Source organism: Bradyrhizobium sp. Leo78 (genome assembly GCF_059512425.1).
The window spans coordinates 56666-111411 of sequence record NZ_JCAMOT010000014.1; the positions used below are offsets into that span (position 1 = coordinate 56666).

Annotated in this window: 56 protein-coding genes and 3 tRNA genes (2 of these 59 running past the window's edge); 21 read left to right on the forward strand and 38 right to left on the reverse strand. The window is 62.8% G+C overall.

The genetic code is table 11. The features are described from left to right. On the forward strand, positions 1-239 hold the end of the coding sequence (locus AC5ZG1_RS19240) for an ABC transporter substrate-binding protein (RefSeq protein ID WP_496133760.1). Its footprint begins 1000 nt before the window's first position; only the last 239 of its 1239 coding nucleotides appear in the window; its start codon lies beyond the left edge, outside the window; the stop codon is at positions 237-239. A gap of 114 nt (positions 240-353) precedes the next feature. On the opposite strand, the gene AC5ZG1_RS19245 is transcribed toward AC5ZG1_RS19240, so the two are convergent. From AC5ZG1_RS19245 to AC5ZG1_RS19365, 25 genes are all read right to left on the reverse strand, one after another. Next, complete coding sequence (locus AC5ZG1_RS19245; RefSeq protein WP_496133761.1) at positions 354-2156, reverse strand: NAD(P)/FAD-dependent oxidoreductase; 1803 nt, start codon at positions 2154-2156, stop codon at positions 354-356. A gap of 88 nt (positions 2157-2244) precedes the next feature. Continuing rightward, positions 2245-3321 (reverse strand): 2,3-butanediol dehydrogenase, encoded by a 1077-nt coding sequence (locus tag AC5ZG1_RS19250; RefSeq protein ID WP_130226881.1) that lies wholly within the window; start codon positions 3319-3321, stop codon positions 2245-2247. Positions 3322-3442: 121 nt separating this feature from the next. Then, positions 3443-4003: an SDR family NAD(P)-dependent oxidoreductase gene (locus AC5ZG1_RS19255; RefSeq protein ID WP_496133762.1), complete on the reverse strand. Its 561-nt coding sequence runs from the start codon at positions 4001-4003 to the stop codon at positions 3443-3445. A 151-nt stretch (positions 4004-4154) separates the two neighbouring features. Beyond that, positions 4155-6050, reverse strand: a complete 1896-nt coding sequence (locus AC5ZG1_RS19260) for a sigma-54-dependent Fis family transcriptional regulator (RefSeq protein WP_496133763.1) — start codon at positions 6048-6050, stop codon at positions 4155-4157. A gap of 261 nt (positions 6051-6311) precedes the next feature. Further along, the gene (locus tag AC5ZG1_RS19265) at positions 6312-6587 is read right to left on the reverse strand and encodes a DUF1467 family protein (RefSeq protein ID WP_028162786.1); all 276 of its coding nucleotides are present in this window, start codon (positions 6585-6587) and stop codon (positions 6312-6314) included. A 106-nt stretch (positions 6588-6693) separates the two neighbouring features. Next, the gene (gene mce, locus AC5ZG1_RS19270) at positions 6694-7098 is read right to left on the reverse strand and encodes a methylmalonyl-CoA epimerase (protein WP_496133764.1); all 405 of its coding nucleotides are present in this window, start codon (positions 7096-7098) and stop codon (positions 6694-6696) included. 56 nt (positions 7099-7154) lie between these two features. Next, positions 7155-8825, reverse strand: coding sequence for a ribonuclease J (locus AC5ZG1_RS19275; protein ID WP_496133765.1), 1671 nt, complete (start codon positions 8823-8825; stop codon positions 7155-7157). After that, positions 8825-9637: a biotin--[acetyl-CoA-carboxylase] ligase gene (locus AC5ZG1_RS19280; protein WP_496133766.1), complete on the reverse strand. Its 813-nt coding sequence runs from the start codon at positions 9635-9637 to the stop codon at positions 8825-8827. Before AC5ZG1_RS19280 ends, AC5ZG1_RS19275 begins: the two co-directional genes overlap by 1 nt. Then, positions 9638-11074 carry an NADH-quinone oxidoreductase subunit NuoN gene (nuoN, locus tag AC5ZG1_RS19285; RefSeq protein WP_208822644.1) on the reverse strand — a complete coding sequence of 479 codons (1437 nt, stop codon included), beginning with the start codon at positions 11072-11074 and terminating at the stop codon, positions 9638-9640. An 11-nt stretch (positions 11075-11085) separates the two neighbouring features. Then, entirely contained in the window at positions 11086-12597 is a 1512-nt protein-coding gene (locus AC5ZG1_RS19290; protein WP_496133767.1) for an NADH-quinone oxidoreductase subunit M, read from the reverse strand. After that, positions 12597-14666: an NADH-quinone oxidoreductase subunit L gene (gene nuoL / locus AC5ZG1_RS19295; protein ID WP_456642344.1), complete on the reverse strand. Its 2070-nt coding sequence runs from the start codon at positions 14664-14666 to the stop codon at positions 12597-12599. Before nuoL ends, AC5ZG1_RS19290 begins: the two co-directional genes overlap by 1 nt. Positions 14667-14673: 7 nt before the next feature. Then, positions 14674-14982 carry an NADH-quinone oxidoreductase subunit NuoK gene (gene nuoK / locus AC5ZG1_RS19300; RefSeq protein WP_028162793.1) on the reverse strand — a complete coding sequence of 103 codons (309 nt, stop codon included), beginning with the start codon at positions 14980-14982 and terminating at the stop codon, positions 14674-14676. Then, the gene (locus tag AC5ZG1_RS19305) at positions 14979-15617 is read right to left on the reverse strand and encodes an NADH-quinone oxidoreductase subunit J (RefSeq protein ID WP_496133768.1); all 639 of its coding nucleotides are present in this window, start codon (positions 15615-15617) and stop codon (positions 14979-14981) included. The genes nuoK and AC5ZG1_RS19305 overlap by 4 nt, the downstream gene beginning before the upstream one ends. Before the next feature lie 59 nt (positions 15618-15676). Further along, positions 15677-16165: an NADH-quinone oxidoreductase subunit NuoI gene (gene nuoI, locus AC5ZG1_RS19310; RefSeq protein ID WP_027575308.1), complete on the reverse strand. Its 489-nt coding sequence runs from the start codon at positions 16163-16165 to the stop codon at positions 15677-15679. 7 nt (positions 16166-16172) lie between these two features. After that, positions 16173-17243, reverse strand: a complete 1071-nt coding sequence (gene nuoH / locus AC5ZG1_RS19315) for an NADH-quinone oxidoreductase subunit NuoH (RefSeq protein WP_028162795.1) — start codon at positions 17241-17243, stop codon at positions 16173-16175. Between the two features lie 10 nt (positions 17244-17253). Next, positions 17254-19329, reverse strand: coding sequence for an NADH-quinone oxidoreductase subunit NuoG (nuoG, locus tag AC5ZG1_RS19320; RefSeq protein WP_496133769.1), 2076 nt, complete (start codon positions 19327-19329; stop codon positions 17254-17256). Between the two features lie 4 nt (positions 19330-19333). Next, on the reverse strand, positions 19334-19822 hold the full coding sequence (locus tag AC5ZG1_RS19325) for a hypothetical protein (protein WP_130227009.1): 489 nt from the start codon (positions 19820-19822) through the stop codon (positions 19334-19336). 5 nt (positions 19823-19827) lie between these two features. After that, positions 19828-21153, reverse strand: a complete 1326-nt coding sequence (nuoF, locus tag AC5ZG1_RS19330) for an NADH-quinone oxidoreductase subunit NuoF (RefSeq protein ID WP_130227010.1) — start codon at positions 21151-21153, stop codon at positions 19828-19830. A 19-nt stretch (positions 21154-21172) separates the two neighbouring features. Further along, positions 21173-21337: a hypothetical protein gene (locus tag AC5ZG1_RS19335; protein ID WP_165420951.1), complete on the reverse strand. Its 165-nt coding sequence runs from the start codon at positions 21335-21337 to the stop codon at positions 21173-21175. Positions 21338-21378: 41 nt separating this feature from the next. After that, a complete protein-coding gene (gene nuoE, locus AC5ZG1_RS19340; protein WP_496133770.1) occupies positions 21379-21990 on the reverse strand; it encodes an NADH-quinone oxidoreductase subunit NuoE in 612 nt (203 codons plus the stop codon). Positions 21991-22001: 11 nt separating this feature from the next. Continuing rightward, the gene (locus AC5ZG1_RS19345; protein ID WP_496133771.1) at positions 22002-22961 is read right to left on the reverse strand and encodes an FkbM family methyltransferase; all 960 of its coding nucleotides are present in this window, start codon (positions 22959-22961) and stop codon (positions 22002-22004) included. Next, positions 22961-24157, reverse strand: a complete 1197-nt coding sequence (locus AC5ZG1_RS19350) for an NADH-quinone oxidoreductase subunit D (RefSeq protein ID WP_028162801.1) — start codon at positions 24155-24157, stop codon at positions 22961-22963. The genes AC5ZG1_RS19345 and AC5ZG1_RS19350 overlap by 1 nt, the downstream gene beginning before the upstream one ends. 2 nt (positions 24158-24159) lie before the next feature. After that, positions 24160-24777 (reverse strand): NADH-quinone oxidoreductase subunit C, encoded by a 618-nt coding sequence (locus AC5ZG1_RS19355; protein ID WP_130227013.1) that lies wholly within the window; start codon positions 24775-24777, stop codon positions 24160-24162. A gap of 11 nt (positions 24778-24788) precedes the next feature. After that, entirely contained in the window at positions 24789-25379 is a 591-nt protein-coding gene (locus tag AC5ZG1_RS19360) for a NuoB/complex I 20 kDa subunit family protein (protein ID WP_028162803.1), read from the reverse strand. Continuing rightward, complete coding sequence (locus AC5ZG1_RS19365; protein WP_130227014.1) at positions 25370-25735, reverse strand: NADH-quinone oxidoreductase subunit A; 366 nt, start codon at positions 25733-25735, stop codon at positions 25370-25372. Before AC5ZG1_RS19365 ends, AC5ZG1_RS19360 begins: the two co-directional genes overlap by 10 nt. 536 nt (positions 25736-26271) lie before the next feature. On the opposite strand from AC5ZG1_RS19365, the gene AC5ZG1_RS19370 reads away from it, so the two are divergent. From AC5ZG1_RS19370 to AC5ZG1_RS19390, 5 genes are all read left to right on the forward strand, one after another. Further along, a complete protein-coding gene (locus AC5ZG1_RS19370) occupies positions 26272-26472 on the forward strand; it encodes a hypothetical protein (RefSeq protein ID WP_130576959.1) in 201 nt (66 codons plus the stop codon). A gap of 358 nt (positions 26473-26830) precedes the next feature. Further along, positions 26831-27820, forward strand: a complete 990-nt coding sequence (locus AC5ZG1_RS19375) for a UbiA family prenyltransferase (protein ID WP_496133772.1) — start codon at positions 26831-26833, stop codon at positions 27818-27820. A gap of 2 nt (positions 27821-27822) precedes the next feature. Then, positions 27823-29448 (forward strand): hypothetical protein, encoded by a 1626-nt coding sequence (locus AC5ZG1_RS19380; RefSeq protein WP_496133773.1) that lies wholly within the window; start codon positions 27823-27825, stop codon positions 29446-29448. A 49-nt stretch (positions 29449-29497) separates the two neighbouring features. After that, positions 29498-30079, forward strand: a complete 582-nt coding sequence (locus AC5ZG1_RS19385; protein ID WP_496133774.1) for a haloacid dehalogenase-like hydrolase — start codon at positions 29498-29500, stop codon at positions 30077-30079. A 96-nt stretch (positions 30080-30175) separates the two neighbouring features. After that, on the forward strand, positions 30176-30376 hold the full coding sequence (locus AC5ZG1_RS19390) for a hypothetical protein (protein ID WP_496133775.1): 201 nt from the start codon (positions 30176-30178) through the stop codon (positions 30374-30376). 29 nt (positions 30377-30405) lie between these two features. Here the strand turns inward: AC5ZG1_RS19390 and AC5ZG1_RS19395 are convergent, their stop codons facing one another. Continuing rightward, complete coding sequence (locus AC5ZG1_RS19395; protein WP_496133776.1) at positions 30406-31773, reverse strand: O-antigen ligase family protein; 1368 nt, start codon at positions 31771-31773, stop codon at positions 30406-30408. 362 nt (positions 31774-32135) lie between these two features. On the opposite strand from AC5ZG1_RS19395, the gene AC5ZG1_RS19400 reads away from it, so the two are divergent. The 3 genes from AC5ZG1_RS19400 to pepT all read left to right on the forward strand — a co-directional run bounded on the left by AC5ZG1_RS19400 (position 32136) and on the right by pepT (position 34274). Further along, positions 32136-32212 (forward strand) — tRNA-Asp (locus AC5ZG1_RS19400). Positions 32213-32580: 368 nt separating this feature from the next. Further along, positions 32581-32880: an HU family DNA-binding protein gene (locus AC5ZG1_RS19405; RefSeq protein ID WP_027580650.1), complete on the forward strand. Its 300-nt coding sequence runs from the start codon at positions 32581-32583 to the stop codon at positions 32878-32880. 137 nt (positions 32881-33017) lie between these two features. Further along, complete coding sequence (gene pepT / locus AC5ZG1_RS19410; protein WP_496133777.1) at positions 33018-34274, forward strand: peptidase T; 1257 nt, start codon at positions 33018-33020, stop codon at positions 34272-34274. Between the two features lie 139 nt (positions 34275-34413). On the opposite strand, the gene AC5ZG1_RS19415 is transcribed toward pepT, so the two are convergent. Together AC5ZG1_RS19415 and AC5ZG1_RS19420 are read right to left on the reverse strand one after the other, a co-directional pair. Further along, positions 34414-35274, reverse strand: coding sequence for a class I SAM-dependent methyltransferase (locus AC5ZG1_RS19415; protein WP_496133822.1), 861 nt, complete (start codon positions 35272-35274; stop codon positions 34414-34416). Continuing rightward, entirely contained in the window at positions 35274-35564 is a 291-nt protein-coding gene (locus AC5ZG1_RS19420) for a hypothetical protein (protein ID WP_028162818.1), read from the reverse strand. Before AC5ZG1_RS19420 ends, AC5ZG1_RS19415 begins: the two co-directional genes overlap by 1 nt. A gap of 183 nt (positions 35565-35747) precedes the next feature. Between AC5ZG1_RS19420 and AC5ZG1_RS19425 the strand changes: the two genes are divergently transcribed. The 6 genes from AC5ZG1_RS19425 (at position 35748) to AC5ZG1_RS19450 (ending at position 39268) form a co-directional block, all read left to right on the forward strand. Beyond that, complete coding sequence (locus tag AC5ZG1_RS19425; RefSeq protein ID WP_496133778.1) at positions 35748-36110, forward strand: hypothetical protein; 363 nt, start codon at positions 35748-35750, stop codon at positions 36108-36110. A 228-nt stretch (positions 36111-36338) separates the two neighbouring features. After that, complete coding sequence (locus AC5ZG1_RS19430; RefSeq protein ID WP_496133779.1) at positions 36339-36782, forward strand: NUDIX domain-containing protein; 444 nt, start codon at positions 36339-36341, stop codon at positions 36780-36782. A gap of 306 nt (positions 36783-37088) precedes the next feature. Beyond that, positions 37089-37772: a DUF5131 family protein gene (locus AC5ZG1_RS19435; RefSeq protein ID WP_496133780.1), complete on the forward strand. Its 684-nt coding sequence runs from the start codon at positions 37089-37091 to the stop codon at positions 37770-37772. Between the two features lie 39 nt (positions 37773-37811). Further along, positions 37812-38417, forward strand: a complete 606-nt coding sequence (locus AC5ZG1_RS19440) for an ATP-dependent DNA ligase (RefSeq protein WP_496133781.1) — start codon at positions 37812-37814, stop codon at positions 38415-38417. Further along, on the forward strand, positions 38414-38593 hold the full coding sequence (locus AC5ZG1_RS19445) for a hypothetical protein (protein WP_496133782.1): 180 nt from the start codon (positions 38414-38416) through the stop codon (positions 38591-38593). The genes AC5ZG1_RS19440 and AC5ZG1_RS19445 overlap by 4 nt, the downstream gene beginning before the upstream one ends. A gap of 69 nt (positions 38594-38662) precedes the next feature. Continuing rightward, complete coding sequence (locus AC5ZG1_RS19450; protein WP_496133783.1) at positions 38663-39268, forward strand: hypothetical protein; 606 nt, start codon at positions 38663-38665, stop codon at positions 39266-39268. Positions 39269-39278: 10 nt separating this feature from the next. Here AC5ZG1_RS19450 and AC5ZG1_RS19455 read toward each other — a convergent pair whose 3' ends face one another. Both AC5ZG1_RS19455 and AC5ZG1_RS19460 read right to left on the reverse strand, forming a co-directional pair. Further along, positions 39279-39653: a hypothetical protein gene (locus AC5ZG1_RS19455; RefSeq protein ID WP_496133784.1), complete on the reverse strand. Its 375-nt coding sequence runs from the start codon at positions 39651-39653 to the stop codon at positions 39279-39281. Between the two features lie 56 nt (positions 39654-39709). Further along, positions 39710-40123 carry a hypothetical protein gene (locus AC5ZG1_RS19460; RefSeq protein WP_496133785.1) on the reverse strand — a complete coding sequence of 138 codons (414 nt, stop codon included), beginning with the start codon at positions 40121-40123 and terminating at the stop codon, positions 39710-39712. A gap of 45 nt (positions 40124-40168) precedes the next feature. Between AC5ZG1_RS19460 and AC5ZG1_RS19465 the strand changes: the two genes are divergently transcribed. Further along, a complete protein-coding gene (locus tag AC5ZG1_RS19465) occupies positions 40169-40882 on the forward strand; it encodes a site-specific integrase (RefSeq protein WP_496133786.1) in 714 nt (237 codons plus the stop codon). A 58-nt stretch (positions 40883-40940) separates the two neighbouring features. On the opposite strand, the gene AC5ZG1_RS19470 is transcribed toward AC5ZG1_RS19465, so the two are convergent. The 4 genes from AC5ZG1_RS19470 to clpX form a co-directional block, all read right to left on the reverse strand. Next, positions 40941-41017, reverse strand: a tRNA-Val gene (locus tag AC5ZG1_RS19470). A 50-nt stretch (positions 41018-41067) separates the two neighbouring features. Beyond that, positions 41068-41472 (reverse strand): GFA family protein, encoded by a 405-nt coding sequence (locus AC5ZG1_RS19475; RefSeq protein ID WP_456642331.1) that lies wholly within the window; start codon positions 41470-41472, stop codon positions 41068-41070. Positions 41473-41585: 113 nt separating this feature from the next. Beyond that, on the reverse strand, positions 41586-44009 hold the full coding sequence (gene lon / locus AC5ZG1_RS19480) for an endopeptidase La (protein WP_456642330.1): 2424 nt from the start codon (positions 44007-44009) through the stop codon (positions 41586-41588). 307 nt (positions 44010-44316) lie between these two features. Then, positions 44317-45591 (reverse strand): ATP-dependent Clp protease ATP-binding subunit ClpX, encoded by a 1275-nt coding sequence (clpX, locus tag AC5ZG1_RS19485; protein ID WP_024506813.1) that lies wholly within the window; start codon positions 45589-45591, stop codon positions 44317-44319. A 179-nt stretch (positions 45592-45770) separates the two neighbouring features. On the opposite strand from clpX, the gene AC5ZG1_RS19490 reads away from it, so the two are divergent. Beyond that, positions 45771-46019, forward strand: coding sequence for a hypothetical protein (locus AC5ZG1_RS19490; protein WP_130227025.1), 249 nt, complete (start codon positions 45771-45773; stop codon positions 46017-46019). Between the two features lie 2 nt (positions 46020-46021). Here AC5ZG1_RS19490 and AC5ZG1_RS19495 read toward each other — a convergent pair whose 3' ends face one another. From AC5ZG1_RS19495 to AC5ZG1_RS19505, 3 genes are all read right to left on the reverse strand, one after another. After that, entirely contained in the window at positions 46022-46657 is a 636-nt protein-coding gene (locus AC5ZG1_RS19495) for an ATP-dependent Clp protease proteolytic subunit (protein WP_028162822.1), read from the reverse strand. Between the two features lie 241 nt (positions 46658-46898). After that, positions 46899-48260, reverse strand: a complete 1362-nt coding sequence (gene tig, locus AC5ZG1_RS19500; protein WP_130227026.1) for a trigger factor — start codon at positions 48258-48260, stop codon at positions 46899-46901. Between the two features lie 155 nt (positions 48261-48415). Further along, positions 48416-48500 (reverse strand) — tRNA-Leu (locus tag AC5ZG1_RS19505). 149 nt (positions 48501-48649) lie between these two features. On the opposite strand from AC5ZG1_RS19505, the gene AC5ZG1_RS19510 reads away from it, so the two are divergent. Further along, on the forward strand, positions 48650-49945 hold the full coding sequence (locus AC5ZG1_RS19510; RefSeq protein ID WP_496133787.1) for a multicopper oxidase family protein: 1296 nt from the start codon (positions 48650-48652) through the stop codon (positions 49943-49945). An 18-nt stretch (positions 49946-49963) separates the two neighbouring features. After that, a complete protein-coding gene (locus tag AC5ZG1_RS19515) occupies positions 49964-51049 on the forward strand; it encodes an enolase C-terminal domain-like protein (RefSeq protein WP_496133788.1) in 1086 nt (361 codons plus the stop codon). Positions 51050-51068: 19 nt separating this feature from the next. Here the strand turns inward: AC5ZG1_RS19515 and AC5ZG1_RS19520 are convergent, their stop codons facing one another. After that, entirely contained in the window at positions 51069-52568 is a 1500-nt protein-coding gene (locus tag AC5ZG1_RS19520; protein ID WP_496133789.1) for an NAD(P)H-hydrate dehydratase, read from the reverse strand. A 355-nt stretch (positions 52569-52923) separates the two neighbouring features. Here AC5ZG1_RS19520 and AC5ZG1_RS19525 point away from each other — a divergent pair, with 355 nt between their 5' ends. Continuing rightward, positions 52924-53262 (forward strand): P-II family nitrogen regulator, encoded by a 339-nt coding sequence (locus AC5ZG1_RS19525; protein ID WP_011441447.1) that lies wholly within the window; start codon positions 52924-52926, stop codon positions 53260-53262. 146 nt (positions 53263-53408) lie between these two features. Beyond that, positions 53409-54746, forward strand: partial view of a type I glutamate--ammonia ligase gene (gene glnA, locus AC5ZG1_RS19530; protein ID WP_456642325.1) — the 5' portion only. Its footprint extends 72 nt past the window's final position; only the first 1338 of its 1410 coding nucleotides appear in the window; its start codon is at positions 53409-53411; its stop codon lies off the right edge, out of view.

Below are 54746 nucleotides of genomic sequence, written 5' to 3' on the forward strand. Positions count from 1 at the left end.
CGCTGGTCCATGTCCTGAAAGCCTGCGGCGACAACCTGACGCGCGAGAACGTCATGAAGCAGGCCGCTTCGCTGAAGGACGTCGAGCTTGACGGGCTGCTGCCGGGCATCAAGATGAACACGAGCGCCAACGATTTCGGCCCGATCCAGGACCTGCAGCTCATTCGCTTCAAGGGCGAAAGCTGGGAGCGCTTCGGCGACGTCATATCCGGACGCCGCTCCGCGAGCGAGACGAACTAGTCTAGCGCTCGGGCGCCCCCTCTCCCTGTAAGAACGGAGAGAGGGAGGAAGAAACCCGGGCTCGCTTCGCGTGCGGCGACAGAAATCGCCGCACGCCACCCGCGCAAATGAACCTCAGGAAAGATGATGGACGTCCTGCAGGCCGTAAACCGACGTCGCAAGTCCCTCCTTTCGGGCCTTTAGCTGCAACGAAAGATATTGGGAGTAGTGGCGCGACTGGTGCAGATTGCCGCCGTGGAACCACAGACCTTCCTGTTGCGTCGGTTTCCACATGTTGCGCTGTTCGCCTTCCCACGGACCAGGGTCCTTGGTCGTGTCGGAGCCAAGTCCCCAGCATTTGCCGACCTTGTCGGCCACGTCCTTGGAGATCAGGTCCGCAGCCCAACCATTCATCGAGCCGTAGCCGGTGGCGTAAACGATCAGATCCGCATCCAGCTCACGGCCATCATCCAACAGGATGGAATGCTCCTTGAGCTCGCGAACATTCACGCCGCTCACCAGCTTGATCCTCCCATCGGCAACAAGATCGCAGGCGCCGACGTCGATGTAATATCCGGAGCCGCGCCGCAGATATTTCATGAACAGGCCGGACTCGTCGTCGCCGAAATCCAGCATGAAGCCGGCCTTTTCCAGCCGCTTGTAGAACTCCGCATCCTTCTTCCGGATGGCGTTGTAGATCGGGATCTGGAATTCATGCATGATGCGATAGGGAAGCGAGGCGAAAATCAGATCCGCCTTGCGGGTCGTCATGCCCGAGGCGACGGCGCGCTCGGAGTAGAGATCGCCAAGGCCGATTTCCATCAGCGAGTCCGATTTCACGATGTGGGTCGACGAGCGCTGCAACATCGTGACATCGGCCCCGGCTTCCCAGAGCGCCGCGCAGATATCGTGCGCGGAGTTGTTGGACCCGACGACAACCACCTTCTTTCCCTTGTAGGCGTCCGGTCCGGGATGTTGCGACGAATGCTGCTGCTCGCCCTTGAAAACGTCCTGTCCCCTGAACTTCGGGATGTTTGCCTTGCCCGACATCCCGGTCGCCAGCACGAGCTGTTTCGGTTTCAGCACGATCTCCTTGCCGCCACGCTCGACGACGACCGTCCACTCCTTTGCCTTCTCGTCGTACTTGGCGGATTTGCACGTCGTGGAACTCCAGTAGTTCAGCTCCATGACCTTCGTGTACATTTCCAGCCAATCGCCGATCTTGTCCTTGGGCGCGAACACCGGCCAGTTCTCCGGGAACGGGATGTAGGGCAAGTGGTCGTACCAGACCGGATCGTGCAGGCAGAGCGACTTGTAGCGCTTGCGCCAGCTATCGCCCGGCCGCTCGTTCTTCTCGACGATAATGGTCGGCACGCCGAGCTGCCGCAATCGTGCGCCAAGGGCGATGCCGCCCTGACCGCCGCCGACAATAACGACGTAGGGTTGCGTCTTGACGCCGAGCTCGGCGATCTCCTGTTCGCGCTTTTCCTTCCAGGTCTTGCGAGCAGGATCGCTGCCGTGCTCGGCCCCCATGGGCCGCATCGACCCTTTCGGCTCCTCGTGGCCTTTCAGCTCAGTCATGGTCGTGAGCAGCGTCCATATCAGCCCGTTCTTCAGCCGGATATGGCCGTAGCCGCGCGCCACTTCGGTTTCGAACTCAAACCAGCCGTCCGCGACGCCGTCGACTTCGCTCGCGGGATTGCTTGCGTCCTGACGAAAATGGCGGGGTTTGATGCCGGCGAGCTGCGCCGTCAACATCTCGCGAACCTGGCCCTGACCTTCCATGGTGCGCAGGTTCCAGGTGAAGGCCACGAGATCGCGCCAGTAGCAATCGGCCTGAAACAGATTCACCGCAACATCGATCTCGCCGCCGGCGAGCGCGTCGTCCAGCTTACCGAGGGCAGCCTCCACCTTGGTGTGAGGGCTATTGTCCAGCATAGTCGTCTCCTCTCTCTTGTATTTTTGGTAACATCAGTCAACGCGGGCGCTTGCCATGCATGGCGAGCGCCCGCGCCTTTCGCAGAAGCTATTTCGTCAGATCGATCAGGATTTTCAGATGCTGACCGGCGGGATCGAGCAGCACGTCGAAGCCTCCTCCGACCGCCTGATCCAGCGTGATCTTCTTGGTCACCACCTTCTTCGCCGGCAGCAGACCGGTGCTGATCAGCCTGATGACACGCGGCCAGTAATGCGTGGGATAGGCCCACGAGCCGCGTATATCGATGTCCTTGAACGTGACCTGGAACCAGTCGAGCGGATTTTCGTGGGGATGAAGACCGGTCTGCACCACCACCCCCTGCTTCCGCACCGCGTCCGTGCAGGCCTTGAGAGCCTGCTCGTTGCCGACGCATTCGATCGCGACGTCGCAGCCGACATTCCCTTCGCTCAGCGAGCGGACCACATCGCCGGGATTGTCGCGCTTCGGATTGATGGTGACGACGTCAGGCAAGATGGACTTGGCGAATTTCAATCGCGCGTCGTTGATGTCTGAAACGAAAAGCTGAGCAGCACCCGCCGCCCGCGCAGCCAGCAGCGTCAGTATCCCGATTGGGCCTGCGCCGGTGACCAGCACGCTGTTGCCTGCCGTCACGCCACCGCGGTCGCAGGCGTAGACGGCCACCGCTGTCGGCTCGACAAGCGCGGCTTCCTCATCAGTCATCTCGTCTGGAATCTTCTCAACATTGTATTCGTTGAGCAGGGCATATTCCGCCATTCCGCCAGACACCCAACTCAACCCCGCCAATGCAAGTTGCGGGCTGAGATGGAAGAGACCGCGGTCGGCGAAATAGTCGCCGGCGCGTGGCATGATCAACGGCTGAACCGATACGCGGTCGCCCGGCTTCACCGATGTAACCCCCTTCCCGACCGCTTCGACCACGCCGCCGAATTCGTGACCGAGAACCTGCGGCCCGCTGACACCTGTAAACGGATGCGGTTCGACGGGGATGAAGATCGGCCCGTACGCATACTCATGCAGGTCGGTGCCGCAGATGCCGACGAAGCGGTTCCGGATCAGGACCTGCCCCGCGGCTGGCGTTTCCGCCGGTATTGGAATCGTATCAAGACGCAGATCTTTGGCTGCATGAAATCGCAAGGCTTTCATTCTTTCCTCTAACTGTTTTGCGTTTATGGTTTGCTGCATCGGCTTCCGATGCGTAGGTGAAGACTTCAACACGGTCCTTGTTTGTCGCGGCGACGCCCGAACGCGTCAGCTCGGCGCGACCTCAGATAAGAACCATGCCTCCGTCGACGACGAGACTCTGGCCGGTCATGTAGCTGGATGCGGATGACGCCAGGATGAGAACACCGAGACCGTTGGTATCCATAACCCTGCGCCAATCCTGCTCGGTGATGGACAGGAACAGCTTCGTCTGCGCTATGCCCGCATTGTTGAAGATCACATCCAGCTTGCCGTGCGCCTTCTCCGTCGCGGCGATCATGGCCTTGACGCTGTCGCGGCTGGTGACATCGACGCGGACGGCAATCGCCTTGCCGCCTGCGGCGCGAATTCCTTCCGCGACTGTCGAAGCATTGCCTTCGTCAATGTCCGCGATCGTCAGCAGCGCCCCATCCGCCGCAAGACCGCGTGCGATGGTTTCGCCGATGCCGCGGCCGGATCCGGTCACGACAATCGCGCGCCCCTCGAGATCGAATGGCATGAAAATCCTCCCATTTGCTGTTGCACCCTTACGAATGCTTGCAAATGAAAGGAGCAATCGCCGTGCCAACGGCAAAACCCGAAGAAATCCTTCGTTTTCTGGAGCGTTTTCGAGCGAAGTGGACACCGGTTCGCGTGAAGAAAACGCGTCAAAACAAGAATCTAGAGCTTCGGTTCTGATTCAATCAGAACCGAAACTGCTCTAGCGAAACAGCGGCCGCTACTGTTGCACGGCCTGCAACAGATGCCACACCTGTTGCAGTCGCACCGCGACAGCGTCAGGTACGTTGGCTCAAACCGTATCGCTTGATTTGACGATGAACGGTGGACCGGTCGACACCCAGCCTGCGCGCGGCTTCCGAAATATTTCCGCCGCAGGCCGCAAGCATCGTTTCCAGCATCGTCTTCTGCGAATGCGGCTCTTTCGCCTTTGCGACGCCGGTCGTTCTCAGCAAAGCATCCGGCAGATCGTGAGGTTCGATGACGCCGTTCTGACAGAGCGCCGCGGCAACCGAGATGACATTGTCCAGTTCACGGATGTTGCCAGGCCAGGCGTATGTCTCAAGCACATCGAGCGCTGCCGGGGACACCACCAGCGAATCTTCCTTCGCCCGATGCCTCTCCACGATCTTGCCCAGCAGCCACGCAAAGTCGGATCGCTCCCTGAGCGGCGGCAAGAACAGCGTTGCGGCGTTCAGCCGGTAAAACAAGTCCTCGCGAAAGGACCCTTCCCTCACGAGCGTTTCGATCATGCGGTGGGAGGCGGAGATCACGCGAACATCGACCGGCTTCGGACGGGTCGCACCGATCGGCATCAGCTCCTTCTCGGCGAGCACACGCAACAACCGGCTCTGCAGCGGTAGCGGCATGTCGCCGATCTCGTCGAGGAACAACGTGCCGCCGTCAGCCTCTTCAATCAGACCCTTGCGGCCCTTGGCATTGGCCCCGGTGAAAGCCCCCGGAACATGGCCGAACAGTTCGCCTTCGATCAACTGCTCGGGAATCGCCGCACAATTGACGGCGACAAACCTGCCCTTAACGGCGCTGCTGTCATGGATCGCACGGGCGAGATATTCCTTGCCGGTCCCCGTTTCGCCCTGAATGAGGATCGACAACGGCTTTGCGGCAAGTTTTGCAGCCTTGACCTGAAGTGTCGCGATTTGCGGATCGCCTCGGCCGAGATCGCGCAACGAGGCGGGAATCTCGTGCCTAATGTTTGCGGGGGCGCGCACGGCGATGTTCGGTTCGATCGCATGGGCAAACAGCGCGTTGCCGTCGCGGGCAAAGACGAGGCGATCCTGCGTGCGGCGTTGTCGTGTCAGATTCGGCAAGTCGTTGATATCAATTTCAAAGAAGCGCGAAAGGGGCTGCCCGATCAGATCGTCGGGCTGGCGCCAGTCGCGGCTCACGGAACGTGCCAAGATCTTGGCGCCACCATTGGTCATCCCGATGATGCGTCCAGATCCGTCGATGGAAATGGCCGCCTCCGGATCGACGTCCAGAAATTCCGGCGATCGGGCGAAGCGCAGCACCCACTCCCGGCTTGCCTGCGCCATCAAGTTGGCCAATTCGATACGCCGCACGGTCGCCGTGACCAGGTGCAAAGCGAGATTCTGGCTCGCCTTCTTGATGGGAGAACTCAGGAGCGAAATGTCCAGCACCGCCGCGAGCGCACCGCGAACATCGTAGATCGGCGCAGCAGTGCAGGACAGCGGCGTGTGCGTATTGTCGAAATGATCGGTCTGATGAATGCTTAGCGCATCCCCGCTTTCGATGCAGGCGCCTACGGCGCAGGTACCCGCCCGGGATTCCGACCACTCTGAGCCAAGATAGAGCCCCGCCTTGCGCAGATTATTGTCGAACAGCGGATCTCCAAGAAATTCGACCGTCACGCCCTGGCGGTCCGAGAGCAGCAACACATAGTTCTGGCCGGCGACCTGCCGAAACAGGTTCTCAAGTCCCGAGCGCGCGATCGATATCAATACTTCCGACTGCTGACGGTGCTCACGCAACTCGGTATCGGGGACGATATAGGCTTCGCAAGCCTGTGCTGGATCGAGCCGGTGTTGGTTGATGCAGCGCAGCCAGCTCTGCACGACAATATCATCACGGTTGGTTGCCGCGCCGAGACTGACGCTTTCGATTTCGCGGATATGGTCAGAATGCGAAAACATGCGACAATCCGCGCTGCCTCCCAACGGCCACGGCCATATTTTCTCTTTTTTTCCCAGGCCGGGCAAGTCTGCACGAGTTTTGTCGAATGTAAACACGCTTCTTCCGGCGGATCAGTTCGCATCAAGCGCCTGTGTCCGCCGCCTCGCACAGCAGCATCTCAAATAGACCGGACCGTGCCGGAAGGCCCAAGACCGAAGCGCCCATCCTTCCCATGAGGAACAGGCCGAAAGTCAGTGGACTAGTCAAAAAAACAACGCGCGCTAGAACGGCGTTCCCATCAACTTCGACAATCTTTCGATACTGAGATAGCCGGCGTTGTAGGCCCACATCGCAACAGCAAAAATGGCCGCCGAGATCAGCGTGGTCCAAAGCAGCTTGCGGCCCATCCGCGCCATGATCGGAGCGCCGGGATCGGTGCCTTCGACGCCCCCGCCCTCCTCGTGCTGGCTGCGCACGCCGAACGGCAGGGTCAGGAACAGCACGACCCACCATAAGACGAAGTAGATCGCGAACGCGGTTGAGATGCTGTAGGCCATACCGTAGCGTTTTCAAGCGAAGTGGATGCCGGTTCGCGTCAAGAAAACGCGTCGAGACAAAAGCTAGAGCCTGATCGGTTCTGATGCAATCAGAACCGATCAGGCGCTACTCCTGCTCAATCTCGACCAGCGCGCCGGAAAAATCCTTCGGATGGAAGAACAGCACCGGCTTGCCGTGGGCGCCGATCTTGGGCTGGCCGTCGCCGAGCACGCGCGCGCCTTCGGCGATCAGCCGGTCGCGCGCGGCGACGATGTCGGGCACGTCATAGCAGACGTGATGGATGCCGCCGTCGGCATTGCGCTCGACGAATTTTGCGATCGGCGAAGCATCGCCGAGCGGCTCGATGAACTCGATCTTGGTGTTGGGCAAGGTCACGAACACGGTGATGACACCGTGCTCCGGCAACGGCACTGCATCCGAAATCTCGGCGCCGAATGCCGCGCCGTAGATCTTGGCCGCCTTCTTGGCGTCCTTGACCGCTATCGCGACGTGGTTGAGCCGGCCCAGCATGTTGTCTCTCCCTCGCAGATACGCTTGTTCTTGTCGCCGCCCGTGCCGAACCGGCGTCAGACCGTCAGCACGTGAACGATGCAAATCGGCTTCTTGCCCCAATGCTCGTTCACGGTCCCGCGCACTGCGCGGCGGACCGACTCCGCGACCGCATCCGGGTCGCGCCGGCGGGCCCGCGGCAGGCCTTCCACGGTCGATACCACCACATCGAACACGATCTCGTCGAGCACCTCGCCTACGCTATTTTTCTCCGGCACGCCGACCAGGTCGACCTCCGGATCTTCGGCCAGTTCCCCCTGCGCCGTCATGACGATCGCGACGAAGGCGCAGCCGGCAAATCCCAGCCGCCGCCGCTCGACCACGGCGCGCGACTTGGCGTCCTCCAGAATGATGCCATCCTTGTAGAGCCGCCCTGAGGGCACCTCGGCGATGATCCCGGGCTCGCCGGGCCCGAGCTTGACCAAGTCGCCATTGCGGCACTCGATCACTTTTGGCACGCCCGCAGCACGCGCAAGCTTGGCGTGCTCGTGCAAATGCAGCGCTTCACCATGTACCGGGATCAGAACCTGCGGCCGCACCCAGGACAGCAGGTCGCGCACCTCGTCGCGGCGCGGATGGCCGGAGACATGGACCAGATGGTCGCGGTCGGTGATGACCTCGATACCCTGCTCGACCAGGTCGTTGATGATCGAGCCAACTGCTTTCTCGTTACCCGGAATGGTACGGGAGGAGAAGATCACGCAATCGCCCTTGTTGAGCGTGATCTCCGGATGATCGTCCTTGGCGATCCGCGCCAGCGCCGCGCGCGGCTCGCCCTGGCTGCCGGTGCAGATCGCCAGCACCTTGTCAGCCGGGAAGTGGCCGTAGAGATCGGGCCCGCGGAAATTCTGCACGCCGTCGAGGTAGCCGGTCTCGCGCGCGACCTGGACCACGCGGTCCATGGCGCGGCCGACCACCACGACCTCGCGGTCCGCTATCCGCGCCGCATCGGCAACTGCCTTGATGCGTGCGACGTTGGAAGCAAAGGTCGTCACCGCGACGCGGCCCTTCGCGCCCTTGACCAGCTCGGCGATGGTCTTCGACACCTCGGCTTCCGAGGGCGAACGCCCGTCGCGTACCGCGTTGGTGGAATCGCCGACCAGCGCCAGCACGCCGGCGTCGCCAAGCTCGCGCAAGCGTTTCTCATCGGTCGGCGGCCCGACGGTCGGCGTCGGGTCGAGCTTCCAGTCGCCGGTGTGCAGGACGGTGCCGACCTCGGTGTGGATCGCGAGCGCATGCGACTCAGGGATTGAATGCGCGACCGGGATGAATTCGACATTGAACGGGCCGATATCGACGCGCCCGCCCGAGGGCACCACGGTGATCGGGATTTTCGGCGGGTTGCGCTCGGCGGCGCATTTGGCCTCGAACAGCGCCGCGCTGAACTTCGTCGCGTAGATCTTGCACTGCAGCTTCGGCCAGAGATCGATGATGGCGCCGAAGTGGTCCTCATGGGCGTGCGTCAGCACCAGGCCCATCAGGTTCTGTCGTTCCTTCTCCAGGAACGAGATGTCGGGCATGATCAGGTCGATGCCGGGCAGATGCTCCTCGTCACCGAAGGAGACGCCGAGATCGACCGCGAGCCAGGACCGTTGCTGACGATTGCCGAGCCCATAGATCGACAGGTTCATGCCGATCTCGCCGACGCCGCCGAGCGGCGCAAAGGTCAGTTCATCCGGCCGTGCCATCAGGCAGATCCTACTGAGGCCGCCGTACCGAAATAGACCTCGCCTGCGGTTACGGGGACGTGCTTGCCGTCGGGTAGCCGGATAATCATGCAACCTGTCTCATCGATGGTGTCGAACGTGCCTTCGAGAATAGCGTTCCCCGTCTGGACCGCCACACTCTCCCCCAGCCGGGCGGCACGCGCGAGCCAAAGCCTGCGGATTTCCGCAAAACCGCGGCCGTTGTCCCAGACGCCGCGGAATTCCACCCAGGCCTCCGAAAGCGCGGTAAACAGCTCCTCGGCGCCGACATGGACGCCAAGAGCGGCCAGCGAGGTCGCGGGCGTCGGCGTGCCCTCCGGCGCCCCCACGACATTGGTGCCGATGCCGACCACGACGGCAAGGCGGCCGCCCGCGACGATCTCGGCCTCGAGCAGGATGCCGGCGAGCTTCTTGTTCCCGGCCAGCACGTCGTTCGGCCATTTCAGGGAGAACTTCAGCGCATCCGTCCCGCCCAGACGCAGCGCCGCCTCGACGCTGATCTTTTGCAGCGCAGCCTCCAGCGACAGCCCCGCGGCAAAGCCGAGCGTCGCCGCGACCGCGGGCGCGACGTCCATGACCTCAAGGATGCTGCTGGCGAGATTGCCGCGTGGGGCGATCCAGGTCCGCTGCCGTCGGCCGCGCCCCGCCGTCTGCTCAGTCGTCACGAACCACATCGGTCCGCGCTCGCCTTCACGGGCGCGGACCAGAGCCTCCGCATTCGTCGAGCCGACCTGGTCAAAGGCGGCTAGCCTGTAGCCGGCGGAAGTGGCGCGATGACCAAGCGTAAACGGCATCTAGAAAAGTGACTTCGCCGCGGCGGTCGCAACGCTGACCAGCGGTCCTGGATAAGCGAAGAAGAAGATGTTGAAGAGACCCGCGACCGCCAGCACCCCGCGCAATTCGATCCGGACCGGATCGAGCTTGCCCACCGGCTCGTCGAAATACATCGTCTTGATGATGGCGAGATAGTAGTAGGCGCCCACCACGCTGGTCAGCACGCCGATCACGGCGAGTGTGAACAGGTTGGCCTTGATCGCCGCGACGAAGACGTACCACTTGGCGAAGAAGCCCGCGAGTGGCGGAATGCCGGCGAGCGAGAACAGGAGCATCGCGAAGAAGAAGGCGAGCAGCGGATTGGTGCGCGAGAGGCCTGCGAAATCGCTGATCTGCTCGACATGCTGTCCGTTGCGCTTCATCGCGAGGATGATTGCGAATGAGCCGAGCGTCATCGCGACATAGATCGCGACGTACATCAGCACGCCCTGCGCGCCTTCCACCGTGCCGGCGGCGAGCCCGACCAGCGCAAAGCCCATGTGGCCGATCGAGGAATAGGCCATCAGGCGCTTGATGTTCTTCTGCCCGATCGCAGCGAATGAGCCGAGCGCCATCGAGGCGATGGAGACGAAGACGAGGATCTGCTGCCACTGCGGCACGATGCCGGGGAATGCGGTCAGCGTCGCACGGGTGAACACTGCCATCGCCGCGACCTTCGGCGCGGAAGCGAAGAACGCCGTGACCGGCGTCGGCGCGCCCTCATATACGTCGGGCGTCCACATGTGGAACGGCACCGCCGAGACCTTGAAGCAGAGGCCGGCGAGCAGGAACACCAGCCCGAACACGATGCCGGGTGTGCCGGTCGTCGCAGCCGCCGCGATGCCAGCGAAGTTGACGGTGCCGGTGAAGCCATAGATCAGCGAGGCGCCATAGAGCAGCATGCCCGAGGACAGCGCGCCCAGCACAAAATACTTGAGTCCGGCTTCGGTCGACTTGGCGTTGTCGCGGTGGCTGGCGGCGACGACGTAGAGCGCAAGGCTCATCAGCTCGAGCCCGAGATAGAGCGCAATCAGGTCGCCCGCTGAGATCAGCACCATCATGCCGAGCGTCGAGAGCAGCACCAGGATCGAATATTCGAAGATGCGACGCGACGGGTCGGACAGGAATTCCGTCGACAGGATCAGCGTTGCCGCCGAGCCGATCAGCGCGAGGATCTTCAGGAAGCGGGCAAAGTCGTCGACGATGAAGCTGCCGCCGAAGGTGACGAGCTTGCCGGACGGCAGCATCAGTATGAGCACGCCGGTGAGGATGAGCAGCAACGTCGCAAGCGTGGTCACGAGCCGCGTCGTCCCCTGCCCGCGATAGGCCCCGATCATCAACAGCACCATCGAGCCGACCGCGAGCACGAGCTCGGGCAGCACCGGCTGCAACTGATAACCTGCACTCGAGAAGCTCATGGGTTAAGGCCTTACTGGAGCAGCGCGGCTGCCTTCACGGCAGTCACGGCGGTGTTGTAATTATTGACGAGCTGCTGGACCGATGCTTCGGACATGTCGAGCACCGGCTTCGGATAGACGCCGAACAGGATGGTCAGCGCCACCAGCGGGAACAGGATCAGGCATTCGCGCGCCGTCAGATCCTTGATGCTCATCAAGGACGGCTTGACCAGCGCGCCGAACACCACCTTGCGATAGAGCCACAACGCGTAGGCCGCGGACAGGATCACGCCGGTGGTGGCAAGCACCGTGGTCGGCAGCGACACCTTGAACGTGCCGAGCAGCGTCATGAATTCGCCGATGAACCCGCTGGTCCCGGGCAGGCCGACATTGGCCATGGTGAAGACCATGAACACCAGCGCATAGAGCGGCATCCGGTTCACCAGGCCGCCATAGGCGGCGATCTCGCGGGTATGCATGCGATCGTAGACGATGCCGACGCAGAGGAACAGCGCGCCGGAGACGATGCCGTGGGAGATCATCTGGAACACGCCGCCGGCGACACCCTGCATGGTCCCGGCGAAAACGCCCATGGTGACGAAGCCCATATGGGCGACGGACGAATAGGCGATCAGCTTCTTGATGTCCTCCTGCATCAGGGCCACCAGCGAGGTGTAGATGATGGCGATGACGGACAGCGCGAAGACCAGCGGCGCGAAGTCGTGCGACGCCAGCGGGAACATCGGCAGCGAGAAGCGCAGGAAGCCGTAGCCGCCCATCTTCAAGAGGATCGCCGCCAGGATCACCGAGCCCGCGGTCGGCGCTTCGACGTGGGCGTCAGGCAGCCAGGTGTGCACCGGCCACATCGGCATCTTCACCGCGAAGGAGGCAAAGAACGCGAGCCACGCCCACTTCTGCAGGTTGTACGGCACGGCGGTGTGCATCAGGGTCGGAATGTCGGTCGTACCCGCGTTCCAGTACAGCGCCATGATGGCAAGCAGCATCAGCACCGAGCCGAGCAGCGTGTAGAGGAAGAACTTGAAGGAGGCATAGACCCGGCGCGGCCCGCCCCAGACGCCGATGATCAGGAACATCGGGATCAGGCCGCCTTCGAAGAACAGGTAGAACAGCACGAGGTCGAGCGCCGAGAAGGTGCCGACCATCAGCGTTTCCAGGATCAGAAACGCCATCATGTATTCGCTCACGCGCTGCGTGACCGATTTCCAGCTCGCTATGATGCAGAACGGCATGACTGCGGTGGTCAGGATCAGCAACGGCAGCGAGATGCCGTCGACGCCCATGTGATAGTTGATGCCGGTGGCGAGCCACGACGCCTTCTCGACGAACTGGAAGTCGGCGTTCGCCGGATCGAACCGCACCACCAGGATCAGCGAAATCAGGAAGGTGATCAGCGTGGTCCAGAACGAAATCCAGCGGGCGTTGCGGTTCGCCGCTTCGTCCCCGCCCCGCGCGAGCAGATAGACCAGAACCGCGCCGAGCGCCGGCAGGAAGGTAACTACGGAAAGGATGGGCCAGGTCGTCATCACTGGCCTCCCAGGCCGAACATGAACCAGGTGATCAGGCCGGCAGCCCCGATCAGCATGGCGAAAGCGTAGTGGTAGAGATAGCCGGTCTGGATCTTCACAGCATTACGGGCGACATCGAGCACACGCGCCGACACGCCATCCGGCCCGAAGCCGTCGATGATGGCGCCGTCACCCTTCTTCCAGAGCGTGTAACCGATCCACTTGGCGGGCCGCACGAAGATCAGATCGTACAGCTCGTCGAAATACCACTTGTTGAGCAGGAACTGGTAGAGCATCGGCTGCTGCTTGGCGAGCTCAACCGGCAGATAGGGCCGGCTGATGTAGAAGAGATACGCGATCAGGAAGCCCAGCACCATCATGACCGTCGGCAGGAAGGCGATGCTCTCGGGGATGTGGTGCATTTCCTCGATGATATGCGGGTTCATCTTCACGGATTCGCGGAAGAACTCCTCGATGCCGTGACCCGCGAACAATTCCTTGAACGGGAAACCGGCGAGGAAGGAGCCGACCGCGAGCACGCCGATCGGGATCAGCATCCAGATCGGGCTCTCATGTGCAGCCTCGTAGTGCTCCTCGTCATGCGGCGTGCCGTGGAAGGTCTTGAAGATCAGGCGCCAGGAATAGAACGAGGTCAGGAGGGCGGCGAACACCGTCAGCAGGAAGCCGTAGAACGCGAACGGATTATGCGAGGCATAGGCCGACTCGATGATCGCGTCCTTGGAGAAGTAGCCGGCGGTCAGCGGGAAGCCGGTCAGCGCGAGCGTGCCAACCACCATCACCGCGTAGGTATAGGGGATCTTGCGCCACAGCCCGCCCATGTTGCGGATGTCCTGCTCGTGATGCATCGCGTAGATCACCGAGCCGGAACCCAAGAACAGCAACGCCTTGAAGAAGGCGTGGGTGAACAGGTGGAACATGCCGACCGAATAGGCCCCCGCTCCCATCGCCACGAACATGTAGCCGAGCTGGGAACAGGTCGAATAAGCGACGATGCGCTTGATGTCGTTCTGTACCAGGCCGATGGTCGCGGCAAAGAACGCGGTGGTCGCGCCAAAGAACATCACCACGGCCTGCGCGTTCGGCGCCAGCTCAAACAGCGGCGACAGCCGCGCCACCATGAAGACGCCGGCGGTCACCATGGTCGCGGCATGGATCAGCGCCGAGACCGGCGTCGGGCCTTCCATCGCGTCCGGCAACCAGGTGTGGAGCAGGAACTGCGCCGATTTGCCCATTGCACCCATGAACAGCAGGACGCAGGTGAGCGTCAGCGCATCGACATGCCAGCCGAAGAAATTGATGGTCTTGCCGGTCAGGCCCCCGGCGCCGCCGAAGATAGTGTCGAAATCGGTCGAGCCGATCAGCGCGAAGATCGAGAAGATGCCGAGCAAGAAGCCGAAATCGCCGATACGGTTGACGACGAACGCCTTGATCGCGGCGGCATTTGCTGTCGGTTTCTGATACCAGAAGCCAATCAACAGGTAGCTCGCTAGGCCCACGCCTTCCCAGCCGAAGAACATCTGCACCAGATTGTCCGCGGTCACCAGCATCAGCATCGCGAAGGTGAACAGCGACAAATAGGCGAAGAAGCGCGGCCGGTTCGGATCCTCGTCCATGTAGCCGATGGAGTAGAGGTGCACGAGCGAGGACACGGTGTTGACGACGACCAGCATCACCGCAGTCAGCGTGTCGATCCGTAGCGCCCAGGAGACCTGCAGGTCGCCGGAAGTGATCCAGGGAAACAGCGGGACGCGGGCGTCGTGGTGCAGGAAGCCGACGTCGACCAGCGCGAACCAGGACAACGCCGCGGAGACGAACAACAGCCCGGTCGTGATCAACTCGGCCGCGCGTGAGCCGGCGGCCGGCGGCTCGCTCACGTGGTGGTCGTCGTGGCCATGATCGCCGTGGGCATGTTCATCGTGGGCCGTGGAGGCATGGGCATCGCCATGCGCATCGTCGTGATGTTCGACGGTGTCGCCGCTCGGGTTGCGCGCATGGGCGCCCACGATCGCGATGAGCCCTGCGAGAATGGCGCCCAGCAGCGGCAGGAAGACGATTGCCTGGTACATCGGCGCGTTAGCCCTTCATCAGATTGACGTCTTCAACCGCGATCGAACCGCGGTTGCGGAAATAGACCACCAGGACGGCAAGCCCGATCGCGGCTTCCGCGGCCGCCACCGTGAGCACCAGGAGCGCGAACACCTGGCCGACGATGTCGCCGAGGAAGGTCGAGAACGCCACCAGGTTGATGTTGACCGAAAGCAGGATCAATTCGATCGACATCAGGATGACGATGATGTTCTTGCGGTTGAGGAAGATGCCGAGGATCCCGAGCGTGAACAGGATCGCGCCGACCGAGAGATAGTGTCCGAGCCCGATCGTCATTTCACCCACTCCGCCGCATCGGCTTCCTGCAGCCCCTGCCCCGACGTCACCTTGCGCAGCGCCATCGCCATTTCGGGCGTGCGCGCGTTCTGCACGGTGATGTTCTGCCGCTTGACGTTGGCCTTGTGGCGCAGCGTCAGCACGATGGCGCCGATCATCGCGACCAGCAGCACGAGGCCCGCGATCTGGAAGTAGAAGATGTACTTCGTGTAGAGCACGAGCCCGAGCGCCTCGGTATTGGAGACGTTGGTCGGGATCGCCGCGGTGATCGTCTTGGTGACGGCGGGATTGATCACCCAGGCGCCGGCTATCAAGAGAAGCTCGAATAGGAAGATGCCGCCGATCACGAGCCCGACCGGCAGGTATTCGAGGAAGCCCTCGCGAAGCTCGGCGAAATCGACGTCGAGCATCATGATCACGAACAGGAACAGCACCGCGACCGCGCCGACATAGACGACGATCAGGATCATCGCCAGGAACTCGGCGCCCATCAGCACGAACAGACCCGAGGCGTTGACGAAGGCCAGGATCAGATACAGCACCGAATGGACGGGGTTGCGCGACACAACCACCATCACCGCCGACGCCACGCAGACCGCGGCAAACAGGTAGAAGAACAGTGCGGGAAGGATCATCGGCGAGCCTCCGCGCCCCGGAATGACGTGGGAATGTTCTGAAGGATCATGCCCTCACCTCAGCGGTATGGCGCGTCGAGCTCGATCGCCTTTGCGATCTCGCGCTCCCAGCGGTCGCCATTGGCGAGCAGCTTGGCCTTGTCATAATAGAGTTCCTCGCGCGTCTCGGTCGCGAATTCGAAATTCGGTCCCTCGACGATCGCATCGACCGGGCAGGCCTCCTGGCACAGGCCGCAATAGATGCACTTCACCATGTCGATGTCGTAGCGCACGGTGCGGCGGGTACCGTCGTTGCGGCGCGGCCCTGCCTCGATCGTGATCGCCTGGGCCGGGCAGATCGCCTCGCACAGTTTGCAGGCGATGCAGCGCTCCTCGCCGTTCGGGTACCGGCGCAGCGCATGCTCGCCGCGAAAGCGGGGCGAGATCGGGTTCTTCTCGAAGGGATAGTTGATGGTCGGCTTCGGCTGGAAGAAATAGCGCATGGCGAGGAAGAACGCCGAGACGAATTCCGAGAGCAGAAGCGAGCGGGCTGTTGCGTTGATATTCATGACGGCCTCACTTCGGCGCGATGCCGGCGAACTGCAGCACAGCGGCAACGACCACCACCATCACCAGCGACAGCGGCAGGAACACCTTCCAGCCAAGCCGCATCAGTTGATCGTAGCGGTAGCGCGGCACGATCGCCTTCGCCATCGCGAACAGGAAGAACATGAAGAAGAGTTTCAGGGCGAACCAGATCACGCCGGGGATCCAGGTGAACGGCGGCAGCGCCACCGGCGGCAGCCAGCCGCCGAGGAACAGGATCGTCGCCAGCGCGCACATCGTGGTGATCGCGACATACTCGCCAAGCATGAACAGAAGATACGGCGTCGAGCCGTATTCGACCATGAAGCCCGCGACCAGTTCGGATTCCGCTTCCACGAGGTCGAACGGCGGGCGGTTGGTTTCCGCCAGCGACGAGACGTAGAACACCACGAACATCGGCAACAGCGGCCACACATACCAGTTCAGGATGGTGAGCTGCGGCAGGCCGATCAGGTGGGCGAGCCCGCGGGTGTTCTGCGCTTCGACCACCGCGGAGAGATTGAGCGAGCCCGCGCAGAGCAGCACGGTGATGATCACGAAGCCGATCGAGACTTCATAGGACACCATCTGCGCCGCCGAGCGGAGCGCGGCCAGGAACGGGTATTTCGAGTTTGACGACCAGCCGGCCATGATGATGCCGTAGATCGACAGCGAGGAGATCGCGAAGATATAGAGCACGCCGACATTGATGTCGGAGATCACCCAGCCGAAATTCATCGGGATCACCGCCCAGGCGGCGAGCGCGAGGACGCAGGACACCAGCGGCGCCAACAGGAACACGCCCTTGTTGGCGCTGGCCGGGATCGTCGGCTCCTTCAGCACGAACTTCAGGAGATCGGCGAAGGATTGCAGCAATCCCCAGGGTCCGACCACGTTGGGGCCGCGGCGGATCTGCACCGCCGCCCAGATCTTGCGGTCGGCGAGCAGGATGTAGGCGATCGCGATCAGGAGCACGACAAGCAGGAGCACGCTCTGGGCCAGCATGATGATCAGCGGCCACAGGAAGCCAGTCCAGAACGAGCTTGCGAAGAAATCAGCCATCAGGTCACGCTCACTCCGCTGCCGTCAGCATCCGCGCCGAGGCCAGGCGCGAACATTCCGCCATCACGGCGGACGCCCGGGCGATCGGGTTGGTCAGGTAAAAGTCCTCGACCGGACTCTGGAACACCGCCTTGTCGGCGCTTCCGCCCTTCGACGCAAGCGCCTTGATACCGTCGGCCTTGCCCGGTTCGATCTGGTCGATCCGCATCAGGTGCGGCACCGCCTTGAACAGCGCCTGGCGCAAGGCAGCCAGCGAATCGTAAGGCAGCTTCTTGCCCAGCACGTCCGAGAGGGCGCGGATGATGGCCCAGTCCTCGCGCGCTTCCCCGGGCGGGAACGCGGCGCGGGCGGCCATCTGCGCCCTGCCCTCGGTATTGACGTAGATGCCGGACTTCTCGGTGTAGGCCGCGCCCGGCAGGATCACGTCGGCGCGGTGCGCGCCGCGGTCGCCATGGGTGCCGATATAGACGACGAACGTTCCGTCCGGCACCTTGATCTCGTCGGCGCCGAGCAGGAACAGCACGTCGAGCGTGCCAGGGGTCGTCATCTGCGTCGCATTGAGGCCGCCGGCGCCGCCCGAAAAGCCGACGTCGAGGGCACCGACCCGGGAGGCGGTATCGTGCAGCACGCCGAACCCGTTCCAGCCGTCCTTCAGCGCGCCGAAGTCCAACGCAAGCTTCGCCGCCTGCGCCAGCACCGCCGCACCGTCCTGGCGCGCGAACGCGCCGGCGCCCACCAGCACGATCGGGTTCTTGGCATTCTTGAGCACGTCGGCGAAGGAATGCTTGCCGGCAGCGAGAGCTGCAAGCGTCTCCGGTCCGGCGCCAAGATAGTCGTAGTCGTAGGTCAGGTCCGCCTTGGCACCGATCACGCCGATCTTGAGCTGGCCGGTCCGCCAGCGCTTGCGGATACGCGCGTTGATGATCGCGGCTTCCTTGCGCGGGGTCGAGCCGATGATCAGGAGCGCGTCCGCCCGCTCGATGCCCGCAATCGTCGGATTGAAGATGTAGCTGCCGCGGCCCGCCTTCGGATCGAAGGCATCGCCACCCTGCACGGCGAGGTTGGACGAGCCGTATTTCGCCAGCAGCTCCTTCAGCGCGAACATCTCCTCGACCGCGGCAACGTCGCCGGCGATGGCGCCGATCCGCTTGCCGTCGATGCGGCCGGTCTTGGCCGCGATCGCCGCGAAGGCTTCCTGCCACGAGGCCGGGCGGAGCTTGCCGTTCTCGCGGATATAGGGCCGGTCGAGCCGCTGGGTACGCAGCCCGTCGACGATGTGGCGGGTCTTGTCGGAGATCCACTCCTCGTTCACGGCCTCGTTGATGCGCGGCAGGATCCGCATCACCTCGCGGCCGCGGGTATCGACCCGGATCGCCGAGCCGACGCCATCCATCACGTCGATCGACTGCGTCTTGCCGAGCTCCCAGGGCCGCGCCACGAAGGCGTAGGGCTTGGAGGTCAGCGCGCCCACCGGGCAGATGTCGACCAGATTGCCCTGCAGTTCCGAACTCAGCGCCTGCTCCAGATAGGTCGTGATCTCCATGTCCTCGCCGCGGCCGGTCGCGCCCATTTCCGGGGCGCCCGCCACTTCCGCGGAGAACCGGACGCAGCGCGTGCACTGGATGCAGCGGTTCATCGAGGTCTTGACCAGCGCGCCCAGATATTTGTCCTCGACCGCGCGCTTGTTCTCGGCGAAGCGGCTGGTGTCGACACCATAGCCCATCGCCTGGTCCTGCAGGTCGCATTCGCCGCCCTGGTCGCAGATCGGGCAGTCCAGCGGATGGTTGATCAGCAGGAACTCCATCACGCCTTCGCGCGCCTTCTTCACCATCGGCGAGCGGGTGGAGATTTCCGGCGGCTCGCCCTTGGGGCCCGGACGGCAGTCGCGCACGCCCCAGGCGCAGCTTGCGACCGGCTTCGGGCCGCCCTTCACTTCGACGAGGCACATCCGGCAGTTGCCGGCGATCGACAGCCGCTCATGGTAGCAGAAGCGCGGGATTTCGGCGCCGGCGGCCTCGCACGCCTGCAGCAGCGTGTATTCCGGCGGCACATCGATCTCTTTGCCATCGATGATCAGTTTGGTCATTTCTTTACGTCTTTCCCAGCTTGCAGTCGGGCGGCACGACGCTGGCGGTTTTCAGTGAAGCCTTCACCCATTGCTGGGTGTCGGCGCTGTAGGTCGCGAGATAGGCCGGCTCGGCGGCGACCTTGGCGCAGAGGAACGGCAGATGCGGCCTCAAATCGTAGTCGCAGGAAGCCGCCCATTCGCGCCGATTGGCAAACGCCGACATCGCCTCCTCGCAGGCATAGAGAAAGTACGAGACGAAGCTCTCGTACTGCACCTGGTCCTCCTGGCTCCCCGCCTTGATCCGCTCATAATCCGGCTGCGCATATTTCGGGTTCTTGAAGGCAAGATCGGTGTAGCCAAGAAACGCCTGGCGCGCGCTGGAGGCGCGATTGCCGGTGCGCAGCTCGTTGATCTGGAACAGGATCGCAACAAAGCCGAGCAGCGCCACGGCCGCCTGCGCCATCTGGGCCAGCGTCCCGTATCTCTGCCACCAGAAGCTTGGTTGCGACATTACCATCACTCCGCTGCCACCATGTGCGCGGGATCGAGCACGCCGACATCATCAATGTCAGCCTTGTGCGAATATTGGTCGATGCGCGCTTCGATCTCATGACGGAAGTGCGCGATCAGGCCCTGGATCGGCCAGGCCGCGGCGTCGCCCAGCGCGCAGATGGTGTGACCCTCGACCTGTTTCGTCACCTCGAGCAGCATGTCGATCTCGCGCTTGTGGGCGCGCCCTTCGGCCATGCGGGTCAGCACGCGCCACATCCAGCCCGTGCCCTCGCGGCACGGCGTGCACTGGCCGCAGCTCTCGTGCTTGTAGAAATAGGAGATGCGCGCGATCGCCCGGATCAGGTCGGTCGACTTGTCCATCACGATCACGGCCGCGGTGCCGAGGCCCGAGCGCAATTTGCTCAAGGAGTCGAAATCCATCGGCGTGTCGATGATCTGCTCGGCCGGCACCATGCGCACCGAGGAACCGCCGGGGATCACCGCTTTCAGATTGTCCCAGCCGCCGCGGATGCCGCCGCAATGCTTTTCGATCAGTTCGCGGAACGGAATCCCCATCGCCTCTTCGACGTTGCAGGGCCGCTCGACATGGCCGGAGACACAGAACAGCTTTGTCCCGACATTGTTGGGCCGGCCGATACCGGCAAACCAGGCCGCGCCGCGGCGCAGGATATCCGGTGCAACCGCGATCGATTCCACATTGTTGACGGTGGTCGGGCAGCCGAACAGGCCGACATTGGCCGGGAACGGCGGCTTCAGCCGCGGCTGGCCCTTCTTGCCTTCGAGGCTTTCCAACAGCGCTGTCTCTTCGCCGCAGATATAGGCGCCGGCGCCATGGGCGACGTAGAGGTCGAACGGCCAGCCGTTGACGTTGTCCTTGCCGATCAGCCTGGCCTCATAGGCCTGATCGATCGCAGCCTGCAGATGCTCGCGCTCGCGGATGAATTCGCCGCGGACATAGATGTAACAGGCATGCGCGTTCATCGCGAAGCTCGCGAGCAGGCAGCCTTCAATCAGGAGATGCGGATCGTGCCGCATGATCTCGCGATCCTTGCAGGTGCCCGGCTCGGACTCGTCGGCGTTGACCACGAGATAGCTCGGCCGGCCGTCGGTCGATTCCTTCGGCATGAACGACCATTTCAGGCCGGTCGGAAAACCGGCCCCGCCGCGGCCGCGCAGACCGGAGGCCTTCATCTCGGCGATGATCCAGTCGCGGCCCTTGTCGATGATCGCCTTGGTGCCGTCCCAGGCGCCGCGGCGGCGCGCGCCCTCGAGGCCCCAATCGTGGAGGCCGTAGAGGTTCTTGAAGATGCGGTCCTTGTCGTCGAGCATGCCTAGAACTTTCCAAACATCAACGATTGGCCTGGGCGTAAGCGAGCCCCGCAGCGCATCCGCCGAAGGTCAGCGCCCACAACAGGCTGGATTCGAGCGAGGCGTTCAGCCCATAGCGCTGCAGCAGGAAAATGAACGCGGCAGCGACCGCCGCGTGGAGAGCGATGTAACGCCAGTGTTTCATCGCGACCTCCCTTCCCGCCCGCTGCCATGCGAGACCAGGCCTCATGTGGTTTCCTTCAGCGTGGTCGGCCCGCCCGCCGGCGCCGAGAACTGACGGTCGACCTGCGGACCCGGCTTCGGCGGATTGCCCGAGACGAAACCATCGAGCACTTTGCCGAAGCTTTCCTTGGTCAGGTCCTCGTAGGTATCCTTCCAGATCTGGACCATCGGCGCGTTCACGCAGGCGCCGAGGCACTCGACCTCTTCCCAACTGAAATTGCCGTCCTTCGACAATTCGAAGGGCTCGTGACTGATGCGATGCTGGCAAACTTCGATCAGGTCGCCGGCGCCACGCAGGCGGCAGGGCGTGGTGCCGCAGACCTGCACATGCGCCTTCTTGCCGACCGGCTGCAACTGGAACATCGTGTAGAAGGTCGCGATCTCGAGCACGCGGATGTGGGGCATTTCGAGCATGTCGGCGACGGTGCGGATTGCGGCTTCCGAAACCCAGCCCTCGTTCTGTTCCTGCGCCCGCCACAGGATCGCGATCACAGCGGAGGCCTGACGTCCCGGCGGATACTTCGCGATCTGCTGCTTGGCGAAAGCGAGGTTCTCCTCCGTGAACGCAAAGCTCGCGGGCTGCAATTCCTTCGGGGCAAGACGACGGACCGACATTTCTTACTCTCTCATTGCAGGCGGCGAACGGGCTTCGCATTCAGCGCGTTGATCCGGTCCTGCCAGAAGGCGCTTGCGGTGCCGAACACGTTGTAACCGACATGGGTCGATACCTTGATGCGATCGAGGATCGAAAGCTCGGTCACGGCTTCAAGGCGATTGGAGCTGGGATCGTAGACGATCAGCTTGAGCGGGGTCTGTTCGAGGATGTAGCGCGACACGGTGTGCTTGCGGTCGCTGCCATGCTCCTCGCACAGCAGCACGCTGTCGCCCTGCATCAGCCGCAAGCCGCCCTTCATCGCCTCGATCTCGACGCCCTCGACGTCGAGCTTGATCAGATATTTTCCGTCCAGCGCGATCTTGCCGTCGTCGAGCAGATTGTCGAGCGCGATCACGGGCACGTCCTCGCCGCCGGTCTGGTCGCCGGCGATGCTGAACGCCTCATGCTTGGTGCCGGAGAGCTTTGCCGTACCCCTGCCTGCGCCGATCGCGCATTTCATCGTCTCGAAGCGATTGCCGTTGATCGCGGCGTTGTTCGCAAGCTTGGGAAAATTCTGTCCCGACGGCTCGATCGCGATCGCCTTTTGCGAACCGAACGGCTTGCTCGAAACCAGCACCGACCAGTAGCCGTAATTGGCGCCGCAATCGATCAGCGTGTAGTCGACGTCGGCGGAATCCTTGAACAGCAGTTCGAGCTCGTCCTCGTAATGGTAGGAGCGGTTGAGCAGCTTGCTCCAATAACCGTCCCCATAGGGAAACTCGAACACCGCGTCCTCATTGAGCCGGATGGCGATGTTGCGCTCGGGCAGCGTCTTGCGCAGCAGGTTCGCGCAGGCGATGTAGCCCATGTGCGAAAAATGCGAGGAGATCTTCGAACCGGTCGACAGCGCCAGCGCAGCCGTCCGCTCCCACAGGTTGGCTCCTTCGAGAGCCCCTGAGGCGCGGTCAAACTGGATGGGCGGCTGCACCATCACCGATCGACCTCTCCGAACACGATGTCGAGCGAGCCGAGGATCGCGGAGACGTCGGCGAGCAGATGGCCCGTGCAGATGTGATCCATCGCCTGCAGATGGGCAAAGCCCGGCGCCCGGATCTTGCACTTGTAGGGCTTGTTGGTGCCGTCGGAGACGAGATAGACACCGAACTCGCCCTTAGGCGCTTCCACCGCGGCATAGACTTCGCCGGCCGGTACGTGCACGCCCTCGGTGTAGAGCTTGAAGTGATGGATCAGCGCTTCCATCGAGCGCTTCATCTCGCCGCGGCGCGGCGGCGCGATCTTGTTGTCCTCGACCACGACCGGCCCCTGCCCGTCTGGCGATTTCAGTTTCTGGATGCACTGCTTCATGATGCGCACCGACTGGCGCATCTCTTCCATCCGGATCAGGTAGCGGTCGTAGCAGTCGCCGTTCTTGCCGATCGGGATGTCGAAATCCATCTCGGCATAGCATTCATAGGGCTGCGACTTGCGCAGATCCCAGGCCGCGCCCGAGCCGCGCACCATCACGCCCGAAAAGCCCCACTCCCAGGCTTCCTTCAGCGACACCACGCCGATATCGACGTTGCGCTGCTTGAAGATGCGGTTACCGGTGAGCAGCGTGTCGAGGTCCGCGACCACTTTAAGGAACGGATCGCACCACGCCTCGATATCGTCGATCAGCTTCGGCGGCAGGTCCTGGTGCACACCGCCGACGCGGAAGAAGGCGGCATGCATGCGCGAGCCGGAGGCGCGCTCGTAGAACATCATCAGCTTTTCGCGCTCCTCAAAACCCCACAGCGGCGGGGTGAGCGCGCCGACGTCCATCGCCTGCGTGGTGACGTTGAGCAGATGCGACAGGATGCGGCCAATCTCGCAATAGAGCACGCGGATCAACTGCCCGCGCCGCGGCACCTCGATCCCCAGCAGCTTTTCCGCCGCGAGGCAGAAGGCATGCTCCTGGTTCATCGGCGCGACGTAATCGAGCCGGTCGAAATACGGGATCGCCTGCAGATAGGTCTTCTGCTCGATCAGCTTCTCGGTGCCGCGATGCAAGAGCCCGATATGCGGATCGACGCGCGCAACGACCTCGCCATCGAGTTCAAGCACCAAGCGCAGCACACCGTGCGCCGCCGGATGCTGCGGTCCAAAGTTGATGGTGAAGTTGCGCAGATTCTGCGGTTGCTCGTTCATGATCAGGCCTTCGGCTCCGCCTTCGCCTTCTCGTCTCCGGGCAGCGGATAATCCGCACCTTCCCAGGGCGAGAGGAAATCGAACTTGCGGAATTCCTGGTTGAGGCGCACCGGCTCGTACACCACCCGCTTCTCCTGGTCGTCGTAGCGGACCTCGACGAAGCCGGTGAGCGGAAAGTCCTTGCGCAGCGGGTGGCCGTCGAAGCCGTAATCGGTCAGCAGCCGGCGCATGTCAGGATGGCCGGTGAAGATCACGCCATAGAGGTCGTAGGTCTCGCGCTCGAACCAGTCGGCGCCAGGAAAGACCTCGATGATCGAGGGCACCTGCGTGTTCTCGTCGGCCTCCGCGCGCAGGCGGATCCGTGTGTTCAGCGTCGGTGACAGGAAGTGGTAGACGACGTCGAACCGCTTGTCCCGCTCGGGATAATCGACCGCGGTCACATCGGTGATGTTGACGAAGCGGAGAGCCGGATCGTCACGCAGGTGCCTGACGACGTCGACGATCTTCTCGGCGTCCACGTCAACCGTGAGCTGATTGAATGCAACCGAATGCGCCTTCGCAGCGCCGGGAAGCGCGCTAACGATCGTCTGCCCCAAGGCGTCGAGCTTGGCGTCGTCCATGACGTAATACCTTAGCGTTCGATAGTGCCGATGCGGCGGATCTTCTTCTGCAGCAGCAAGACGCCGTAGAGCAGCGCTTCCGCCGTCGGCGGACAGCCCGGCACGTAGATGTCGATCGGCACGATGCGGTCGCAGCCGCGCACCACCGAATAGGAATAGTGGTAGTAGCCGCCGCCATTGGCGCACGAGCCCATCGAGATCACGTAGCGCGGCTCCGGCATCTGGTCGTAGACCTTGCGCAGCGCCGGCGCCATCTTGTTGGTCAGCGTGCCCGCGACGATCATCACGTCCGACTGCCGCGGCGACGCGCGTGGCGCAAAGCCGAAACGCTCGACGTCGTAGCGCGGCATCGAGACCTGCATCATCTCGACCGCGCAGCAGGCCAGGCCGAACGTCATCCACATCAGCGAGCCGGTACGGGCCCAGGTGATCAGGTCGTCGGCAGCCGCGACGAAGAAGCCCTTATCGGAGAGCTCGTGGTTGATCTCGCGGAAATACGGATCATTGGCGCCGACCGGCTTGCCGGTGGCGGGATCAAGGATGCCCTTGGGCGCTGGCGCGATCGCCGGCCGGGGCGTTGCGACGGTAGGGCTCAATCCCATTCGAGCGCGCCTTTCTTCCATTCATAGGCAAAGCCGACCGTCAGCACGGCCAGAAACACCATCATCGACCAGAACCCGGTTGCGCCCAGCTTGCCGAACGCCACCGCCCAGGGGAACAGAAACGCCACTTCGAGGTCGAAGATGATGAAGAGGATCGCCACCAGATAAAAGCGGACGTCGAACTTCATACGGGCGTCGTCAAAAGCGTTGAATCCGCATTCATAAGCGGAGAGCTTTTCCGGATCGGGCTGCTGGAATGCGAGCAGGAATGGCGCAATCAGGAGCGCCAGGCCGATCACGCTCGCGACCCCGATAAACACCACAAGTGGAAGATAATTCTGCAGGATGCCGTTCATCGGCGGTGCCTTCTTGCTGCGGTTTCGGACGGCCGCAGATTCGTGTCATTGGAATTATTCTTGAGCCTTAGCGCAGCGCAACAGAGGGCGCAAGACAAGCTATTTTAAAGCTCTGTCGGGGGGGAGCCGGCTCCGATCAACCGGTGCTGAGCGCTCGTTCTCGCCCCACATGAAGAACGCATGACCTCGAAGGTTCGTGCCCCAGATTTGCAGCTCCCGATCGCTCAAATCCACGGTGGCTAATAATCGCCCGGCCGTCTCTGCGCGCCTCTCGTTTAGTTGAACCGCAGCGGTCCTGTCGGCCGACACGGTATGTTGGCCCGCCGCCCCTGTGGCAGCGTTATCCCCAGGGAATCCTCCTTCGTTTGTGACTTTTTTCCTTTAGCCCCAGCCGCCTGCGGTCAGACACGCTTCGCACGAAACCAATCCCGCCGAGCAACGAAACCATTTTGGGGAACCCGCGAAACCATCCTGAAACAGATTAAAGCTACCTGTCTTCCCGACAGGCGGCGGCAAAGTTCGCCCGGAGGCGTCAGATGAACCACTCAATTCACTCGGCGGATCGCTCGACCCACCTGAAGATCGTGGTGGTCGCGCTGGTGGCGGGCATTGCGGTCGCAGCCTTGGGTATCGCCGCGCGCAACAATTCAGAGTTCACCCAGACCGCCCAAACCCAGGTGGTGAAGGCTGGCAAACCGGTGGCGATTACCAGCTCGGGGACCTCCACGGTCCGCTGACCCGCACATTCCCTGACAAGAAGACACGAAAGGCCGCCTTCGGGCGGCTTTGTTATTTGGTTGGCTTGCGAAGCTGACGGCCTGCCCGGTTTGGAACAGCCTGTACCAATCCGGCGCACACGCCGGCGAAATCGCCGCCCACGTTTCGCCGCCGCCGATCTGGATTCGGCTGCACGACGGCCTATGCCGCGGGCGGAAAATCCCAAAAACCCCGCCTCCGTTACCACCATTAACCGCGTTGCCGGGGTTTCGGCGCCCCTGATGGCCTCCTCGGCCACTGCGGCACGATCGCTGCCCTTCCAAGGCATCTTCCGTCGCATCCGCCCCGATGCGGCACAGAGGCAGCCTGGAGGATTGCATGTCCGTTACCCACTACGCGCCGCCGTCGGCGGGTGTCGCCGACTACATCGCCATCGCCCGGCCCGATCACTGGATCAAGCACGTGCTGATCGTGCCAGGTGTCGCCTTCGCGATGATCATGGCAGGGATCGGATCGGTCGACCACGCGACGGTGGGAGAACGCCTGCTCGCCTGCCTGTTCGTCGCCATGGCGCTGTCGTCCGCCAACTACACCATCAACGAGTGGCTCGATGCCCCCTTCGACGCCATGCACCCCACCAAGCGGGCGCGTCCGGCAGTGCAGACCGCGATGTCGCCGAGCATCGTCTTCGCCCAGTATATCCTCTTGACCGGCGTGGGCCTGCTCGTCGCCAACCAGCTCGGCCGGAGCTTCGCCCTCACCGCCGCCGTATTCGCCGCTTTCGGCGTCATCTACAACGTGCGCCCGATCCGCGCCAAGGATCGCGCCTTCCTCGACGTCATTGTCGAGTCCCTCAACAATCCCCTGCGCTTCCTGTTCGGCTGGTTCGCGGTGGTCCCGCATATCGCCCCGCCGATCTCGATCCTGCTTGCCTACTGGTTCGGCGGCGCCTTCCTGATGGCCGCCAAGCGCGTTTCCGAACATCGCGCCATCGTCGAGGCCGGCGGCACCGCCAACCTCGCCGCCTATCGCCCCTCCTTCGCCGTCTATACGCATTCGAGCCTGGTGACGAGCTGCCTCGTCTACGCCCAGGGCTTTGCGTTCATGATGGCGATCTTCCTGATCAAGTACCGGATCGAATACATCGTCGCGATCCCGTTCCTGATCGCGCTGTTCGCCGCCTACATGCGGCTCGCATTGACCCCGGATTCCGCGGCCGCACGGCCCGAGGAGCTGATGCGGCAGCCGTCCATGCTGATCGCCGCTGCCGTCACCATGGCGCTGTTCGGCATCCTGACCTTCGTCGACCTGCCGCTGCTCAACAGCCTCACCAGTTCGGACCTCATCCGTCTCAGCGGGGGTCGCTGACCATGTCGATGACGGCCTCCCTGAGCGCCCCACGAAACTACGCCGGCGTCGCGGTCGCGACGCTGGCTTTTGCCGCGCTGGCGCTTTTGCTCGACGGCCCGGTCTGGTTGGTCAAGCTGGTGCCGACCCAGGATGGCCCGGTGCATCTGGCACAGGCCGACCTGATCGCCCGCTTCGGATGGGGTGGCGTGCTGCAGGAGCCTGCCGCCTCCTTCTACCAGTGGAATTCGCGCATCGAGCCGAACTCCGCGATCTATCTGTTGCTCGCCGGCCTGATCCGGCTGACCGGGAATCCGCTGCTCGCCAACACGCTGTTTCTCAGCCTCTACGGGCTGATCTGGATTGCGGCGGCCTTTGTGGTGTCCCGCACTGAGACCGACCGCCCGCTGCTGCCGATGCTGCTGCTGTTGCCGGTCGCCTTCGGCGTCTTCATCCACTGGGGCTTCTACAACTTCGCCCTTGGCGTGCCGCTGTTCCTCTTGTTCGCAAGCTTCTGGAGCAAGGTGCGCGGGCGCGGTGACATCTTCACCTTCCTCGCCACCGCACTATTCCTGGCGGCCCTCTACCTGACCCACATCACCTCCGTGGTCGCGGCCTGCCTGCTGCTTGCGGCTGACGGTATCGCCCGTGCGCTCCGCACGCTGGAGCACGCCGGCCCGCGCGCCGCCGGCCGACGATTGCTCGTCGATGGCGTCTGGTCCGCTGCGGCCGCCATGCCGGTGCTGGTCCTGGTCGCAGGGTTTCTCTTCGCCTACCAGAACATTCCCGGCGAGGTGCCGGGCGGCGAAGGCGGCATCACGCAGATCCTGCGCCGGATCCTTGCCGCCACGCACCTCTTCACGTTCACCTCCTGGGAAGTGGTGGCGCTGGCGCCGCTTCTGGCGGCGGTGCTGGTGACCGGTGTCACGGCGCTGCGGCGCTTGCGGGCGGGCAACCTGACGTGGCCCATCTTCTTCGTCCTTGTCGTGCTGCTGTCGCTGCTGAACCTGAAGACCGGCTCGGCGCTGCTGTCGGAACGGCTCGCTCCCTATAGCTGGATCGCGGTCGTGCTCTTCATCGCGAGCCGCCAGCCACGCGAAGCACTGGTGCGCATCCTGTGCTTGGCCGCGATCGCCGGCCTGGTCGGCCAGACCGCGATCCGCACGGTGGCCTACAAGAGCTGGGCGCCGGTGCTGGAAAGCGAGCTTGAGATCGGCCGCGAGAACCCCGGCAGGACCTTCGTCAATGCCGATCTGATCGCCCAGCGCGACAGCTCCCTGTTCGCCTGGCGCATTCGCCCCACTTTGCATGCGGCCCAGACCGCGGCGCTGGCCGCCCGCGGCGCAGCTCTCTCGTCCACGCTGCCCTCGACCCGCTATTTCGGCTATTTCCCGCTGCAATATGTGTCGTCGCACGATTTCCTGCGGGCGACCACCGACTGGGAAAGCGAGCGCGACGCCGCTGAGCTGGCAAAATTCCGCAACTCCAATCACGGCGCGCCGCAGGTGCTGATCGTGTCGTCCTCCGACCGGAGCGGATCAGCCGTCGCAAGCAATCTCGGCTATGGCGACTGCAAGGCGAGCCAGAGCGGCGGACGCGAGATTGTGGCCTGCACGGTTCCGAACCAGTTGAGTGCGATGCGTGACTGACCTTACCCTGAACGTTTCCTCAACACCGCGGAAGCAACGGGACGCACGCATGGCCGCCGATACGCTGCTGGGCCTGCCGACATCGATGCCGCTGGTGCTGGACCTCGACGGCACGCTCATCAAGGGCGATCTCCTCTATAAGAGCTTCTTCTCGATCCTGCGCCGCAATCCGCTGATCGTGCTCGCCTGCGCCAGATGGCTGTTGCGAGGACGCGCCGCGCTCAAGCGCCAGCTTGCGCTGCGCAACCGCATCGACTGGGATCGGCTCGAATTTCATCATGAGGTCATCGCGTTGGCGCGCCTGGAGCAGGCCGCCGGCCGCATGATCGTGCTCGCCACCGCCGCCGACGCCGTGCTCGCCGGCCAACTCGCATTCCGCTTGCCCGTCTTCGATCAGGTGTTCGCCTCCGATGGCAAGGGAAACCTGAAGGGACCGGCCAAGGCCGCGTTGCTCCGCGAGCTATTTCCGGAAGGCTTTATCTACGCCGGCGACAGCAAATCCGATCTCGCGGTCTGGGCCCACGCCAGCGGCATCATCCTCGTCAACACGCGACGATCGGTCCGTGACGCCGCGCTGGCGCTGGGACGGCCAACGCTGGATTTAACCGCCCGGCCAGACAGCCAGCGTTAACAAGGCCTAACGCAATCGTTCGATTGCAACCGACGTTGCGATCCCAAGCTTAAATTTCGGCGCGTATAGAGAAGGCCAGTAGGACCCTCGCCGCCGATGAATCTGCATCAGGAAACATACGCCTCCAGCTTCAAGATCGTCTGCACCGATTGCGGCAGCCTATCGATCAAGCTGGAGAGACCGGCCGCCGCATCCGGTGACACGGTGATCGAATGCCGCTGCTGCAGCGCTGTCCGCGGCACATTGGCCGATCTCAGGGATCTGGCCCTCCGCGGCCGGGACCTCTACGAATTCTAGTCTGGGCCAGAATCTGGCGGTCTCCGCCGTCAGGCGGCGGTCAAGCGAGCGCCGACACCCGGTACCGGAATGGCATTGATCGGACCGTCTACCCAGGCTTGCTCTTCAATATCGAGCGCACTGCTTCGCAGCTTTGCGGCGTATCCCAGAAACAGGAACAAGGCGACGTCCCTGCTGATCCTGCCATGCGCCATGCTCAGCATGAGCGTGAATACCAGGCTGCACAGCACGAAGCGGGCTTCGCGGTTGATCCTCGCCAGCGACAACATCCGCGTTCCCATCGCGTGATAGAGCAACAGGATGAGGAAGATACCCGCCGGCCAGCCGAATTCGATGATGGCCTGCAGGATCGAGTTGTGAACCTGGAAGCCTTTCAGGCACGACCGCTGGGTGAAACCGTCCAGTCCCAGTCCCGTCAGCCCCGCTTCCGGCAGCAACGCGAAGGCGTCCTTGTAGAGCTGCTGCCGGATGATGATCGAATTGTCCAGGTCGATCGAAGGACAAGAGGCTTGCGAAGGCGGAGGCGGCACTGGCGGAGCTGCCTCGGTAGCGATGCGGCCTGATGCGGCGGGGGCTGGCAGTGCACTCGCCGGCGGCGAAACCGGCGGCGCCGGCGATTCATCGTTGCCCGGCTCGGCAACCTGAAAACCCAACGCCGCTTCGGCGAGCTTGGCGAATCTGAGCGTTGTTGACGACCTGACGACTGCGCCAAGCGCAACCGAAGCGATCGTGACGCACACGATCACGGCAATGAATTTGCGCTGGCCGGCCTTGGCAACCAACATCGCTGCGAACAGCGCCACCACGATTACGATGAAGGAGTAGCGTACCATCGACGCCGCGAAGATAACCAGAGGCACGGCCGCGAGGATCGAGATCCATGCAGTCCGTCGCCAATTGAGTTCTGTGCAGGCCAGCGCCAGAAGCAGCAAGCCAAGCGACGTCGTGAATTGCGCCGGCGCAGCGTCGTACTCGTCAAAGACCAGCGGCTTGCCATGGTGGTCGTTCCATTGGCCAAGCAGCGCCACCAGCGTGACGACGGCTCCGACCGCCACGATCGCGCCTGTGACGACCACGAAGGCCTGGGGAACTTGGCCGCAACGGGAGCTCACCCTGATCGCGGGATAAGCCGCAAGCGACAACCCCAGAAGGGCGGCCTCTTTCGGCGCGGCGACGCCGTTGACGGCGAACGAGAGCGCGATGCCGCAACAAAACAGCACGAACAGCACGTCGCAAATGTCGGGCCTGAACTCACGCCATCTCGCCAGAAGAAGCAGCGCAGCAATTGGCGTGGCCAGCAGCAGACCGGTGATTGTGGAGCCAGCCCCGGCGAAACCGTGCGCGAGCACCGCAAACGGCCCAGCGGATAGCAGGATGGCGAACAATACCGATTGCAAAGCCCGGCCCTCGTGAAACTGATAGTGTCGAAGCTCAATCAGAAAAGTTCTCAGAATAGCTCTATATCGACTCCGTGACAGTTCTCGCAATTCCAAAGGTAGCAGCACGCGCCGGTCGCCACTCGACGTAAATTCGCTCTATGCTTGTGGCAACACGATGGCACCTCCAAGCGCTTTCCAGCCCGCCATCTGATGGAACCCGGCGAGTCGCCTCGGGCAGGAAACGCGGAGCCTTCCGTGCAGCGCCGCTGATTCCCTATCAACACGCTGCAAAGCCCTGCAGGACACGGGGAATCTCAACGTCCTTGACTTCAAAAGACCGCCCCTTTAAGTCCCCCACGTCTCGCGGAATTGCGCATCACGCGGGAGTAGCTCAGTTGGTTAGAGCGCCGGCCTGTCACGCCGGAGGTCGCGGGTTCGAGCCCCGTCTCTCGCGCCATTTTGGCGATGTGTTTCAAACAGTTAGCTCCGCGCTCGACTTTCGATCCGCTCCCTTCGCCAAACTTCCCGCCGGCAACTCGGCGCCTTCAGTTGTTGCGAACGGACCCGTTCGCACGACCGTTTCGTAGCCGCGACGTTTGGCGGTTTTGCGGTTTCGATGCAGGAAACGCCTGATTTTCGGGCGAAACGGCGTAGTCAGTCAGGGTCCGAATCGATTAAGGCCTGAAATGTCAGGGTTTCCTGGACCCTCGCCATCGAGACCCCCTAGGGCTCCAGATCTCCCGTCGACGCGTTTTCCCCAACGATTCAGCATCCGCTTCGTTCGAAAACGCTTCTTTAAGCCGTTCATCACGAGGAGGGCCACACATGGCGAAGAAAGCAGCGACCCCGGCGACCATCACCCTGAAGCATCTGGCGGCGGCGATCGCCGAAGACCAGGAACTCTCCAAGAAACAGGCCGAAAGCATCCTGACCGACGTCGTGACGCGAATCACCAAGCACCTGAAGAAGGGCGAGCGTATCCGCATCGTCGGCCTCGGCATCCTGCAGGTGCGCAAGCGCGCCGCCCGGATGGGCCGCAACCCCGCCACCGGCGAGCAGATCCACATCAAGGCCAGCAAGAAGGTCGCCTTCCGCCCCGCCAAGGAACTCAAGGAAGCCATCTGATCGGCCAAAGTGACCGGCCGAGTGATCGGCCAAGCCCTTCGTTCAGTCAGCGCCACTCCGGCTCTTCGACGCAGCCCCCGGAGTGGCGCTTTTCTGTTATAGAGCCAGCCCACCCCTCTCCTGGACTTGCGGTCACCATGCTGGCTCCCACGCTCGATTTCAAACACACCGTCACCGAGCGCTTCCTGCGCTATGTCGTGATCGACACCCAGTCCGACCCGGAATCGCCGACCTGCCCTTCCACCGAGAAGCAGAAGGATCTCGGCCGCCTCCTCGTCTCGGAATTGCAGGCGATGGGGCTCAGCGACGCCCACCTCGACCAGCACGGATATGTCTATGCGACCATCCCTGCCACATCAGACAAGAAGGTGCCGGTGATCTGCTTCTGCTCGCACATGGACACCTCGCCGGACTGCACCGGCAGGAATGTGCGGCCGCAGATCGTCAAGAACTATCGCGGCGGCGACATCGTGCTGCCGGCCGACCCCGCGCAGGTGATTCGGGCCGCCGAGCATCCAGCGCTGTCCGACCAGATCGGCAACGACATCATCACCACCGACGGCACCACGCTGCTGGGAGCGGACAACAAGGCCGGCGTCGCCGAGATCATGGATGCCGCCCATTTCCTCGTTAACAATCCCCAGGTGAAGCGCGGCACCATCAAGATCCTGTTCACGCCCGATGAGGAGATCGGCCGCGGCGTCGACAAGGTCGACCTGAAGAAACTCGGCGCCGATTTCGCCTACACGATCGACGGCGAGACCGCCGGCCATATCGAGGACGAGACCTTTTCCGCCGACGGCGCCACCATCACGATCGAAGGCGTCTCCACCCATCCCGGTTTCGCCAAGGGCAAGATGGAGCACGCGATCAAGATCGCCGCGGGGATCATCGAGCGGCTGCCGAAGACGACCTGCTCGCCGGAGACCACCGAAGGCAAGGAAGGCTTTCTGCATCCGATCGCGATCTCGGGCGCGCTGGAGCAGGCCAGGCTCGACTTCATCGTGCGCGATTTCACGGAGGCCGGGCTGAAGGAGAAGGAGGCGCTGCTGGAGGCCATCGTCAAGGACGTGATGAAGGCCTATCCGCGCTCGACCTACCGCATGGAGGTCAAGGAGCAGTACCGCAACATGAAGCAGGTGATCGACCGTCACCCCGAGATCGTCGACTACGCGGGCGAGGCCATTCGCCGCGCCGGCCTGACCCCGGTGAAGACCTCGATCCGCGGCGGCACCGACGGCTCGCGCCTCTCGTTCATGGGCCTGCCCTGCCCCAACATCTTCGCCGGCGAGCACGCCTTCCACTCGCGCCTGGAATGGGTGAGCCGGCAGGACATGGAAAAGGCGGTGCAGACCATCGTACATCTCGCGATGATCTGGGAAGAGCGGGCGTAGCGGTTACGTACGCAAGCTCTCTCCCCTCGTCATTGCGAGCCAAGCGAAGCAATCCATCCCTCCGCATGCACGGAAGCATGGATTGCTTCGTCGCTATCGCTCCTCGCAATGACGGCAAGAGCGCAATGACGGTTGGCTGCTACGAAGCCTTTGCCGTGACGATCCAGATCGAGGCAGGCAGCATCACTGAATTGCCTTTGACGAACGGCGCGAGCGCCTCGCGGATCGCACCGGCGGCAGCGGCGCGGAGTTCAGGCGGCTGATCCTGCAGCGCCCGGCTGACCGGCCCGATCTCGAGCGCGCCTTGCACGGCGCCATCGAGGCCGCCGCCGATCGCGGCATCGAGCGAGAGCGGGCACGGCTCCATCTCCACATTCGTAAAGCCGGCCGCGCCGAGGATACGTCGCACACGCTCCTCCGAGGCGAACGCGAACGGCCCGGGATCCTCGGGGCCCTGCTGCGGCAATTTCGGCACGTGCTTGTAGGCGGCCTGCAACGGCGTCATGAAGAATGGATTCTCTCGCGGCTCGCGCCAGCAGACGAACGCAAGCCGCCCCGACGATCGCAGCGCCTTCCTCATATTCGCAAACGACACCGCGGGATCGGCAAAGAACATCACGCCGAACCGCGACGCCAACAGGTCGAATCTTGCGGGAGCGAACGGATACACGGTCGCGTCCGCGAGCGCATATTCCAGCGACGATCCCGGCGTCACGCGTTGCCGCGCCCGCTCGAGCATCGGGCCCGATACGTCGATGCCGAGCACGTGGCCGGACGGCCCGACCTTCCCTGCAAACGCGACGGTGGTCGCGCCGCTGCCGCAGCCGACATCGATGACGCGCTCGCCCGTCTTCGGCCTGGCGCGATCGATCAGGATGTCGAGGACCGGAGCCAGCAGGACGTCCTGCGCTGCCTGCCGGTCAGCCCAGCGCTGGCCACCCGGCCCGTTCCAGTAGGCGATCTGGTCGGCGTTCTGCTCGTGGCCAAGGGCGGCGTTCATCATTGTGGTGCCTGCTTCGCGGCACTGCCGGTCTTGGATTTCTTCTGCGTTGTGTGGCTGGCCGGCGGAGCCGCGTTGTCACTGCGCACAGCGCCCCAGGGATCGCTGGGCCCTGCCTTGTCGGGAATGTTGCGCAACGACTTCTTGTAGGCGCGCTCGGCGTTGCGCTCCTCCTCCTTCTGCGACGGACTCTTCTCCTTGTCGATGTCACCATATTGCGGCACGGCATTCTGTGCGAACGCAGATCCGGCCATCAGTGCGATCATCACGGCGGCAACAAAGACTCGCATGGGCAGCTCCCGGGGTTTTCATGCAATGATATCACCCGGTTGCGCGCATCGCCAATCCTCCGGCGAGCGCAGCACCGCGCATTGAGGCCGTATTGCTTTCACCGAATGGCCACATGAAAAGCAGATGCCAACCAGATTTCCCGGATAGGACTCGTTTGGTCTTCAACCTGGAAAGGCATGACCATGCGCATCTTTACGGCATCCGCCATCATTGCAGCTCTCTGCCTCGGAACACCATCTTTGGTGCTGGCGCAGGGAAGTCCCTCGCAACGTGGGGCGGAGTCGCCGCCCGCTCAGTCCGAGCCCGGCACCGTGATACGGACCATACAGGTTGTCGACGTCAAGGAACTGCAGCCGGCGGTGCGCTCGAAAGTCGATGAGATCATCTCGCAGACGAGCGACGAGGACATGCAGTCACTTCGGAAGACCATCGACGCGACCCCGCAGGCGGTATCCGCGCTCAAGGCCAAGGGCGTGACGTCGTCGCAAGTCGTTGCCATCAACATCGCCGATGGCATCCTGACGATGTTCACCAAGACGGCGTGAGATCGGATATCATTTCGACAGGCTGCGTCTGCATCGGTGCGGCATCGAACTTGCCGCACCAATTCGCCTTCGCTCTGCGAAACTTCGGCCCGCCGAGCCGAAGCCCGCGCAGAGCGCATTCGCGCGAGCTCAATTGTGACTGGTGCGCTATCATTGCCCATCTGAAATCCAGCCGTTGCGGCTCCGCGACGGCGAAACTATGGGTCATGCGCACCATCGAGGATCATCATGAGCTTGAGAGAAGGCGCCGCGGCCATCGTGATCGATACAGATGGTCGCTTTCTCATGCAATTGCGCGACGACAAGCCCGGTATCGTCGATCCCGGCAAGATCAGCCTTTTTGGTGGCCGACGCGAAGGCAACGAGACTTTCAGGGACTGTATTGCCCGTGAGATCCACGAAGAACTGGGCTGCCATCTGCCGGCAGAGCGCTTCCAGCATCTCGCGCGCTGCGTTGGTTCAAACCACCCGATTACCGGCGGCAACTTTCACGCCGAGATATTTATCGTCCGATCGATTTGTTCTGAAGAGCTGACGATTACTGAGGGCAAGCCAACGACGTTCACGCTCGCCGAACTCTGTCAGATCAGGGAATCTCTCGCGCCGCTTGCCCAATTTGCCGTCGACGCCTTCTTGTCGGAGGCCAAAGCGACCAACATGGCGCAAGAGTAGAAAGGCCCTGCGCTACAAAAGCTGATCTTCGCGGGTGAACAAGGATGAACGCTGACGAACAGCACCAGTCCGCCTTCGCTCTCCAAGCTCCGGCTTGCCGAGCCGAAGCCGCAGGGCGAAGGCTGGTGGGCGGCGAGAGATTCGAACTCCCGACCCTCTCGGTGTAAACGTCACCGCCCTTATATATTTCAATGGTTTAGCCTCAAAAATTGAGGCTGAAAACCGTGAACGAAAAGCGAATAAACGGCTCAATCTGTGCCGAAACTGTGCCATCCGTAGCCTCTCTTTATTATGGGAGGCCGCGGCATGGCTGAGAACAGCAAAATCGAATGGACCGACCACACCTTCAATCCGTGGATTGGATGCCAGAAGGTCTCGCCCGGCTGCGACCACTGCTACGCGGAAACGCTGGCGAAGCGATACGGCTGGGTTGAGTGGGGGCCGCGTGGCGAGCGCAAGCGCACCAGCGAGGCAAACTGGAAGAAGCCGCGGCAGTGGGCGAAGGCCGCGCGTGGGGCGGACCAGCGCCCCCGCGTCTTCTGCTCGTCCCTGGCCGACGTGTTCGACAACCAGGTTGACCCGTCATGGCGCATCGACCTGTTCGACCTGATCGGCGAGACCGAGGAACTTGACTGGCTGCTGTTGACCAAGCGGCCGGAGAACATCCGCAAGATGCTCCCCACGAACTGGAGCGTCGAGGACTTCCCGAACGTCTGGCTCGGCACCACCTGCGAGGACCAGGAGCGCTATGACCGCCGCTGGCCGATCCTGAGAGATATCCCCGCCGCCGTGCACTTCATCAGCTATGAGCCGGCAATCGGTCCGCTGAGGCTTCCCTTCAAGATGATCCGGCAGACGCATCACGGGTTGTCGGACATGACCTTCGACGAGCTATCCGCCAAGATGAAATGCGAGCGCTGCGGCGAGCGCCCGAGGCGCACCTACCCGGCTCGCCAGAGCGACGCCGCTGGGTATGCCAAGGGCTTTTAGCGATTCGCATTCCCCTCCCCCAATCCCTATCTCCGGGGCATGCTCAAATCGAAGTACCTTCCATGCATCCCAACGAAGGGGACAAAGGTCCCCGACCGACCGGAATGGATCCATGAGGTCAAGCACGATGGCTATAGGCTGATCGTTCAACGTGAGGGTAAGACCGTTCGACTGTTCACCAGGAACGGGAATGACTGGTCGGGAAGGTTCCCGCTGATCGCCGAGGCCGCCTTACGAAACCGTAACACGTCGTTCGTGATCGACGGAGAAGCTGTCCTGCTAGGCGTGGATGGCCGATCGGACTTCAACGGCCTGCACTCTCGCAAGTACGACGATGAGGTCCAGTTCTACGCCTTCGATATGCTGGTGTCGGACGGAGACGATATCCGTAAGCTCCCCCTGAGCATGCGCAAGGCGAACCTCCAGAAGCTTCTGGCAAGGCGCGTGGACGGCATCCATGCAGCACCCTTTGAGGAGGGAGAAATCGGGCCAGAGCTGTTCCGAGCCGCCTGCGAGATGGGCCTAGAGGGTCTTGTCTCCAAGCACAAGGAACGCCCCTACCGCGCCGGCCGTTGTGAGCACTGGATCAAGGTGAAGAACCGAACGCACCCGAGTTTTGAACGGGTGAAGGATTCGTTCTCATGAAAACAGTCTGGATCTACGACAACGGCGAAATCTTCAAAAGATTCGATACTGAGGAGGAAGCCCAAGCATGGTTCGCCATACACGATCGCGAAGGCGTCGCATTCAAGCACGAACTGAGCGACATCCGCCCTGCCGGATCAGCCGATCAGTACGGCGTGCCGAGGGCGGAGGAGTAGGCCCCCTGAGGGAGTGAACTGATTGGGCTTTTGGCCTAATATTCCCGCCGAGCGGAGGAGAAAGCTGTCATGACGCCCAACGAAATGCCGTCGCCAGATCTACAGAGGAAGGCAACAACTGTCGGTCTGGTCGCCCTCGAATTTGATCAAGCGATCAAACAACTATTCTTCATCTTCTCAAGTGCACTGGGCATGGGAGAGAAGATGGCGCGTCAGCTATGGGACCTGCCGCCCAGCGACAGCGGCCGCCTTGAACTTGCTGAAGCTGCATTCGAGCACGGCTACCCGAAACGGCCGGGCTTCGCTCCAGTGGGCGGCACTGATAGCATGGCGGGGCCTGAGCAACGGGATGCAATGCTGAAAGTCGTAAAACGACTGACAAAAATCAGCAAGAAGCGGAACTACCTCGTTCATGGTGAATGGACAACTGAAGTCACTCTGAGCGACGGGTCGCTAAACCCGCAATTTGAAGCCGAAGAGCTTGAATTCTTAAATTTATGGAGAGAAATGCGCTACCTGGCGGCAGAGCTGGGAATGCACAATTATAACATCCAAATGGGGGCCACCTTGCGCAATGCAGCTTTTGAATCCGAGCTAACAACCAAAGAGGATCGAATCCGCGAACTCGAAATTCAACTGCATCTAGCTGGCGTCACACCTCCCATCCAAAGCTAGCGTGGACCGTTTAGAATGTGTCCAACTGAACGATCGAGAACTCGTTGACGAACTTGCTCGTTGTTCCGGCGCCCGAAGTGATCAGCCACGAAGACGTGTCCACCGCAGTCACGATGTCCGAATAGGTGCCCTGCGCCGTCCGCGTCGCGCCAGAAGCGCCGCCAAAAGAGAACGTCAGGCTACCATCTATGAAGCCGCTCGGCGTAATCGTGTAGGTGATAAGATAGCGCTTTCCGACAACAGCGGCCGGTCCCGCTGTCGGGCGAGCCGTCCCCGCGGGGCCGGAATTGACCAGCACGCCGCTGCTGACTGTAAAGCCCGAGAGCGTGAGCCCTGTCGAGGCGTCGAAGTTATTCTGAGCAATCAGCGGCAGGACATCAGACAACCCGCCAGCCGGCCCGAAGGCAACGCCGTTGTACTGCGCGCGGCTGTCGAGATTGGTTATGGGGGAATTGAAAATCTCCGCGCAGACATAGGAGTTGCTACCCGCGAGCCCCGGCAGACTCGCATCCGTGCCAGTCGCCAGCCGAGTTGCTTATCGACGGCGTTCGGATCGAACACGCCGTCAGCCACATACTTGCCCTTCACGTACTGATCGGTCCCCGACCAGATGTAAGGCGACGGCAGCCCCTTGTTGAAGTAGCCAAGGCCGTTGTACTGCTCGAGCAGCGTCATGGTCCCGCCAGGCGACCAGTCTTTCCACCTCGACGCATAGGGCGCGCAGTCGATCAGCGCGTCCAGCGCGGCTCGGTAGAAGGCATCCTGCAGCGGCGGATCGTCCGCATGGTTGAAGAACGGACCCCTGCCCTTCGGGACATTGGTTGAGACCTGACCGAGCGGGTCACCCTGCGCCAACTGCCGATCCCATCGCTGGGACGATTCCCGCTGGTGGATAGCGACGTGAACGCGGTGAACTGCGAGGCTTATGCGAAGGACCGGAAGCCAGCCGCCGCCCGGCGGGATCTGGAAGTCCTGCGCGCTGCCCTGTTCTATTGGCACAGCAACAAGGAGCAGTTGGCGCGCCAGCCGCAGATCGTCCTCCCGGAGAAGGCAGAGCCCCGCGAGCGCTGGCTAACCCGCGAAGAGGCGAAGCGCCTGCGCCGGGCCGCGATGCGGTGGCCGCACCTCTACCGCTTCGTAATCCTTGGCCTCAAGACCGGTTCGCGCTCTGGCGTTCTGTTCAATCTCAAATGGGACCAGATCGACCTGCGCAGCGGCGTGATGAACCGCAAGTCGGCCGGCGAGACTGAGGCCGCCAACAAGCGCAAGCCGCCCGTGCGGCTCGGCAAAGCCGTTGTGCGGCTGCTCCGTCGCTGGAAGGCCAAGGACAAGATCAAGGACGAGAACGGCAACGAGATTCAGATCAAGTGGGTGATCCACTACGATGGCGAGCCGGTCCAGAAGCTGCGCCGATCATGGGATACTGCCTGTGAGACCGCGAAGCTTACCAATGTCAGCCCGCACACCCTTCGCCACACGCACGCGACCTGGTTGATGCAGGAAGGCATCGACATTTGGGAGGCCGCTGGGCGGCTCGGGATGTCCACCGCGGTGCTGGAAAAAACCTATGGAAAGCACCACCCGGACTTCCAATCACGATCGTCTGAGGTATGATTCCTGTGCCGAAACTGATCCGAACCGAAATGGAGCAAAGGCTAAGCCATTGAAATTATGGTGGGCGGCGAGAGATTCGAACTCCCGACCCTCTCGGTGTAAACGAGATGCTCTAACCAGCTGAGCTAGCCGCCCTCGCCTGCTTCTTTACCCTCGCCCTGGCCCGCGGCGCAAGGTGGCTACCATCATTCAGTCGGAAGTCCCGGCAATGCCTTGAGATCATTGATCCAGGGCGCGGCCGAGCGGCACCAGATTTGGCGCCGCGGCCGCAATTGGTCGCGCTGGCGGATGCTGCCCCAGCGGATGCCCCAATCCTCAGGGCCACCGTCCTCGCCGCTCGTGAACAGCGGGGAACCGCATTCGGGGCAGAAATGCTGGAAGCGGATCCGGCCATTGTCGCCGGGCTTCCCATAGATTTTCGGCGATTTGCCCGTGAGGCGTATCGCTTCGCCGGCGCAGATCACTGTGACGCGGTAGGGCGAGCCGGTCAGCGTCTGGCAATCCGTGCAGTGGCAGATCGAGACCCGCTCCGGATCGATATCGGCATCAAAGGTCACGAAGCCGCAATGGCATTGTCCGTCGATCTTCATGGCGCCCTCCTCTCTGCCTGCCGCTTGTCCTGGCGCGTTATCTTCGCGCGAAACTCCCATAAACAAAAACGGCGCCCGAAGGCGCCGTTCGTTGTTCAAGCAATCCGGTCCGGTCAGTGCGCCGTCAGGCCGCCGGTCTCTTCGGCAGCTTCGGGCTTGACGTCGACCTTGGTCTCCTCTTCCCAGACGATCGGTGTGGGCACCCGCACCAACGCCCTGGCGACGACCTCGTCGAGCCGGGAGACCGGGATGATCTCCATGCCGCCCTTGATCGCATCGGAAATCTCCGTGAGATCCTTGGCGTTGTCCTCGGGGATCAGCACCGTCTTGATGCCGCCGCGGGCGGCAGCCAGGAGCTTCTCCTTCAGACCGCCGATCGGCAGCACGCGGCCCCGCAGCGTGATCTCGCCGGTCATCGCGACCTCGTGGCGGACCGGAATGCCGGTCATGACCGAGATGATCGCGGTGGCCATCGCCACGCCTGCGGACGGTCCATCCTTCGGCGTCGCACCCTCGGGCACGTGCACGTGGATGTCGCGCCTGTCGAACAGCGGCGGCTCGATGCCATAGGTGATCGCACGCGAGCGGACGTAGGACGCCGCCGCCGAGATCGATTCCTTCATGACGTCGCGCAGATTGCCCGTGACCGTCATCTTGCCCTTGCCGGGCATCATGACGCCTTCGATGGTGAGCAACTCGCCGCCGACATCGGTCCAGGCCAGACCGGTGACGATACCGACCTGGTCCTCGCTCTCGATTTCGCCGAAGCGGTACTTCGGCACGCCGAGGAACTCTTCGATGTTCTTCTCGGTGACCTTGACCGACTTCTTCTTGGAGATCATCAGCTCCTTCACCGCCTTGCGGGCGAGTGTGGAGAGCTCACGCTCCAGGTTGCGCACGCCCGCTTCGCGGGTGTAGCGGCGGATCATCAAGAGCAGCGCATCGTCATCGATCGACCATTCTTTGGAATCCAGACCATGCTTGGAGAGCGCGTTCGGGATCAGGTGCTTGCGCGCGATCTCGACCTTCTCGTTCTCGGTGTAGCCGGCGATCCGGATGATCTCCATGCGGTCCATCAGCGGTCCCGGAATATTGAGCGTATTCGCGGTCGTGATGAACATCACGTTCGACAGGTCGTAGTCGACCTCCAGGTAGTGGTCGTTGAACGTCGAGTTCTGTTCGGGGTCCAGGACCTCGAGCAGCGCCGATGACGGATCGCCGCGGAAGTCGGCGCCCATCTTGTCGATCTCGTCGAGCAGGAACAGCGGATTGGAGGTCTTCGCCTTCCGCATCGACTGGATGATCTTGCCGGGCATCGAGCCGATATAGGTGCGGCGGTGACCGCGGATCTCGGCTTCGTCGCGCACGCCGCCGAGCGAGACGCGCACGAATTCACGCCCCGTCGCCTTCGCGATCGACTTGCCGAGCGAGGTCTTGCCGACGCCGGGAGGCCCGACCAGGCACAGGATCGGTCCGGTCAGCTTGTTGGCGCGCGACTGCACCGCGAGATACTCGACGATACGGTCCTTGACCTTCTCGAGCCCGTAATGGTCGGAGTCCAACACCGCCTGCGCGGCTTCCAGATCCTTCTTGACCTTGGACTTCTTGTTCCACGGGATCGACAGCAGCCAGTCCAGATAGTTGCGCACCACGGTCGCTTCCGCGGACATCGGCGACATCTGACGCAGCTTCTTCAGCTCATGCTGCGCCTTTTCGCGCGCTTCCTTGGACAGCTTGGTCTTGTTGATGCGCTCTTCCAGATCGGCCAGCTCGTCGCGACCTTCGTCGTCGCCGAGCTCCTTCTGGATCGCCTTCATCTGCTCGTTCAGGTAATACTCGCGCTGGGTCTTCTCCATCTGGCGCTTGACGCGCGAGCGGATGCGCTTCTCGACCTGCAAGACCGAGATCTCGCTCTCCATCAGGCCCAGCACCTTCTCCAGGCGTTGGGTGACCGACAGCGTCTCCAGGATCGCCTGGCGATCGGCGATCTTGACCGCCAGATGCGAAGCGACGTTGTCGCTCAGCTTGGCGAAATCGGTGATCCCCTGAACAACGCCGACGACTTCGGCGGATATCTTCTTGTTCAGCTTCACATAGCTTTCGAAATCGGACACGACCGAGCGCGCCAGGGCTTCGGCTTCAACCGAATTGGCGTCGGTGTCGGCGAGCGCGACGGCGGTCGCCTCGTAGAACTCGCTGCGGTCGGAGTATTTCTCGACGCGCGCGCGCTCGAGCCCTTCGACCAGCACCTTCACGGTGCCGTCGGGCAGCTTCAGGAGCTGCAGCACGCTGGCGAGCGTTCCCGTCTCGTAGATCGACTCGGGCGCCGGATCGTCGTCGGACGCGTTCTTCTGCGTCGCGAGCAGGATCAGCGCATCGTTCTTCATCACTTCTTCAAGAGCGCGGATCGACTTCTCGCGGCCGACGAAGAGCGGCACGATCATGTGCGGGAAGACAACGATGTCACGGAGCGGCAGCACCGGATAAGAATGGCTTTCGCCGTAGACAATCGATGGCCGGGGTTTTGAGGTTGTCATGGCCTATTCCTTTCGTTGTGCCCCCTTGCACGCGGCCCGCTTGCTTGCGCAACCACCACAAGGTGCCTGTATGATCCGAATGTCGCTCGGCCCTCGGCCGCTCGTTTCAGATATCAGATGACGAATCTTGAGACGTAAATCTTCATCACCGACAGCATTAGGTGGCTATCGGCCATGGGGGTGTCAAGTACTTAGAAATACCGGAAAATCCGGAATAAACACGCAGCATTAATTACATCGAAATGGCCACCGGGAATCCGGCAGCCATCGGTATTTTCGTTCATTCAGCGGCCGCCCGCGAGCGCGATCAGGCGCTCGCGCTGCTCTCGACCGCGCGGTCGGAACGATCCGCGTAGATGTACAGCGGACGGGCCGTTCCCTCCACCACCTCGCGCGAGATCACAACCTCCTCCACGCCTTCGAGGCCCGGAAGATCGAACATGGTCTCGAGCAGGATGCTCTCCAGGATCGAGCGCAACCCGCGCGCGCCGGTCTTGCGTTCGATCGCCTTGCGGGCGACCGCGCCAAGCGCCTCATCAGCGAAGGTCAGCTCGATATTCTCCATCTCGAACAGCCGCTGATACTGCTTGACCAGGGCGTTCTTCGGATCGGTCAGGATCTTCTTCAGCGAGGTCTCGTCGAGATCCTCCAGCGTCGCGACCACCGGCAAGCGGCCGACGAATTCCGGGATCAGACCGTACTTCAGCAAATCCTCCGGTTCGACGTGGCGGAAAATCTCACCGGTGCGGCGATCTTCCGGCGCGAGCACCTGCGCCGCAAAGCCGATCGAGGTCGAGCGGCCGCGTGCGGAGATGATCTTCTCCAACCCGGAGAAGGCGCCGCCGCAGATGAACAGGATGTTGGTGGTGTCGACCTGCAAGAATTCCTGCTGCGGATGCTTTCGGCCGCCCTGCGGCGGAACGGAAGCCACCGTGCCTTCCATGATCTTGAGCAGCGCCTGCTGGACACCCTCACCCGACACGTCGCGCGTGATCGAGGGATTGTCCGACTTGCGGCTGATCTTGTCGATCTCGTCGATGTAGACGATGCCGCGCTGCGCGCGCTCGACATTGTAGTCGGCCGCCTGCAGCAGCTTCAGGATGATGTTCTCGACGTCCTCGCCGACATAGCCGGCTTCCGTGAGCGTCGTCGCGTCCGCCATCGTGAAGGGCACATCGAGGATGCGCGCCAGCGTCTGCGCGAGCAGCGTCTTGCCCGAGCCGGTCGGACCGATCAGCAGGATGTTCGACTTCGCGAGCTCGACGTCGTTGTGCTTGGTCTGGTGATTGAGCCGCTTGTAGTGATTGTGCACGGCAACCGACAGCACCTTCTTCGCATGGCTCTGGCCGATGACGTAATCGTCCAGCACCTTGCAGATTTCTTTCGGAGTCGGGATGCCGTCGCGCGACTTCACCAGCGAGGACTTGTTCTCCTCGCGAATGATGTCCATGCAGAGCTCAACGCACTCGTCGCAGATGAAAACGGTGGGACCCGCGATCAGCTTGCGGACTTCGTGCTGGCTCTTGCCGCAGAACGAGCAATATAGCGTGTTCTTGGAATCGCTCGTGCCGACCTTACTCATTCTTATCTCCGTCCGCCGTTCGAACCCGTCGCTCCATCGACCTATTCCGGGACTGTCCGGGCTTTAGGTGTAGATAGAGCAAAAACCGTACCAAAAAAGACCCTACTTAATACTGACCCGGCGAATCGCGGTTCAGTCGAATCTCCCCCGCAACTACATCCGATACGCCAGAGCCAACCATGCTGTCATCCGACTATCAAGAATTCGCTAACCGGGTGCTTGCCGGGCACCGTGACAATACCGTGATTTATAACGTCCGCACGTGGATAACCTGTCGAAAACGCACGGTCGTTGCGAGATTGCCACGCGACAGAGCGATGCGAAAGCGGAACTTTCTGCCCAACTTGGGGCATACTGCACCGCAATCGCCTGAGTTTGCCGACAGGGATTTCGTCGTCAACGCCAAAATCGCGCAAGCGATCCCGTAAGACTACGCGGCTTTTGCTGCAGCCGGATCGTCAGGACGCTTGTCGATCACCTTGTCGACGAGACCAAACGCTTTCGCGTCATCCGCCGTGAGGAACTTGTCGCGCTCGAGCGCATCCTCGATGGCCTTGTAGGTCTGGCCGGTGTGCTTGACGTAGATTTCGTTCAGCCGCTTCTTGAGATTCAGGATCTCCTGCGCGTGCAGCATGATGTCGGTGGCCTGGCCCTGGAAGCCGCCGGAGGGCTGATGCACCATGATGCGCGAGTTCGGCAGCGTGAAGCGCATGTCCTTCTCGCCTGCGGCGAGCAACAGCGATCCCATCGAAGCCGCCTGCCCCGTGCACAGCGTCGACACCGGCGGGCGGATGAATTGCATGGTGTCGTAGATCGCAAGACCCGATGTCACCACGCCGCCCGGCGAGTTGATGTACATCGAGATTTCCTTCTTCGGATTCTCGGCCTCGAGGAACAAAAGCTGCGCGACGATCAGCGTCGACATGCCATCCTCGACCGGGCCGGTCACGAAGATGATGCGCTCCTTCAGCAGGCGCGAGAAGATGTCGTAGGCGCGCTCACCGCGGTTGGTCTGTTCGACGACCATCGGCACGAGGTTCATGTAGGTTTCGACGGGATCGCGCATGGGATTACCCCTGGAGTTGGCGGGGCCGAACGTCCGCCGGCTGGCCCGGACTGACGGTCGTCCCGTGATGCAGGACTGCGTTAAGCTGCGCTCAGATATGCGCCATTTTCGCGGCGGCAAGACCGCACAGATGGCTAGGTCCGAACGCGGCAACTCAAACCGATTCGGCTGGTCCCGCCTAGCGACGGAATGCCGTCGCCGGGCCGGTTTCGCCGTTCATCATTAACACGAGGTGCCGGGATTACGCCGCAGTTTTCTCGGCGTCTTCATCCTTGAACAGATCTTCCTTCGAGACCTTCTTCTCGGTCACGTTGGCGAGTTCGAGGATGAAATCGACCACCTTGTCCTCATAGATCGGGGCACGGAGCTGGGCGAGCGCCTGGGCGTTGTTGCGGTAGAAGTCCCAGACCTCCTTCTCGCGGCCCGGCATCTGACGCGCGCGCTCGATGACGGCGCGGCCGACCTCGTCGTCGGACACCGTGATCTTGTTCTTCTCACCGATCTCCGACAGCACCAGGCCAAGCCGCACGCGACGGTCGGCGATCTTGCGGTACTCTTCCTTGGCGGCGTCCTCGGTGGTGTTCTCGTCGGCAAAGGTCTTGCCGGCGGAATCCATCTCGGCCTTGATCGAGTTCCACATCAAGTTGAACTCCTCGTCGATCAGCGACGGCGGCGCCTCGAACTTGTGGTTCTCGTCGAGCTGGTCGAGCAGCGCGCGCTTGACGCGCTGACGCGTCCCGGTGGCGAACTCGGCCGTCAGCCGCGCCCGCACGGCTTCCTTCAGCTTGTCGAGCGATTCCAGGCCGAGCGTCTTGGCGAACTCTTCATCGATCACGGTCTCGCCGGGTGCTTCCACCGCGGTCGCCGTGGTCTCGAATTCGGCCGGCTGGCCGGCGAGCTTTTCGCTCGCATAGTTCTTCGGGAAAGTGACCTGCAGCGTGCGCGTCTCGCCTGCGCCGATGCCGATCAACTGCTCCTCGAAGCCGGGAATGAACTGGCCGGCGCCGAGCACGACCTGGATGCCCTCGCCGGTTCCGCCCTCGAAGGCTTCACCGTTGATGGTGCCCTTGAAGTTGATCGTGACGCGATCGCCGTTCTCCGCCTTCGCGCCCTCGCTCTTGGCCGAATAGGGGCGGCTCTGGTCGGCGATGCGTTTGATCGCCTCGTCGACATCGGCGTCGGTTACGTCGGCGACCGGCTTCTCGACCTGGAAGGTCTTGAAATCGGCGAGCGTGATCGGCGGCACGACCTCGATCGCCACCGTGTAGGTGAGGTCGCTCTTGCCGGCGAGCAGCTCCTCGACCTCTTTCTGCTCCGTCGGCATCGTGATCTTCGGCTCGGTCGCAAGGCGGAAGCCGCGGTCCGTGAAGATCTGCGTGTTGGTGTCGCGGATGGTCTGGTCGATGGTCTCCGCCATCACCGAGCGGCCGTAGATCTTCTTCAGATGGCTGACCGGCACCTTGCCCGGACGGAAACCGTTGATGCGGACCTTGTCCTTCAGGTCGACAAGCTTCGCGTCCGCCTTGGCATCCAGGTCGGTGGCGGGAACGCTGATCTTGAACTCGTGCTTCAGTCCCTCATTCAGGGTCTCGGTGACCTGCATCTTCTTCTTCCGCTTCTGTCGCGCCTCGGTTGGCGCGACTGTGTCAATGGTTCGACGCGTAGCTCAACGCCTGCGCCGGTGGTTCGGCGGACCTGCCTCCTGAAAAAGGAGACAGGCCCTCCAGAAAGGGATCATGCAAACGCTGGATGAGCGCTTGGTGCGGGTGGAGGGACTCGAACCCCCACAACTTTCGTCACTGGAACCTAAATCCAGCGCGTCTACCAGTTCCGCCACACCCGCTTGGCGCATCATCTCCGGCCGCGATGCCGCGGGCGGCGGCTTATAGCATGGCCCTGCCCCCACGCAGCAAAAAAATGGCCTTTTTCGGATGTCCACTCGGCTCAATGTCCGCTGGACTCACAGGTGCAAAAATGGTCCGGATCGGGCCGATGGCAAGCCTTTTCCCGATGCTCGATCGACGCATCCTGCTCACCGGACTGGGCGCTGCTGCGCTGGAAGCAGGGCTTCCCGCCGCAACCTTGGCGCAAGCCCGCCATTCGCTTGCCCTTTCCGCGAGAGCCGACAGCCTGGTGCTGCGCCAGGGCGGCATGGCCACGCCGATCTGGTCTTTCCCGGGCGAGGGCATCAGGGCGAATCGCGGTGAGACCGTCGAGGTGGCGCTCAGCAACGATCTCCCCGCGCCGCTTGCAGTGTACTGCCGGGGAATCGACGGCGCGCCCGCCGGCGAGCCCCTGCTCGCCCGCCCCCCGCTTGCCGCCGGGGCAAAAGAGAGCTTCCAGCTTCCACTGCGCCATGCGGGCACTTTCCTGTGCGACCCCGGCCTCCTGAATGGCGAACAGCCGCGCCCTTTGCGCGCAAAGCCACTGATCGTCCTCGAAACCGAGCGGGTCTCCGCCGACCGCGACGAGGTGCTCCTGATCGAGGAATGGCGGCTGCGGCCGGATGGCACCGCCGTTGCGCCGGGGACGGACGCCAAGGATGCGACGCCGGTCTATACCGTTAACGGCCAGACTTCATTCGAGCTCTCAGCACGCGCCAATGAACGCCTGCGGCTCCGCTTCATCAACGCCTCCCAACGCACTGTGCTCGCAGCGAAATTGGAAGGCCACGAGGTCCGCGTCATGGCCGTCGACGGCGAGCCGGCCGAGCCGTTCCCGGCGCGCAATGGCGCGCTCGTGCTGGCGCCGGGCGGCCGCGCCGATGCCTTTGTCGATACAGCCGCGACCGCATCGATCCTGCTCCATGACGGCAAAGAGGCGCGCTCCGTCGGACGACTCGTGCTTTCCGGCGATGCTCCGCTGCGCGCCGCCCCGCTGCCAGCGGCGCCGCCGCTTCCGTCAAACGGCCTGCCGGCCCAGCTCGACCTCAAGAATGCGCAGCGGTTCGAACTGGTCCTCGGCGCGCCGGCCGACTGGACGCGTCCGGCCGGCTTCGCCCCGTCCGCACCGCCCGCCTTCCGTGCCAAGGCCGGCCGCGCGGTGGTGCTGGCGCTCGCCAATCGCGCAGCCGTCGCCACCGTCTTCCATCTCCACGGCCATCACTTCCGCCTGCTCGACCGGCTCGACGACGGCTGGAAGCCGTTCTGGCTCGACACGCTCGCGGTCGAACCGGGCCAGACCCAGCGCATCGCCTTTCAGGCCGAGTACGCCGGCCGCTACCTCATCGAACAGGTCGCGACCGATTGGGCGGCGCCACGGCTCGTGCGATGGTACAGTGTCGAATAAGAACAAGAGGAAACGACCATGGGCCAAACAGTTCCAGCGATTCGCGGCATCAAGGCGCGAGCCGTCGTCGTGCCGCTCAAGCGTGCTGTGAAGAACGCCTTCGGCTTGATCGATTCCGGGCCGCTGGTCCTGATCGATATCGAAACCGATCAGGGCGTTACCGGCCGTTCCTACATCTTCGCCTACACCAGCCTCACACTTAAACCGCTGGTTCATCTGGTCGAGGAGACCGGGCGCGAGCTCGTCGGCCGGCCGGTCGCCCCCTTCGACCTGATGAAGGCGATGGACGCCAAATTCCGCCTGCTGGGCTGGCAGGGTCTGGTCGGCATGGCCGTCTCCGGCCTCGACATGGCCTGTTGGGACGCGCTGGGGCAGATCGCGAACAAGCCAGTCGCCGAGTTGCCCGGCGGATCGGCGCGCCCGCTCCCCGCCTATGACAGCTATGGCGTGGTCGATCCGACAGCCGACGAGCGGGCGCTGCGTCGCTCACTCGACCAGGGCTTTCGCGGCATCAAGATCAAGGGCGGCGACGGCGATGCCGCCAATGACGAGCGCGTGGTCAAGGGCGTACGCGCCGTCATCGGGCCGGACATCGCCTTGATGATCGACTTCAACCAGTCGCTCGATCCGGCGGAGGCCAAACGCCGCATCGCCCGCCTTGCTCCTTACGACCTGCATTGGGTCGAGGAGCCCGTCCCGCAGGAAAATCTCTCCGGCCACGCCAGCGTCCGGATGGACTCACCGATCCCGATCCAGGCCGGCGAGAACTGGTGGTTCCCGCGCGGCTTTGCCGAGGCGATCTCGGTCGGCGCCAGCGATTTCATCATGCCCGATCTGATGAAGGTCGGCGGCGTCACCGGCTGGCTGCAGGTCGCCGGTCAAGCGGATGCCGCCTCGATCCCGATGTCGAGCCATCTGTTCGCGGAAGCCAGCTCCCACGTGCTCGCGGTGACGCCGACCGCGCATTGGCTCGAATTCCTCGACCTCTCCAGCGCCATCCTGGCAAAACCGGCCGAGGTCATCGACGGCGCAGTCACCGCCCGCGGCCCGGGCTTAGGCCTGGAATGGAACGAGCCGGCGGTCGCGAAATATCAGCTCACGTAGCGTCCCATCCTACGAATCCTCAATACTCAATCCCCAACTCGTCATACAGGCGGCGGAAGACCGCCGGCAGCGTTTCGGGAAGGTCTTCCGCGATCAGGCCCGGCCCGGCTTCGGCCGCGGCTTCACCATGCATCCAGGCGCCGATGCTGGCGGCCTCGAAGGCGGGGGTGCCCTGCGCGAGCAGCCCCGCGATGATGCCGGACAGCACGTCGCCGGCGCCGGCGGTGGCGAGCCATGGCGGCGCGTTGGAGGCGATTGTGGCGCGGCCATCGGGCGCGGCGACCACGGTGTCCGGCCCCTTCAACAGCACCACCGCGCCGGAGCGCTCGGCGGCGGTGCGCACGCGCTCGAGCTTGGAGCGACCGGGATACTTGTTGCTGATATCGCTGAACAGCCGCGGGAACTCGCCCTCATGCGGCGTCAGCACCACCTGTGCACCGTGGGACGCCCTGATCGCCTCGAACAGCCGCTCCGGCGCATCGGCAAAACTGGTCAGCGCATCGGCGTCCAGCACCAGGCTACGCTTCGCCGCAAGCGCGGTGTGGACGAAATCGCGCGTGCGCGGGCCGACGCCGGCGCCGGGCCCGATCACGCTGGTGTTCAGCCGCCTGTCGTTCAACAGGTCGGCGAACTGAATCGCATTGTCGACCGCGCGCACCATCACCGCCGTCAGCGCCGCGGCGTTCACCGCCAGCGCATCGCTCGGCGAGGCCAGCGTTACCAGCCCCGCTCCTGCCCGCAGCGCGCCGCGCGCGGCAAGCCGCGAGGCGCCGGTCGCGGCGATGTCGCCGGAGACGGCAAGGACGTGGCCGCGGGAATATTTGTGGCCCTCGATCTTCGGCACCGGAAACGCGTGCTGCCAGGTCGACGGAACGTTCTCGAAGGTGGCGGGGCGGATTTCCTCCAGCACCTTCGGATCGATGCCGATATCTGCGACGCGGACGCGGCCGCAATGTACCCGGCCCGGCAACAGCAGATGCGCCGGCTTGCGCCGGAAGAAGGTCACGGTCTCGGTGGCGCGGATCGCAATCCCCATCGGAGCACCGGTGGTGCCGTTGATGCCGCTCGGCAGGTCGACGGCAAGCACCGGCACGTCATGGGCGTTGACCGCCCCGATCATGTCATAGGGTTCGCCCTTAACGGGACGGTCGAGCCCGGCGCCGAACAGCGCATCGATGATCAGCGCGGGCTTGCCGATCGCCTGCGGGTTGAACGGCAGCACCGGATATTTCCAGCCGCGTGCAGCCAGCGCCGCGTCGCCCCTCAGGCTGTCGCGCTCGCACAAAAGGATGACCGAGACTTCCCGCCCCCGGGCGGCGAGTTCGGCGGCAGCGACAAAGCCATCGCCGCCATTGTTGCCGCGGCCGGCCACCACCAGGATCGGTCCCTCCTCGAGCAGGTCCATGGCCGCTTCGGCGACCGCCTGCCCCGCGCTCATCATCAGCGAAAAGCCAGGTGTGCCCCCAGCAATGGTCAGCCGATCGGCGCGTTCCATTTCAGCCGTGGTCAGGACTTCCATGCTGAATCCTCGATCTATCAGCCTTTTCGGCAGGCATCTCGCCCGGCACGCGTCGATCTTCCGCCGATGAATGCACACCAATTCATCCGTTTGCCTATTTTGAAGGCTTCGGTATCATGGGGCGGTCGGTCCCACCTTGTCTGTCTGCCGTTAAAAGGCTGATAACATTCCGAAATCAGGGACATTTGTAACTTGGCATAGACCCTGCTTTTGAGGAAGCCGCTCAGGATGGCCGCCGTGTACGGCCGTAATGGGCGTTTCCGGCTCCGCAGGGAGTTGACGGATCGAACTGATTGCGCCACGCGCATCGCACCTAGCTACACTCTGTATTCTGGAAATGCCCGGGAGGCCTTCAGTGAAGAAAATCGAAGCCATCATCAAGCCGTTCAAGCTCGACGAGGTGAAAGAAGCGCTTCAGGAAGTCGGACTTCAGGGCATCACGGTAACGGAAGCCAAGGGGTTTGGACGGCAGAAGGGTCACGCCGAACTCTATCGCGGCGCCGAATACATCGTCGACTTCCTGCCCAAGGTGAAGATCGAGATCGTGATCGGCGACGACCTGGTCGAGAAGGCAATCGATGCGATCCGCCGCGCGGCGCAGACGGGCCGCATCGGCGACGGCAAGATTTTCGTTTCCAACATCGAGGAAGCGATCCGCATCCGAACCGGCGAATCCGGGCTGGACGCTATTTGAGCGCGGTGCTATCCGCTTGCGGCCCAATAAGAGAATAAGGCTGCCTTTGGCGGCCTGATTTCGTTTGTATCATCGCGCGAACCTGGCCAAAGCGAGAACAACGTCGCTCACCTGGAAACCGACCCGCAAAGTCAAAAGGGATACTCATGAAGACCGCCAAAGACGTCCTGAAATCGATCAAGGACAACGACGTCAAATACGTCGATCTTCGCTTCACCGATCCGCGCGGCAAGTGGCAGCACGTGACCTTCGACGTCAGCATGATCGACGAGGACATCTTCGCCGAAGGCACGATGTTCGACGGCTCCTCGATCGCCGGCTGGAAGGCGATCAACGAGTCCGACATGTGCCTGATGCCCGATCCCGTCACCGCGACGATCGACCCGTTCTTCGCCGAGACCACGATGGTGATCACCTGCGACGTGCTCGAGCCGACCACCGGCGAGCCCTACAACCGCGATCCGCGCGGCATCGCCAAGAAGGCGGAAGCGATGGTGAAGTCGATGGGTATCGGCGACGCCGTCTATGTCGGTCCCGAGGCTGAGTTCTTCGTGTTCGACGACGTGCGCTATTCGGCAACGCCCTACAACACCGGCTTCAGGCTCGACTCCTCGGAACTTCCGACCAACTCGGACACCGAATATGAAGGCGGCAATCTCGGCCACCGCATCCGCACCAAGGGCGGCTATTTCCCGGTGCCCCCGCAGGACTCGGTGCAGGACATGCGCTCGGAAATGCTCGGCGCCATGGCCAAGATGGGCGTCAAGGTCGAGAAGCATCACCATGAGGTGGCTTCCGCCCAGCACGAGCTCGGCATGAAGTTCGACACGCTGACGCTGATGGCGGACCATATGCAGATCTACAAGTACTGCATCCACCAGGTCGCGCACATCTACGGCAAGACCGCCACCTTCATGCCGAAGCCGGTCTATGGCGACAACGGCTCGGGCATGCACGTTCATCAGTCGATCTGGAAGGAAGGCAAGCCGGTGTTCGCCGGCAACAAGTACTCCGACCTCTCGGAGACCTGCCTCTCCTACATCGCCGGCATCATCAAGCACGCCAAGGCGATCAACGCCTTCACCAACCCGTCCACCAACTCCTACAAGCGTCTGGTGCCGGGCTATGAGGCCCCCGTGCTGCTCGCCTACTCCGCGCGCAACCGCTCGGCCTCCTGCCGCATCCCCTACACCGCCTCGCCGAAGGCCAAGCGCGTCGAGGTGCGCTTCCCCGATCCGATGGCCAACCCCTATCTCGGCTTCGCCGCGATGCTGATGGCCGGTCTCGACGGCATCAAGAACAAGCTCGATCCGGGCCCGGCGATGGACAAGGACCTCTACGACCTGCCGAAGGAAGAGCTGAAGTCGATCCCGACCGTGTGCGGCAGCCTGCGCGAGGCACTGGAAAACCTCGACAAGGACCGCGCGTTCCTGAAGGCCGGCGGCGTGTTCGACGACGACTTCATCGACGCCTACATCGAACTC

Excerpts from the sequence above, each read along its gene's own strand:
- AC5ZG1_RS19245 (WP_496133761.1), bottom strand. The coding sequence starts at position 2,156 with ATGCTGGACAATAGCCCTCACACCAAGGTGGAGGCTGCCCTCGGTAAG.
- AC5ZG1_RS19250 (WP_130226881.1), bottom strand. The coding sequence starts at position 3,321 with ATGAAAGCCTTGCGATTTCATGCAGCCAAAGATCTGCGTCTTGATACG.
- AC5ZG1_RS19260 (WP_496133763.1), bottom strand. The coding sequence starts at position 6,050 with ATGTTTTCGCATTCTGACCATATCCGCGAAATCGAAAGCGTCAGTCTC.
- AC5ZG1_RS19265 (WP_028162786.1), bottom strand. The coding sequence starts at position 6,587 with ATGGCCTACAGCATCTCAACCGCGTTCGCGATCTACTTCGTCTTATGG.
- mce (WP_496133764.1), bottom strand. The coding sequence starts at position 7,098 with ATGCTGGGCCGGCTCAACCACGTCGCGATAGCGGTCAAGGACGCCAAG.
- AC5ZG1_RS19275 (WP_496133765.1), bottom strand. The coding sequence starts at position 8,825 with ATGGCACGGCCGGATGAACTGACCTTTGCGCCGCTCGGCGGCGTCGGC.
- AC5ZG1_RS19280 (WP_496133766.1), bottom strand. The coding sequence starts at position 9,637 with ATGCCGTTTACGCTTGGTCATCGCGCCACTTCCGCCGGCTACAGGCTA.
- nuoN (WP_208822644.1), bottom strand. The coding sequence starts at position 11,074 with ATGAGCTTCTCGAGTGCAGGTTATCAGTTGCAGCCGGTGCTGCCCGAG.
- AC5ZG1_RS19290 (WP_496133767.1), bottom strand. The coding sequence starts at position 12,597 with ATGACGACCTGGCCCATCCTTTCCGTAGTTACCTTCCTGCCGGCGCTC.
- nuoL (WP_456642344.1), bottom strand. The coding sequence starts at position 14,666 with ATGTACCAGGCAATCGTCTTCCTGCCGCTGCTGGGCGCCATTCTCGCA.
- nuoK (WP_028162793.1), bottom strand. The coding sequence starts at position 14,982 with ATGACGATCGGGCTCGGACACTATCTCTCGGTCGGCGCGATCCTGTTC.
- AC5ZG1_RS19305 (WP_496133768.1), bottom strand. The coding sequence starts at position 15,617 with ATGATCCTTCCCGCACTGTTCTTCTACCTGTTTGCCGCGGTCTGCGTG.
- nuoI (WP_027575308.1), bottom strand. The coding sequence starts at position 16,165 with ATGAATATCAACGCAACAGCCCGCTCGCTTCTGCTCTCGGAATTCGTC.
- nuoH (WP_028162795.1), bottom strand. The coding sequence starts at position 17,243 with ATGGCTGATTTCTTCGCAAGCTCGTTCTGGACTGGCTTCCTGTGGCCG.
- nuoG (WP_496133769.1), bottom strand. The coding sequence starts at position 19,329 with ATGACCAAACTGATCATCGATGGCAAAGAGATCGATGTGCCGCCGGAA.
- AC5ZG1_RS19325 (WP_130227009.1), bottom strand. The coding sequence starts at position 19,822 with ATGTCGCAACCAAGCTTCTGGTGGCAGAGATACGGGACGCTGGCCCAG.
- nuoF (WP_130227010.1), bottom strand. The coding sequence starts at position 21,153 with ATGCTCGACGACAAGGACCGCATCTTCAAGAACCTCTACGGCCTCCAC.
- AC5ZG1_RS19335 (WP_165420951.1), bottom strand. The coding sequence starts at position 21,337 with ATGAAACACTGGCGTTACATCGCTCTCCACGCGGCGGTCGCTGCCGCG.
- nuoE (WP_496133770.1), bottom strand. The coding sequence starts at position 21,990 with ATGTCGGTCCGTCGTCTTGCCCCGAAGGAATTGCAGCCCGCGAGCTTT.
- AC5ZG1_RS19345 (WP_496133771.1), bottom strand. The coding sequence starts at position 22,961 with ATGGTGCAGCCGCCCATCCAGTTTGACCGCGCCTCAGGGGCTCTCGAA.
- AC5ZG1_RS19350 (WP_028162801.1), bottom strand. The coding sequence starts at position 24,157 with ATGAACGAGCAACCGCAGAATCTGCGCAACTTCACCATCAACTTTGGA.
- AC5ZG1_RS19355 (WP_130227013.1), bottom strand. The coding sequence starts at position 24,777 with ATGGACGACGCCAAGCTCGACGCCTTGGGGCAGACGATCGTTAGCGCG.
- AC5ZG1_RS19360 (WP_028162803.1), bottom strand. The coding sequence starts at position 25,379 with ATGGGATTGAGCCCTACCGTCGCAACGCCCCGGCCGGCGATCGCGCCA.
- AC5ZG1_RS19365 (WP_130227014.1), bottom strand. The coding sequence starts at position 25,735 with ATGAACGGCATCCTGCAGAATTATCTTCCACTTGTGGTGTTTATCGGG.
- AC5ZG1_RS19370 (WP_130576959.1), top strand. The coding sequence starts at position 26,272 with ATGAACCACTCAATTCACTCGGCGGATCGCTCGACCCACCTGAAGATC.
- AC5ZG1_RS19375 (WP_496133772.1), top strand. The coding sequence starts at position 26,831 with ATGTCCGTTACCCACTACGCGCCGCCGTCGGCGGGTGTCGCCGACTAC.
- AC5ZG1_RS19380 (WP_496133773.1), top strand. The coding sequence starts at position 27,823 with ATGTCGATGACGGCCTCCCTGAGCGCCCCACGAAACTACGCCGGCGTC.
- AC5ZG1_RS19385 (WP_496133774.1), top strand. The coding sequence starts at position 29,498 with ATGGCCGCCGATACGCTGCTGGGCCTGCCGACATCGATGCCGCTGGTG.
- AC5ZG1_RS19390 (WP_496133775.1), top strand. The coding sequence starts at position 30,176 with ATGAATCTGCATCAGGAAACATACGCCTCCAGCTTCAAGATCGTCTGC.
- AC5ZG1_RS19405 (WP_027580650.1), top strand. The coding sequence starts at position 32,581 with ATGGCGAAGAAAGCAGCGACCCCGGCGACCATCACCCTGAAGCATCTG.
- pepT (WP_496133777.1), top strand. The coding sequence starts at position 33,018 with ATGCTGGCTCCCACGCTCGATTTCAAACACACCGTCACCGAGCGCTTC.
- AC5ZG1_RS19415 (WP_496133822.1), bottom strand. The coding sequence starts at position 35,274 with ATGAACGCCGCCCTTGGCCACGAGCAGAACGCCGACCAGATCGCCTAC.
- AC5ZG1_RS19420 (WP_028162818.1), bottom strand. The coding sequence starts at position 35,564 with ATGCGAGTCTTTGTTGCCGCCGTGATGATCGCACTGATGGCCGGATCT.
- AC5ZG1_RS19425 (WP_496133778.1), top strand. The coding sequence starts at position 35,748 with ATGCGCATCTTTACGGCATCCGCCATCATTGCAGCTCTCTGCCTCGGA.
- AC5ZG1_RS19430 (WP_496133779.1), top strand. The coding sequence starts at position 36,339 with ATGAGCTTGAGAGAAGGCGCCGCGGCCATCGTGATCGATACAGATGGT.
- AC5ZG1_RS19435 (WP_496133780.1), top strand. The coding sequence starts at position 37,089 with ATGGCTGAGAACAGCAAAATCGAATGGACCGACCACACCTTCAATCCG.
- AC5ZG1_RS19440 (WP_496133781.1), top strand. The coding sequence starts at position 37,812 with ATGCTCAAATCGAAGTACCTTCCATGCATCCCAACGAAGGGGACAAAG.
- AC5ZG1_RS19445 (WP_496133782.1), top strand. The coding sequence starts at position 38,414 with ATGAAAACAGTCTGGATCTACGACAACGGCGAAATCTTCAAAAGATTC.
- AC5ZG1_RS19450 (WP_496133783.1), top strand. The coding sequence starts at position 38,663 with ATGACGCCCAACGAAATGCCGTCGCCAGATCTACAGAGGAAGGCAACA.
- AC5ZG1_RS19475 (WP_456642331.1), bottom strand. The coding sequence starts at position 41,472 with ATGAAGATCGACGGACAATGCCATTGCGGCTTCGTGACCTTTGATGCC.
- lon (WP_456642330.1), bottom strand. The coding sequence starts at position 44,009 with ATGACAACCTCAAAACCCCGGCCATCGATTGTCTACGGCGAAAGCCAT.
- clpX (WP_024506813.1), bottom strand. The coding sequence starts at position 45,591 with ATGAGTAAGGTCGGCACGAGCGATTCCAAGAACACGCTATATTGCTCG.
- AC5ZG1_RS19490 (WP_130227025.1), top strand. The coding sequence starts at position 45,771 with ATGCTGTCATCCGACTATCAAGAATTCGCTAACCGGGTGCTTGCCGGG.
- AC5ZG1_RS19495 (WP_028162822.1), bottom strand. The coding sequence starts at position 46,657 with ATGCGCGATCCCGTCGAAACCTACATGAACCTCGTGCCGATGGTCGTC.
- tig (WP_130227026.1), bottom strand. The coding sequence starts at position 48,260 with ATGCAGGTCACCGAGACCCTGAATGAGGGACTGAAGCACGAGTTCAAG.
- AC5ZG1_RS19510 (WP_496133787.1), top strand. The coding sequence starts at position 48,650 with ATGGCAAGCCTTTTCCCGATGCTCGATCGACGCATCCTGCTCACCGGA.
- AC5ZG1_RS19515 (WP_496133788.1), top strand. The coding sequence starts at position 49,964 with ATGGGCCAAACAGTTCCAGCGATTCGCGGCATCAAGGCGCGAGCCGTC.
- AC5ZG1_RS19520 (WP_496133789.1), bottom strand. The coding sequence starts at position 52,568 with ATGGAAGTCCTGACCACGGCTGAAATGGAACGCGCCGATCGGCTGACC.